This window comes from Acinetobacter sp. ANC5681 (genome assembly GCF_023488045.1).
In the GTDB taxonomy this organism is placed as follows: Bacteria; Pseudomonadota; Gammaproteobacteria; order Pseudomonadales; family Moraxellaceae; genus Acinetobacter.
The window spans coordinates 1-57,671 of the sequence record NZ_JAMFKZ010000013.1 but is presented as its reverse complement, the minus strand read 5'-3'; the positions used below and the strand labels follow the sequence as shown (position 1 = coordinate 57,671).

Sequence of the window (57,671 nt, the reverse complement as noted above, 5' to 3'; positions counted from 1 at the left end):
CTTGCTGAAGAAGCGTTAAAGCTGATCACTCAAGATATTATTGTGATTGATGTATTTGATCAGGAATACGAAGGTGAGCAAATTGCACTTGGGCAATATGAATATGAATCGTGGTTAGCTAAAGGTAATCCTGAATTTGAATGGCTACTTCCACAAGATGAATGGGATGCGATTAGTCTGAATTATACTTCAGGCACCACAGGCAATCCAAAAGGTGTGGTTTATCACCATCGTGGTGCTTATCTCAATGCGGCCAGTAATATTTTGGCATGTGGTATGAAACCTCGTGCGGTTTATCTATGGACACTACCACTATTTCACTGTAATGGTTGGTGTTTTGCATGGTCAATTGCTGCCAGTGGCGGTACCAATATTTGCTTACGTCGAGTTGATCCAGTTTTAATTTTTAAATATATCGCTGAACACAAAGTCGATTATTTCTGCGGTGCGCCAATTGTCTTATCCATGCTCATCAATACTCCAGCAGAACAAAAAACAGCTTTCAACCACCATGTTGAAGTCATGGTTGCTGGAGCTGCCCCGCCCGTTGCGATTATTGAAGGTATGCGCCATATTGGAATTAATGTTAATCATGTCTATGGTTTGACAGAAACCTATGGCCCATCGGCATTATGTGCTTCGCAAGCAGGATGGAGTGACTTATCTATTCAAGAACAGGCTCAACTTCATTCTCGTCAAGGTGTTCCTTATCCACTCCAAGACAGTATGCGAGTACTTGATCCTGAAACGATGCAACCCGTACCGAATGATGGGCAAACCATGGGAGAAATTATGTTCCGTGGTAATATCGTGATGAAAGGTTATCTCAAAAATCCACAAGCGACTGAAGAAGCTTTTAAAGGTGGTTGGTTTCATACAGGAGATCTAGCCGTTTGCCATCCTGATGGTTATGCCAAAATTACTGATCGCTCTAAAGATATTATCATTTCAGGTGGCGAAAATATTTCATCGCTCGAAGTCGAAGATGTACTTTACCGCCACCCTGCTGTACTCACCGCCGCAGTGGTCGCAAAACCTGATAAACGTTGGCAAGAAGTGCCTTGTGCATTTATTGAGTTGAAGCAAGGTGCATCTGCTTCCGTAGAAGAAATTATTGCACATTGCCAAAAAGAACTGGCTCGCTTTAAAGTTCCTAAAGATGTGGTGATTACTGAGATTCCGAAAACATCGACAGGCAAATTACAAAAATTTATTTTAAGAGAGTGGGCAAAAGAACGAGCTAGCGTTTCGTTTGAGAATTAATGCCTAAAAATAAAAAGAAGTTTCAACTGAAACTTCTTTTTGGCTTTAACCTTGATCAGATAACAAGGCGACTTGCTGTACATAGTTCACAAATTTGAGCTTGGATGCGGCAAGTTCTTCTTCACTCACCTGCTGTTTGATATCTCGATGAATGCGTAAAACATGCTGACGCAAAGTATGGCGTTCAGAAGCATTAAACACTTTACTAAACTCATTAATAATTGGATCACCTTGATCAATCATTCGATCGACCCAACGCATCAATTGCATTTGTTTTTTAGCACCTTGTTGCGGTGTCAAATAAGATAAAATCGTGGTTTCATTTTCATTACGCAATAACTTACCAACACGTTGAAACTGACGACGGCGTGCTTCAAATGAACTGATCTTCTGCACTTCAAGTAATGCATCAATCAAACGCTCATCGACAGGAAGCTTTTGAATTTGTTTTGGATTGAGTTGAGCCAATTGCTCACCTAAAGCAGCCATACGTTGCACAGCTTTTTTTTGCTCGGTTCTACTCGCACGTCCTTCTAATGACTCAAAATCTTCATCTGTATAACGTTGTTGGGTACCACGTGCCACGATTACTCTGCCTCATAAAATTTTGCTGCGAACAGCGTTTGAATTTCTTCCAGTGCTTTTTCTTCATCAGCACCATCAATCACCAATCTTAATGTTGTGCCTTTACCAGCACCCAACATCAACAATGACATAATATTTTTTGCATCAACCAATTTATCACCCTTGCCGATTTGTATCGAAGAGCTAAATTTGGTTGTGACTTCAATCAGTTTACCAGATGCACGCGCATGTAAGCCGAGTTTATTAATTACATCAATTGTTGTGTCTATCATGACCAGTGCTTCATTTCTCTATGTAAGATTTGGACAGTCCATTTTGCCTTAAGAGCCTGTTTGAGTCTATCCACGATATAAACTGAACGATGTTGCCCACCTGTACATCCCACTGAAATGGTCATGTAATGTCGATGCCCTTCCGCAAAAGCTGGCAACCATTTTTCCAAGAAGTTATAAATATCGGTAAACATTTCATTGGTTTGCTGATTGCTTTCTAAAAAACGGCAGACGGGATCATCCAACCCAGAAAGACGACGCAACTCTAAATCCCAATGCGGATTAGGTAAATGACGCACATCAAATACATAATCCGCATCAAGCGGAATGCCATGTTTATAGCCAAAGGATTGTAGAATCACAATCAACTTGTCTGACTGCCCCAGTTTGGTCAGCAGGATATGCTTTAAATCATGGACACTTTTATCTGTGGTATCAATATGCACGGTGGAACGAAACTGGATCGGTATCAGCAACTGTTTTTCCTCCTGTATGCACTGCAACAGGCTATTAAAACGATTTGCTAAAGGGTGCGGCCTGCGTGAGGCACTAAAACGGGAAACCAGATCCTGATCCTGAGTGGTCAGGTAAATGATATCCACGGTACCATGCTTTTTTAATTGCTCAAAAACATGGTCAAACTCCTGCATATCGGCACGGGTGCTACGGATATCAACGCCCAGCGCCAACTGCTCAAGATTATTCTCATGATCCAGTTTAGCTACAATTTCAGGCAATAATGCCAAAGGTAAATTATCTATACAATAATAGCCCAAATCTTCAAGCACCTGTAATGCAGATGATTTCCCTGAACCGGACTGTCCTGTAACGATAAGAATACGCTTCATCGCATATCGCCCTTTAATTTATTTTATGTTTTGAAATTAATGTGTAAATTATCAATCAAACGTGTTGAACCCAATTTAGCCGCAATAAATAAAACTAAATCACGATCAAACTCTTCAATTGGTTGCAAATTAGGTTGACGAGCCTCTACATAATCCACAACAAATCCAGCTTGTGTCAATTCCGTTGAGATATTTGCTAACACTTGCGAAAGTGATTGCCCCTCTCCCAATCCAACCTCAGCTTGTTTTAACAACTGATAAATTTTTGGCGCAATATTTCTTTGCTCTTCAGACAAATAACCATTGCGTGAACTTAAAGCCAAACCATCTGCTGCTCGTACAATTGGTACACCGATGACTTCTAATGGAATATTTAAATCCTGCACCAACTGACGAATTACAGCCAATTGTTGATAATCTTTTTCTCCAAAAAAAGCATAATCAGGTTGTACTATATTGAATAGTTTAGTGACAACAACCGCCACGCCATCAAAATGACCTGGACGCGATTGACCACATAAATCATTGGTAATTTGACTAACACTAATATTGGTTAAACGAGGCTGCTTGCCATACATTTGATCGACAGAAGGGGCAAAAATAATGTCACACCCTACATCTGCCAACAAACGACTATCTTGTTCTAAGGTACGTGGATAGCTATCAAAATCTTCACCCGCACCAAACTGGATTGGGTTAACAAAAATACTCACCACCACGACATCACAGATTTTTTTTGCAGCGCGCACCAAAGTCAAATGACCTTCATGCAAATTCCCCATAGTTGGCACAAAACCAATAAGTTTTTTTGCTGTTCTTGCTGGAGCTAACGATGCAGTTAAGCCTTGTATTGTTGTTTCTGTTTTCATGAGTTAGAGCTCAACTTGAAAAGTGTGTTCTTTCGCTGGAAATGACTGGTCCTGAACGGCGGCATGATAGGCCTTAAAGGCGTCCAGAATTGCGGTTTCGCCCGCTTGTTCTTTCATAAAATTACGCACAAAACGCGCAACGCGACCAAAAGTTAAACCAAGCATGTCTTGTACCACCAAGACTTGCCCATCAGTTTCATTGCCTGCACCAATACCAATCACTGGCGTATTAGGAAATAGTTCAGCAATTTCCTTGCCTAACTGAGCTGGAACACACTCTAATAATAATACCGCAGCACCTGCATCAACCACCGCTTGGCAATCCGAAATTAATTGATCTGCTGCTTCACGCGTTCGTGCTTGAAGTTTATAGCCGCCGAATACGTGTACTGATTGTGGCGTTAATCCCAAATGCACACAGACAGGAATACCATTACGTGTCAAAACTTGGACTAATTCACTTAACCAAGCACCGCCTTCAATCTTGACCATCTGCGCGCCGACTTGCATCACGGCTTTGGCATTTTTTAGACCATCTTCAAGTGTCGCATAACTCATAAATGGCAAATCAGTCATGATCAAAGCATGCGAATTACCGCGACGAACAGCAGCAGTATGGTAAGCCATATCTTCTACTGTTACAGGAAGTGTGGAATCTCTTCCTTGAATCGCCATTCCTAGAGAATCACCAATTAAAATTGTATCAATTTCAGCCAATTCCATCGCTTTAGCCATACTTGCATCGTAACAAGTAAGACATGAGAACTTACGTCCATCAGCTTTAAATTTTCTTAAGTCACTTAGACTAATCATGATGATATCCTCTGCAGGCATTTCCAGAACGAAACAATCTTACGCAGTTGCCCAAGATTGATCTGCGATTACAGTTAAGTTTGCTTGCTGCACTAGTTCTAAATCTTTTAATGAGTGCCCATTTAACTGTAAATGAGCATCTAAATCTAATAAGGGAAGGATCACAAAATCACGTTCTAAAATACCAATATGTGGTACGATCAAACGTTCATTTTGAATCTGCTCTTGACCATAAATCAATAGATCCAAATCAAGCGTGCGCTCTCCCCATCGCCTTAAACGAATACGACCTGCTTCTTGCTCAAATTGTTGTAATTGGTCTAATAAGGCAAGTGCTTCAAGTGTCGTGTCCAATTGAACAACGGCATTTAGATAATTTGGCTGGTCCTGAGGACCCATCGGCGGACTTTGATAAAGCCTTGAAACTTTTACCGAACCTAAACTAGCCAACTTCACAACAGCTTCGCTAAGAATCTGTTGTGAATCGCCTAAGTTACTGCCTAAACCGATATAGGTACGAATAGTCATTGCGTCGGTCCAAAAACCACTTGGCTGAGATCACGTTGTACACGCTTACGCTTAAGGATCGGATGATCTGCATTGATTTGTCCTGAAACGGCAGTCGCTTTTTCAATAAAACGGCTAGTTGATTCATTTGCTCTAACACGTTCTTTCTTGGCACGGCGGCTTCTAGGCTCAGGGACATTGACCAAAGGCTCAATCTCAGTGGTCTTTGGCTCATCAACTTCAACTGTCTTACGGCGTGTTTTACTACGTTGACGGTTGTATTGACGAATTGCGACTTCTTTCTGATCGATTGACATTTCTTGGTAAGCTTCCCACCAAATACCCATGCCTTCGGTGCTGCTATCACCTGATTTCTCACGTAACAACAAGAAGTCAAAGCCTGCACGAAAACGTGCATGTCCAGCTAAAGCTTCAATTTGCTGTGGTTTTGGATTGAGCAAACGGGTTTGCATTTCCCATACTTCACGAATAAAAGTTTCAGCAAAACGAGGAATAATGGTACGTGTGGCTTGACGTTTCAATACATCCAAACCAGCTTGGGCACGTGCTTCAGCAGGAACAACACCTTTATTTAAATAAAAATCACAACGCTCTAAGAAAGGCTTCCATAACAATACTGCATAAAAAAATGCGGGATTAATGGTCTTACCAATTTGAATTCGTTGATCAGTATTTTTAGCTGCACGTTCGATGAAAGCTGTTAGATTTGCAGGAATTTCAGCAAATAATTGCTTCCAAACACCAAACTCAATCAGCATCGGCAAAACGCGTGCAAGATGTCCCATCGTAAATAATTTTTGAGACTCATCGTATAATCGATGAGGTGAAACGTCACGCAACAGTTGCGTCATTTCAACATCAAAAACATCAATAATCGATTGATCAATTTGGAAGTTAAGTTTCGCAGCAAAACGTAAAGCACGTAACATCCGAACGGGATCTTCTTCAAATCGCTGGGCAGGCTCACCTAGAAAACGCAAAGTACGCGTTTTAATATCATCAACTGCATGACAAAAATCTAGCACGATCGCTTGGCGCGGTTGATAATACAAAGTATTAATTGAGAAATCTCGACGCGCAAAATCCTGCTCAATTGTTCCCCAATTATTATCTCGCAAGATCATACCAGAAGCACTGGTGACTGCTTTTTTGGGAGGAGCGCGGAAAGTTGCGACTTCAATCAGTTCGCGACCAGAATAAACATGTGCTAATTCGAAACGTCGACCAATAATTCGGCAACGTCGACCAAAAACTTCTTTCACTTGTGCTGGTGTTGCATTGGTGACAGCATCAAAATCCTTAGGATTAAGACCTAACATCATATCGCGAACACCGCCGCCCACAATATATGCCTCATAGCCCGCTTTCGTTAGGCTATCGATTACATCTAATATTGAAGAAGGGAGTTGGGCTGTGGACAAACCACATTTTGACGCACGCAAAGTTTGCAAAAGACACTGTCTCCTACGTCAGGACGTAAATAACAATTTGTCGCTAATCATAGCTCTAACACACTCAAAGGGCAATTTATTCTGTTGAAGTTTCAACAGATCAGTATGTTTTAATTGCAATATCATCTTTATTTTTATCCTATAATGCTAAACGTGCTTTATTTTTTTCAAGCAATTTTGGACCAATTCCTTTGACATTGACCAACTCATCTACCGTTTTAAAACCACCATTCTTTTGGCGATATTCCACAATAGCCTGTGCCTTTTTCTCACCAACGCCATTTAAAGTCTGTAACTGCTGTAAATTTGCTTGGTTCAAACTAATCTTATCGCCCTGAATATTGGTAGAGGATGAAACTTGCTGGTAGCTTTTCTGTTGCGTAGGTCTTGATAAATAATAATTATTGTTAGGCTGCTTCGCTAATTGCTGATCACGTGCTTGTTGTTGAGCTTTCCATTTTTCATAGGATTGATCAAATGGCTGCGCACTCACATAAACAAAGCAGCTTAAAAATATAAAAATAAATAGAACAAAGTTATGTTTGCTGCGTGGTTGCGGCAAATTCATTGGATTTCCCCTGAAGTTTTAAGTGTCGTTTTGCTTGCTCCCAGAGTTCATCCATTTCTGCCAAACTCATTTCTTGCAAGTCTTTATTTTGTCTTTGTGCTTGTTGTTCAATATATGCAAATCGGCTTCTAAATTTATGAATCGTTGCCAATAATGCAGTCTCACTCGACACGCCAAGTTTACGTCCTATGTTAATTAAAGAAAATAGGCAATCTCCAAATTCTTCTTGTATTTCATCAGTTTTTTGAGTTTTTATTGCCTGTTGTAATTCCTCTAATTCCTCATTTAACTTTCCATGAGCATCTTCAACTGTTTCAAAATCAAAACCTAGCTGCGCTGCTTTTTTTTGAATCTCATGTGCCTGTACCAATGCTGGCGCATGTTTCACTTCATCTAGTCGAGATTGAGCCTTACCTTGTTTTTCTTGCTGCTTAATTTGTTTCCATAGTTCACTGACTTGTTCTGGATCTAAATTTTGATATTTTTCAGCTTGAAATACATGTGGATGACGACGAATTAATTTTTCACTAATTGCATCTACCACATCATGAAAGTTAAATGCGCCTTGTTCACTATACATCTGAGATTGGAACACGACCTGCAATAACAAATCGCCTAACTCATTACGAATTTCATTTAGATCGCCCTCTCGAATCGCAGCTTCCACCTCATAAGCTTCTTCGATCGCATAACGCGTCAAACTATTTGGTGTTTGTTGTTGATCCCATGGACACTTTTGTCTTAATTCGTGCATGATTTCTAATAACTTTTCCATGAATTCCTCCAAATACACCAAATTGTTGCAGCTTGAACCTGCTTATGCGTAATATACGCCGATTAAAGAAATATGATAAAGCAAGGGAAAGCAATGCAACATAGCGTATTTATTAGCGGGGCAGCACAAGGAATTGGTGCTGAGATTGCACGCATCTTTCATCGTCATGGTTACAAAGTCGGTATTTATGATATTAATGATGAGCAAGCGCTTCGTTTAGCCAACGAACTTGGTGAAAATGCTAAAGCGGGTTATTTAGATGTCAGTAACTTTCGTCAGTGGAAAATAGCACTACAAGATTTTAAAAATTGGGCAGGCGAACTGAATATTTTAATTAACAACGCTGGAATCTTATACTCTGGCGCATTTGAGGAGACATCAATTCAATCCCATCATCGCACTGTGGATATCAATATCAAAGGCGTTCTGAATGGTTGCCATGCAGGGTTACCCCATCTAGAAAAAGCGAGTTTTGCACGTGTAATTAATCTTTCTTCAGCTTCAGCAATTTATGGACAAGCAGATTTAGCCTCATATTCAGCAAGTAAGTTTGCTGTTCGTGGTTTAACAGAAGCCTTAGATGTAGAGTGGCAAAAATATAATATTCGTGTACTCGATGTAATGCCTTTATTTGTACAAACCAATATGGTGAAGAATATGGATGCGGGTAGTATTCAAAATATTGGCGTTGATTTAACCCCCGCTGATGTAGCAAAACAAGTATTACATCTAGCACAACAAAAAGATCATGCCCTGATCCCGACCCATACTCCTGTAGGTATCAAAACTAAGCTGATGTATCAATTGTCGAGTATTAGCCCACAGTTTTTAAATCGGCTGACTAATATTTTTCTATCAAAAAGATAAATTAAAAGATTCATTCAAATAATATTTGAATGAATCAAAATAAATATTATGTTTCAAAAACTTATACTAATAAAAAAATCTTTTACTTTATAAAATAAAAATATTTATTAAATATCTCCTTAAATCCCTGTTAATTATTTATAACTTTTTGTATATTTGCATAATTTTTGATACATTTTGTATTTTTACAGGGGTTTATATGTCATCTTTATTATTAAAACCAAAGCTTTCACTCTTATTCATCAGTTGCATAAGTTTATCGATTTCTGGTTTAACAACTCAAGCACATGCTGGTTTATTTGATAACTATACGGATACGGCTCAGAATTTTCGTTCATCATTGACTCAACCGATATCGGCACCAACGCAAGAATTATTTGAAAAAAAAGCTAAAAGTAATGATGCAGCGTTGTATCTATTAGAAAAGGCGCGTTTAGAACAAGCAAACAAACAATATGAAGCCAGTAAGCAAACTTTTGAAAAAGCATTTGAACTATTAGATGCTCAAAATAATAAAGCAACAATTAGCGCCTCTAAATTAGGTTTTAAGGCACTTTCCCTCGTGAGTAATGATAGTGTAGCACCTTATAAGATTCCTGAATATGAACAGGTATTAGCACATGTTTACCAATCGATAAACTATCTAGCTTTAAATAATACTGAGGGCGCGGCTGTTGAAATGCGTGTAGCGCAACGTATTCAACGCGAAATTGAATTAGCTCATAGCAAAGAAGCAGAAAAAGCAGCAGCTAAAGGTCAAAATGTTAATTCTGCTCCAGCTGAATACGATGAAGCTTTAGCTGGACTAAATACAATTGCGGGTAAAGTAAAAAATACCTATCAAAATGCGTATGCATTTTATATGGCGGCAACATTATGGGAAGCCTTGGGTGAAAAAAATGATGCTTTAGTTGATTATAAAAAAGCATATGAACTACAGCCAAATGATTTTATTAAAAATGATGTAAAACGACTCGATAACGCCGCAAAGAAAGCAAATGGTCAATATCCAGTTGTTATTTTTCTGGAGCAAGGATTAGTTCCTCAAAAAATTTCTTCGACCTTAGCAATTCCAACACTAAATGGATTAGTGAATATCTCATTTGCAAGCTATGACCCTTCAACCTATGTTGCACCAAGTCAGGTTGATGTGGCTGTAAATGGGAAAACCGTTGCAAATACAGCATTACTTACTGATATTGGTGCGTTGGCTGTCAAAACACTAAAAGAAAAGATTGCCGCTAATCTCACAACTCAAATTGCACGTTCTACAGCGAAATACGCTGTACAAAAAGAACTGGGCAATCGTTTAGGCGTATTTGGACAACTTGCAGGCAATATCTATAACACTGCCACAGAAAAAGCAGATGTTCGTGCATGGAATACCCTCCCAAGCAATGCACAAGTCACTCGCCTTTTACTCCCTGTTGGTAGTCATACCATCCAACTTAAAAACAACTATGCAAATCAATCGATCAATATTGAAGTGAAAGCTAATCAGACGACCTTCATTCATGGTATCGAAACCAACCAACAAATTGTCGCTGATAGCTTCAGTATCGCTAAATAATAACTTGAGTAAAACATAATGAAACAACGCCTTTTACCCATAATTCTGTGTAGCTTTAGCCTTGGCTTAACTGCATGTACAGCACCAAATGCGATGCGTACACAAACAGACCCAAATACTGGTGCAAGCAATGTCAGAACCATGACAGGTAATCCTATTCTCGCAACCCGTATTGGTGTCAATCGAATCAATATGGTCAGTCTTGGAGATATTAAAAAAGCATCACTCGCCTTAAAAAATGGTTGGTTCTACGAACAATCTTTTGAATACAAAGTTGTTTGGTTTGATGCCAATGGAACAGAAATCAATCCAGAAGGTGCAACTTGGAAACCAATCACATTACAAGGGCGTGAAGTAAAAACCGTTCAGTCTGTCGCACCTAATCCAAGTGGTGTTGATGTACTTATTTACATGAAGAAAGACTAATCAACAGCTTATTTATAAGGGGTAAAACATGAAATTCCGTACTTTGGCTTTAGCAACCACAATTGGCAGCATGGCATTGTTCAGTGGCTGTGCCTCCCAGGCTGTATCTTATGGCGATGCACAGGCAACTGAAACCTTAACCAAAGATTTTGGTTCAACCGACCTTCAACAAATCGCAGCCAAGATGGTTGATGACATGCTGGCGTTTCCTCCGGTGATTGAAATGACTCAGGCTCGCCGTCCAGTACTGTTTGTTGACCGTATCAAAAACAAGACCCAAGAGCATATTGATACTGAATCCATCACTGACACCATCCAGAACAAACTGATTAATTCTGGAAAATTCCGTTTCGTTGACATGACTTCTGTGGGCGCAATGGCAGACCAGTTAGCTTATCAACAGCAAAGTGGCATGGTAGACAAACGTACAGCAGTGAAAACAGGCTCTCAAATTGCCGCTGAATACATGCTGAATGGTAACTTATCCAGCATCGTCAAAAATTCAGGCGGTAAGAGTGATGTGTACTACAAGTTCACTTTCAAATTACAAAACCTGAAAACAGGTATTGTTGAATGGACAGGCGAAAAAGAAATTCGTAAATCGGCTAAACGTGCTACTTTTGGTCTATAAACCATTCACAACAACAATAAACCCGATGCTCAGCACCTGCTGAACATCGGGTCATATAGAATGATAGAAAATGATGAAATCCTTACTTTGTGCAGCCCTGTTCTGCTTAACAACAATTCACTCAGCTAACGCCGCCCTACAAGAAGTCATGAAAGAAGCCACAGGTAGCGGCCCAACCCAACAACAGGCTATTGCAGAAGCCTTGCTGATTGCAGCCCAGTCTGTAAATGGCACCAGTGTCAGCTCACGCACTGACTTAGCGGAAGAAGTGAACATGGTGGTCAGCAACAACCATTGGAGCTACCAAGGAAAAACCTCGCCTGTGTTCAGTGTTGAAACACAGGGCACTAATGCGATTAATCGTTTTCAGGTGTTAAGCGTTTCGGGTTCGGGCAAGAACTACCGCGCCAAAGTGCGTGCTTATGTCAGCAAGTTTCAATCAAGTGTAGCGGATCAACACTTACGCCGTATTGCGGTTATGCCATTTCAATATAACTATTCAAAAACTCAACTCACAGATGGCAGTGATGCTGATGACTTTGTGACAGAAGTTGCTGATTTGGTCGGCACTCAACTGGCAAACTCACGTCAGTTAAGTTTGGTGAGTCGTGACTATATTGAGGAAATGGCAAGTGAAAATGCCTTTCTTCGTTGGGATGGTGCACCAGCAGAAATGGCAAGACTTGGGCAAAAAGTGGGTGCTGACTATATTTTAGTTGGACGTATCAATGAAGCAAAAACGACTCAAGGACGTTCATTTTATGGCGCTGTTCCAGCTGGGCAACAAGCAATCCGTCTAAATTGGCGAGTGATTGAGGTGAATACAGGAAAAGTTGCTGCTGCAGGAACTGTAAATCAACAGCAACGCCAATCTCTAGGAGAGCTTATTCATAATTCACAATCTACAACCTCATCAGACTTACTCGCACAACAAATAAGTAATGATGTCTTAAATGGCTTGTCTTTAATGCCGATCAGTTACTCTCGACAAAACTCGACACAAGTAGAGAGTTCAGAACCACTCTCGGATGCTGAACTCACACCAGGTTCGAGTGAAAAACCGATTCGTTGGTGATCGAATAATCTGTGTATATTCAATTTATGATTTTTTGTTGATGCAAAAAAAGAACACTTTAAATTCATTTAAAGTGTTCTTTTTTATAAATATAATGTCAATCAACCACCCTGAACCAAACGTCTTGCACTAATAATGCCTGGTTGTTGCTCTAAACGAGCTAAAAGACGAGACAGTTGTGCCAAACCTTTCACTTCAATCAGTAACTTCATATTGGCAATCCCATCTGCCTCAGAAATCGTATTGACCTGACGAATATTGATTTGGTCTGAGAAAATCACTTGCGTGAGGTCTTTAAGTAGACCACGGCGATCATAAGCCTCAACCACGATTTGCACACTCTGACCACGGGTCGGTTGCATTTCCCAATCCGCTTCAACAGCACGTTCAGGCTCTTGAGTCGTCATACGCAAATAATCTGGACAAGCAACCTTATGGATACTGACACCACGATTTAAAGTGATATAGCCCCCAATCGACTCACCATGTACAGGTTGACAACACTGTGCAATATGCAATTCCACATTATCCAAACCATCGATCAAAATCCCGTGTGCTGAGAGCGTATGGCTGGCACGTGGATTTAAGGCAGGTTTTAAAACCAGTTCAGGCTCATCTTGATCCAAGTGCATCTGACGATTCACTTGATTCATCAAAGCATGCAAACTGATATCGCCACTGACTAAAGCAACTAAAATGTCATCGCCTGATTTCAGATTAAAGTGAGATGAATAGTCTTTAAGATCGATACTTTTCGGGTGAATTGCTAAGCGTGCTAACTCTTTATTGAGTAACTCACGCCCCACCTCAACATTCTTACTCCGATCTTGCTGTCTAAACCAATGGCGCAACTTGTCACGCGCACGAGCAGTTTTGATATAACCTAAAGAGTTCACCAACCAATCACGGTTCGGTTCACGATCTTTTTTGGTTAAAATCTCAACCTGTTCACCCGTTTTCAGCGTATAAGTTAATGGTACATAACGTTGATTGACACGTGCTGCATAACACTTATTACCTACCTCAGTATGTACATGGTAAGCAAAATCTAAAACTGTCGAACCTCGAGGCAATTCTTTAATATCACCATCACGACTAAACACATAGATTTTTTCAAAATTTTCAAAATCTTGAATTTGATCTATACCATTTGACTCTTCATCCTCGCCATGGGGTGTGGTTTCGGTACGCTCTTGATAATGTTCCAATACCGCACGTAAAGAATGTAGACGATGATTAAATGAATGATCGGTATTTTTTGCACCTTCTTTATAATTAAAATGCGAACAAACGCCCAGTTCGGCTTCGTTGTGCATCTCGAAGGTACGAATTTGTACTTCTAAAGATTTATTTTCAGCAATCACTGCCGTGTGTAATGAGCGATAACCATTGGCTTTTGGATTGGTGACATAGTCATCAAATTGGTTCGGGATATGACGCCACAGCTGATGCACAATACCTAAAGCGTGATAACAGTCTGGTACACTTTTGACCAATACACGCACTGCACGAATATCATAAAGCTGATCAAAACTCAGATTTTTACTTTTCATTTTTCGATAAATCGAATAAATGTGCTTCACTCGTCCAGTGATTTCCGCCTGAATATGATGCATACCCAGTTCAGTCTTTAGCTTATCAATCACAAACTGAATATATTGCTCTCGCTCTAAACGTTTTTCATTCAGCAACGATGCAATTTCTTTATAACGCTCAGGCGCCAAATAACGGAAAGCGAGATCTTCTAATTCCCATTTTAGTTGTGCAATACCTAAGCGATGTGCAAGTGGTGAATAGATCGTTAAAATCTCACGTGCAACGCGTTCTTGGCGTTCTTTACTTGCAGTGGCTAATTCACGTAAAGCATAAGTACGTTCAGCCAATTTGATCAAAACAACGCGTACATCTTCTGTCACTGAAATGAGCATTTTATAAATGCCGTTTAAATGCTCACGCTGATTGTTATTAAAATGATCTTCTAAACGTTTATTTTTTTCAATCAATTCAGAGAGCTTACCCATCGCAAGCGTGCCTTGTACAAGACCAAGCACCTGTTCGCCGAATTGTTGTTGAATATCCTCTAAAGTAATTAAACCTTCGCGCACACTTCGATACAACACTGCCGCTGACAATGTGTCTTCATCAACATGTAAATGCGCCAAAATATCAGCCATGCCAATACCTGTACTAAAGGTATTGCTACGATGATGAACCGTGGTTTCTAATTCTTTTGCCAAGGTCAGCTCTGCAACTTTTTGAAGTTGCTTTAGCTCTGCCCCATCCAAAATATCACGCACTCGATCTAGCCAAGAGACCAGACCACTTTGCGCTTCAGCGGCATGTTCTACAGTCGTTTCCTCTGACAACTCATGGAGTCGTCCAGGTAACTGCTCACGTACTGTGACCATACCATTCTCCTCTGGATATGTAACTCATTCTCTAATCGTTTATCTCTTGGGTCTTTTCAAATTGCTCAATTTTTTCAAACAAGGCAATTGATTCAACATGCTCAGTATGGGTAAACATGTCCATGACTGCTGCTTTTTTAAGTTGATAACCATATTGTGCCAGTACACCCGCATCCCTTGCCAGTGTTGATGGATTACATGAAACATAAACGATTCTTTTTGCTCCAAAATTAGGTACATATTGCATAACTTCAAACGCACCTGATCGAGGAGGATCAATTAATAATGCATCAAATCCCTGTTTTGCCCAAGAATGATGCGAAAAGTCTTTTGTTAAATCTTGTGAAAAGAACAATGCCTGAGACAATTGATTTGCTTTCGCATTTTCAGTTGCCCGTTGTACCATCTCATCACTTGCTTCAACACCAATGACCTGACCTGTCTCACCAACACAACGTGCTAAAGGTAAGGAAAAATTACCTAGTCCACAAAATAGGTCGAGCACTCTCTCCCCTTTCTGTAAATCTAGCAATTCACATGCCAAGTGAATCATCTTTGCATTTACACCACTATTCACCTGAGTAAAGTCTAAAGGTGAAAATGCAAATTTAACCGCAAACTCATCCAGACTATAGTGCAAACGCATCGGTGCTTGAGCATCATCAACACGATGTAAACTATCTGCGCCTTTAGGTTGCAAATACAACTGCCAATCCTTTAGTAACGCAAATTGACGTAATTGGTTGACATCCGACACATTTAATTCATCCAAGTGGCGAATCAATAATGCTGTCTCGGTATCACCCATTGCTAATTCTATATGACCAATGTGGGCTTTGCCTGTTAGACTTTCGAGTAGTTTTCTCAACTCTACTAAACTTTCGGACAAATGCTGATCAAGAACATGACACTGCTGAATCGGTGTTAAATGATTACTGTGATGCTCACGAAAGCCCATCACCAAACGATTTTGTTTAGCAATATAGCGAACGCCGACTCGAGCACGACGACGATAATCTATTTTTTCAGAGCGGATTGGATCTAACCATTGCTCTGGTTGTAAACCAGCAAAATGTTGTAAATGTGACTTTAATACATTCTGTTTTAATAAAATCTGTTCATCTGGATGAATATGTTGCAAGCTACAGCCACCACACACCCCAAAATGCGGACAAATTGGATCGACTCGTCCCACAGCCGCATCACTTTCTAGCTTAACCATATCCGCTTCTTCTAAACGAGAAGTTTGATTGCTAATCTTGGCTTGTACTGTTTCACCCACGAGCGCATAACGAATAAAAACCTTCTTGCCATGCTTTTCTTTTGGATGATCAGGATGCGTTCCATAATGCGCAATCCCTCGCCCCTCATGAGAAAAAGCTTCGATTTGAAAGGTATATGTTGGATATTGAGCTGGGCGCTGTTTCGCTTTATGTTTCAAAAGATCAACCTAATTTTTTGGCGCAAACGTATTTGCGGTAAATACAGTATATTGCGATGTTTGTTGCCATACCTGTAAGAATTCTGTTTGTTGCGTTTGAGTTTGTAAATAATCGATCGTGGTTTGAAGCCAATGCTGATGATCATGTTGATTAAGCTGCCCTTTGAGCAACAACCAACGTAAATAGATCAACCATGTATTTAAAACATCACCTTCACAATAACTGGTCAGTTTTAACCATTGTTCAGTAGTCACATACTCTGGCACATGATAACCAGTCTCACCACGTTTCCCAGGGAATCCTAAAAGGCAAGCAACATCATCAAGTTTTTGAAAATTTCGACCATTAAACATTGCCATCACATCCATCAAATCGACATGACGATGGTGATAACGGTTTTGATAGTTATTGAAACGCTTTTGGTTATCAATTTCACCCTGATCAAATAAACTTGACGCAGACAAACCATGATACATGGCGCGGAATAAAATCACAGGCAGATCAAATTGCGAGCCATTCCAACTGATTAGTGTCGGTTGCTTCTTATCAAAAATAGATAAAAATTTAGTCAACATTTCAGCTTCTGTATTTTGCTCCTGACTAAATGAAAAAAGTCGAATCCCTTTTTCATCAATCCACAAACCAGAAATACACACAATTTCATGCAAAGGTAGGCGTTGAAAATCCATACCAGATTCTTGACGGCGAATCTTCGTTAATGCCTGTTCAACATCGGCTTCAGGTAAATCAAGATGATAAAGATGAGCACCCGCCTTTAAATCGGTGAGTGTCTCAATATCAAAAACTAAAATTGGAAAACGTAAATTCATCTTGAAATCTCTTCAAATCCCTCCCAACCCACCTTTTATAAAGGAAGGTGTTCTCCCTCTTTTTAACAGAGAGGGATTAGGGGGAGATTTTAATCTTGAACTGAAAACAGCCCTGTTGACAAATAACGATCACCTCGGTCACAGATAATGCAGACAATCACAGCATCTGGGTGTTCTTCAGCGATCTTAATCGATGCCCAAACTGCACCACCAGAAGAAGTACCTGCACTAATACCTTCAGTACGTGCTAACTTACGCATGGTTTTTTCTGCTTCAATCTGTGGAATATCAATAATTCGATCCACACGACGACGATCAAAAATAGTTGGAAGATATTCTTCCGGCCAACGACGAATCCCTGCAATGCTCGAACCATCAGAGGGTTGTAAGCCCACAATTTGAATATCAGGGTTCTGTTCTTTTAAATACTTAGAGACCCCCATAATGGTTCCTGTCGTCCCCATCGAACTCACAAAGTGAGTAATTTTTCCGCCTGTTTGCTTCCAGATCTCAGGTCCAGTTGTGAGGTAATGCGCCTCAACATTATCTGGGTTACCAAACTGGTTCAGCACAAACCCCTTGCCATCAGCCTGCATTTGTAAAGCTAAATCGCGTGCGCCTTCCATACCTTGCTGTTTAGTCACTTCGATTAACTCAGCACCATAAGCCAACATTGCATCTTTACGTTCTTGGCTCATGTTGTTTGGCATGATCAGCTTCATTTTATAGCCACGCATGGCGGCAACCATGGCTAAAGCAATGCCAGTGTTACCGCTAGTGGCTTCAATTAAAGTATCACCAGGTTGAATTTGTCCACGTTTCTCTGCTTGAACAATCATGTTATAAGCAGGGCGATCTTTGACTGAGCCAGCAGGATTATTACCTTCTAATTTCGCTAATACGGTAGCTTGAGTATGACTTGCTAAACGTTGCAAACGCACTAAAGGGCTTTTACCGACATAATAATCTAGTAAAAATTCATCTGCTAAAAAATCAGTTTGCGTATTCGTCATGATCGACACCGATATTAAGGTGGCGACTATTGTATGAAAAAATAAGAAATACTGCACCTTTTCACTATGCTTTTTATTGGCCAGCCCGTACCTCTGTTTGCCACAAAGCATGCTAAAATGTTGCACAGAATGATAAATCTGACCGCACTATGTCAAATTTCAATAAAATCCTGTCAAAACGCTTACGGCTCAATCATGCTTATGGACAATTGATTGCACTTATTTTAGTGCCGATCGCCGTACTGACAGGTGTTGGAATTTTATGGGTTTTATCTGAAACCACCAGTGCAGCCAAACAACAACAGCATTCCGATGCTTCAGCGATCTTAGCTCGTTATCATCAAACCGCAGAAAAATTACTGCAACTGGTACAACAACACCCCGATCAATATGATCGCGCTCAAAACATTATGCAAAAAATGTTTGATGAGAAAAACTTACAACGCGCTGTCATTATTGATAATCAAGGGCAAACCTATCTCAGTATTGGTTATCAAAATAATCGTTTTTGGCCAACTTTTCCAAATAACAGTAATTTTTTTGGTCCAATCGCACATAAACACAACAGCATCTATGGTGCAAAATTGGCTGGTGGTCATAACGAATCAATTTGGCTCATGATTGAATTAGACAATCAGCCACTTGAGTTAGCTCGTTATAAAATTCTATTAGCCTTGGTTGTGACTGGACTAATTACCCTATTACTTTTATTACTTTGCTTAAACGTATTTTCAAGACGTTGGTTAGCTCCACTGTATGAAATACGAATGCAAATGCAACGCTTAAATGCAGATACATTAGATCAACATATTGTAGTAAACAGTACTGGTGAGTTACGCCTGCTCCAGCGTGATATTGCCAATGTAGTCAAACGTTTACATTTTAGTTTCTTGGAGTTGAAAGAGCATACTGAACAAACCGAAGAGGATTTACGTCGTACCTTAGACACACTCGAAGTTCAGAACATTACCTATCGTCAAGCACGTGACCAAGCGATTTCATCGAATCAATCTAAATCAGTCTTTTTAGCCAATATCAGCCATGAGCTAAGAACACCTCTCAACAGTATTGATGGCTTTATTCATTTATTGCTTCGTCAGCAGAACCTTAGCAATGAACAAAACCTATACCTACAGACTATTCGTAAATCATCTGCTCACCTATTGGCACTGATTAATGATGTACTTGATTTCTCTAAAATTGACGCAGGTAAATTAGAACTCGAAACTGCACCATTTGATTTGGAAGAAGCTATTTTTGATGTGATGGATATGCTTTCTCCGCTTGCAGCGCAAAAACATATCAACATGGCATTTTACTACGCTGAGAATATTCCACAGCATGTGGTTGGCGATGCCTTACGCTTTAAACAAATTCTGACCAACCTCATTTCCAATGCCATTAAGTTCACTCCAGATGGTGAAATCATTGTTCGTGTACGTATGGAAGATGATGATATTGGACAATGCCTATTACATTTCAGCGTTCAAGATAGTGGTATTGGTCTCAGTGGTACCGACCGTAAAAAACTATTTGAATCATTTTCTCAAGGTGATGCTTCCGTTACTCGTCAATTTGGAGGTACAGGATTAGGCTTAGCGATTTCCAAACAACTTGTTCATTTGATGCATGGTCAAATTGGCTTTGAAGACAACCAAGAACGTGCACCGACAGAAAAAGGTTCAACTTTTTGGTTTACGGCTTCATTTAAAGTAGATGAACAAGATGAATTTGTTGAGCATCCACATTTCGATCATTTAAAAGTAGTCTCTTACCTTGCCCATCCTGCCACAGCGAGTGTGCTTCGTTCATATTTAGAAAACTACCGTGTCTCACATATCGAAACACAATCAATTTTGGATTTATTTAGTCGTCTGAATCATTTAAATCAGCAAGAAAATACATGGCTCATCGTTGACCATAGTGGTGATACAGAAGCACTACTCAAAGAAATTCGTCAGCGTTACCAAGGAAATTTAGCCGTTTACGGTTATCAAATGAGCCTTGAGCCAAACATGCTGAATGAATATCGTGCGCGGCCGCTCTACCAACCGTTGAGTCGTCGTGAACTAGTTCAGTTATTGGGAAATCAACCTATCTTTGAGCCAGAACCAGAAAACTTTAATGGTCAAGGATTACATATACTTGCTGTAGACGATCATTTACCTAACTTGATTGTATTGGAAGCATTACTTGGTGAATTGAACGTCACCACTACAAAAGCGCTCAGTGGGCAGAAAGCGATTGATATCATTCAAGCACGTATACAACAAAAATTACCGCCATTTGACTTAGTCTTTATGGACATCCAAATGCCAGTGATGTCTGGAATTGATACAACACGAGCAATTCGTTCCTTAGAGTCAACTTTAGATACAGACATGCAACTTCCGATTATTGCACTCACGGCACATGCTCTAGCAGACGAAAAGCAAAAATTACTCAAAGTGGGTATGAATGATTACGTAACCAAACCGATTCAAATGGAACAAATCATTCAAATCTTAACGCACTGGACGAAAAACAATTTCTCTTCCCAACCAGCAAATACGGAACAAAAACGTTCGATTGAAACGATTGATCCTCAAATTTTGAATTGGCAACAAAGTGTTCAATTAGCAGCGAACAAAGAAGATCTAGCACAAGATCTATTGAATATGTTGGTAGACAGTTTCGATACTGAACTTGCTGAAATGCAACAATTGATTGAAATGGAAGACTTCCCTCAACTGGAACATGTATTACACCGTTTATATGGTGCTACTCGATACGTAGGAACACCGAATTTACAACAGGTTTCTGGCGAGTTTGAACAATTCGTTTCAACCCTACGTAAAGAACGACGTAAAGCAGATGACGGCTTTATTCGGGAAACAAATTATCGCTTTAATGAATTAAATACAGCCATCGAACAGGTGCGACAAGCCGCAAATCTCATCTTACATGCCCATGACATTTAATGTGACTGCGGTGTCATGTTTCAGGTTAAAGACTCATGTTATGCTGCCCCAATCAAACACAATAAGAGTATGGTAAATGGCACTTTTACGCGTTGAAAAGAACAATGGGATTGCAACTGTTTCCTTAAATCGACCAGATAAACGCAATGCAATGAGTTTTGCATTATTAAAAGAATTGGTTGCAACAGCTAAAAAAATTGAGAAAGATCGTTCAATTCGTTGTGTCATCCTCACGGGTGAAGCACAGGTATTTAGTGCTGGTATCGACTTATCAGATCTAAATAATCCAAAAAATACAGCATTTGCAGCATGGGAACTAATTAAGCCAGGACAAAGCTTATTTCAAAAAGCTTTTTTAATTTGGCAAAATTTGCCTATTCCAGTTATTGCAGCGATCGAAGGTTTTTGCTTTGGTGCAGGAATGCAGCTTGCACTCGCAGCGGATATTCGTATTGCGACTCCCACTACTAAAATGTCGATTATGGAAAGCCGTTGGGGCCTAGTACCTGACATGGGTTTAACCCGCTCATTAAAAGGGCTGATCGGCGTTGATCTAGCCAAAGAACTAACGCTGACTGCGCGTATCTTTGACGCAGAATACGCTAAAGAAATTGGTCTAGTGACACATTTAGATCAAGATCCATTAGCCAAAGCAAACGTGATCGCTCAAGAAATCTTACAGCGCTCGCCAGATGCAATTATGGCAGCAAAACGAGTATTGGATGCAATGGAACATCAACCTGAAAAGGCTTTACGTTTAGAAAAACTGTGGCAGCTTAAATTACTTTTAGGTAAAAACAGTAGCCTTGCACGTAAAAAAGATAAGAATCCAGAAATTCAATTCTTGCCGCGCCAATATAAATAAGCACGAGGATAAATTCACATGCATGCGAATCAACAAACACCTATCGCGTTCTTAGGTATGGGTTTAATGGGTACACGTATGGCTTCTCGACTTCTTCAAGTTGGTTATACTGTAGCGGTATGGAATCGAAGCCAACATGCATGTGAAGCACTTATTCAACAAGGTGCAACTCAGTTAGAATTAAACAAGATTGCGGAATATCCTGTTATTTTAATATGTTTAGCGGATGATCAAGCTGTTCAAAGCATTTTCGATCAAATCCGACCCTATTTAAAAGCAGAGCAAGTGATTGTTGATTTTTCTAGCTTGTCGGTAACCGCGACACAACAATTGGCACAATCTGCCCAACAGCAACAAGTGACTTGGATTGACTCGCCTGTTTCAGGTGGGACTATCGGGGCAGAACAAGGTACATTGGTCATTTTTGCTGGTGGCGATGAACACACCATCCAAGCACTCGAGCCTATTTATACAGTCTTATCACAACGTGTCACCCGTATGGGTGAAACAGGGACTGGACAAGCCACCAAAATTTGTAATCAATTAATTGTTGCAGCAAATAGCACGTTGATCGCTGAAGCTGTTGCATTAGCGAGCCAAGCAGGCGTAGATACCAGCTTACTTGCCCCTGCTCTCGCGGGCGGTTTTGCAGATTCTAAACCATTTCAAATTTTAGCTCCTCGTATGGCAACCCATACTTTCGAGCCTGTGCAATGGAAAGTGCAGACCTTATCTAAAGACCTTAATAATGCATTAAAACTTGCACATAGTTTTAACCTAAATATACCTGTTGCACAAAAAGCTCTGCTACAGTTACAAGCCCACCAAGAAAACGGCTTTGCTGATAATGATTTAGCGACTATTATTCAATATATAGAGCAATAATAATTGATTGAAGGAGATTGAATATGAGCCATCTTGCAGTCAATTTATCGATGATTTTTACGGAAGTCCCTTTGATTGAGCGTTTTGCTTTAGCCCATGCACATGGCTTCCAACATATCGAAATTCAGTTCCCATATGAATTAGAAATTTTTGATATTCAAACTCAGCTTGAACAATACGATCTTTCCCTTTGCCTCATTAATGTGCCTGCTGGCGATTTAATGCAGGGCGGTAATGGCCTAGCAGGTATTCCTGGAAAAGAAATTGAATTTCATCATGCCCTTATGCTTGCAATTCGTTATGCAAAGGCTCTGAATGTTCCTCGAGTCAATATTTTAGCGGGTAAACAGCCTCAAGATGCTGACCTCTTACCTTGTTTAAATACCTTAGCAAGCAATTTGAAACTTGCTTGCCACATGCTCACTGAACAAAGTATTGAACCCGTTTTTGAAATGATTAATGGCACAGATATGCCACGCTTTCTAGTTCAGAATATCGCTCAAGCCCAAGAAATGCTGGAAGTCGTCAACCATCCTGCTTTAAAAATGCAATATGATTGTTACCATATGGCAATGATGGGTGAAGAGATTTTGGCTGGATTACAGGAAAATTTACATCAAATTGGACATATCCAATTTGCCGATTATCCAAATCGACATGAACCTGACACAGGAAATATTCCCTATAAGCAAATTTTTGACTGGTTACGTCAAAGTGACTATCAAGGTTATATTGGTGCAGAATACCGACCAAAAATTCAATCAGATCAATCTTTTGCATGGAAAGAAAAGTACTTTTCCAATGACGTGAATACATAAACTGTTACTGCTGAAATTTGAATTTTATAGAGAAAAACGGTATATTTGACGATGAGCAATTGTCAGGAAAATATACCCTCTATGAATTTAGAACCATCGCCCAGCGCTTCTAATTCTCACGACCTAAAAATCAAAACAGCAAACAAAGATGTACATGCTTGTTTAAAAGTTGTACATGAAGCCCTTACTGATGTAAAAGCCAAAGATATTCTAGAACTTGATGTAAGTTCTATTAGCAATGTTGCCGATGCGATTGTAATTGCAAGCGGAACATCTACTCGTCACGTCAAAGCACTTGCTGACAATGTTGCTGATGAAGCACGTAAAGCAGGTTTTCGCCCAATTGGTGTTGAGGGTGAACGAGACGCTGAATGGATCCTAATTGATCTAGGGTTCGTTGTTGTACACGTTATGCTACCTACCGCCCGTAAGTTCTATGACTTAGAAAGTTTGTGGCGTGCACCAGAATCAGTAGCGTAATGCTCAAAAAAGCGACCCAAATTGGTCGCTTTTTTTATATTCATAGTAACTGTTTTAAATCAATTTCAGGATATTGTTGCTTCACTGTATTCTTAATCTGCGCATAGAGCTGATCAGCTTTATTTGGTCCATAAAAATCACAATAAATGGCATAAAAAATTGTAATCAGTTCAGCATAGAGTGTTTGAGGTATTTGCTTAAGACAATTTTTTTCTGAACCATCAATAAATCGATAAGCAGCCAATAAGCGATGCTTTTTCATTTTTATCCCCAATTCATCTACGAACTCTAAATAATCATTCCGATGAACTGACTTTAAAATTGTGATTATAAAATCATAAAAAGCTTGAAATAGATCTACAGGCTGCTCTTCTTCCGCAATCACCACCTCTAGATCCTCTTTAACCTCAAGATGTTGCTGCTTTTCAACAATCGATATTTCATGCAAGACCTGACGCAACATGTCTTTGCGGAGCAACTGCAACTCATGTGTTGTACAAATTTCACTTAAAAAACGGTTTAATACAAAAGAAGGCTGATGACCATATTCACTTTCCCAATAGTGTAAAACACGTTGCAACACGGTATCTGGCAAAAATTGGGATAATCCTTTTGTGACTGCCTGCTTCTTTTGTTCAATTGTCAGTTCCACCATAGCAATCACCCCTTAATGCCGATGAGTGATGTTTTCAGTCTCAAAAGTCACATCTCTTTGAAACTCAGGATAAGATAACTCCGCATGTTCAGTGTAGTCCAAACCACGTTGTTCATGTTGTTGTGAAACTCGCAAACCACCCAAGAGCTTATCGAGTAATTTAAACATAATAAAAGATGCACCAAATCCCCAAATCAATGCAGCCCCCACACCTAAGGCCTGAACAAGAATAATACCTAAATTAAATAGTGCTTTTTCAAAGAAAATACCTGCGGCTAATGTCCCCCATGCACCACAAACACCATGAACAGTCACAGCATCCACCACATCATCTAACTGCATCTTTTCTATAAATTGTGGAACAAAGGTAATTAAAAATCCAGCGATTGCCCCTGTGATAATGGCAAACGGCGGTGACATTGTGGCACATCCTGCCGTAATTGCGACTAGGCCCGCTAATGAAGCATTAATCGTATGACGCATCAAGACTGCTTTTGATTGAAGCAGTGCAAGAATCATATAAGTTGAAGCTGCCGCACACGCAGCAAGATGTGTATTCAATGCAATACGCCCAATACTAACACTGGCTGCAACGGTTGAAGCGGCATTAAAACCAAACCAAGCAAACCACAAAATAAAGCCTCCTAATGCAACGAGAGGTAAGTTATGCCCTGCTAAAAAATGGCTTTGCCCTTTGCGACCAAATCGACCCAAACGTGGTCCTAACACGATAATGCCTGCCAGTGCCACCCAACCACCAATTGAATGCACGACTGTTGAACCTGCAAAATCAATGAAACCCAGAGCTTTTAACCAACCATCTCCACCAAACAACCCTCCCCAAGCCCAACTTCCAAATATCGGATAAATCACACCACTGACAAAGATAGCACTCACCACATAGGCCACAAAATGTATTCGCTCCGCCATCGCACCACTTGCAATGGTGGTTGCTGTTGCTGCAAACATCATTTGGAAAAATAATAAATTCCAATGCCAGTCATCTAGTTGGTCTGGCATGAAATGGCTGAGGCCAATCCATCCTGTCTGGTTTAAACCAAACATCAAACCAAAACCAAATAGCCAGAAAATGATGCCGCCTATACAGGTGTCCATATAATTTTTCATAAGAACATTAACGGTATTCTTACTACGAACAGATCCACTTTCAATTAAAGCAAATCCTGCTTGCATAAAGAAAACTAAAATTCCACCAACAACCACCCACACGCTATCCAAGGAAAGGCGAATTTCTTGAATATTAGGTGCAGTTTCGGCAAAAGTAGCGGAAGAGAGAAACAACAGAAATGGCAAAATCAATACGACATTTTTCATATAATTCCCCTAAAAAGAACAAGAAATTAAATGCAAAGAGAATGCCAAAACAAACTTCATTTATTCAAAAAATTTATTGGTTTATATTTATCTATCATAAAAAAGCGATTTAACATTCTTATCGATGATTAAAGTTTTTTACTCAAAGTACAAAGATGAGCTATTGGTAATTTTAAAAAATTGACATGACAAATTGTCAAATTTAACCCACTATAACACCACCTTAGAACTCGGTTAATAAAAAGTATCACAGGAGTAACACATGAAGGTCTTGATTACAGGTGCAAATACAGGGATTGGCTTTGCTACAGCGGAACAATTGGTCAAACAAGGACAACATGTCATTCTTGCCTGCCGCAATCCTCAAAAAGCACAAGCTGCACAAGAAAAATTACGTAAACTTGATCAAGCACAAGTAGACTTAGTTTCACTTGATTTAAATAGTCTTGAACAAACCCGAAAAGCGGCAGATCAAATCGCTAATCAATATGGCAATCTAGATGTTTTAATCAACAATGCTGGCCTTTTTGCCAAAACCAAGCAACTCACTGCTGATGGATTTGAACAACAATTTGGGGTGAATTATCTCGGTCACTTTCTTTTGACGCAAAAACTACTCCCAGTATTAGAAAAAGCACCTAAAGCCAGAATCGTACATCTTGCTTCGATTGCACATTGGGCAGGTTCAATCAAACCTAATAAGTTCCGTGCAGAAGGTTTTTACAATCCGCTGTTTTATTATGGGCAGTCTAAGTTAGCGAATCTTTTATTCAGCAATGCACTGGCTGAACAAATGGCAAACAGTACAATTACCAATAATGCTTTACATCCAGGCGGTGTTGCATCAGATATCTATAGAGAACTCCCTAAACCAGTATATGAAGTTATGAAAATCGGTTTAGTACCCACCTCGGTTCCTGCAAAGTTAATTACAGATATGGCTATTGCAGATCATTGGGCAAATCGTAATGGTGAATATGTCAGTGCACATATGCCAGATTGGAAATCACCACATGCTAAAAACCAACAGCTTGCGCGCGACCTTTATACTCAATCTATGGATCTTGTAAAAAAATATCTTTAATTAAATCGAAAATAAAAAAGCCACCCAAAGGTGGCTTTTACAATCCTGATTGAGGTCAGATTAGTGACCACCACCATTGATTGCTTTCGTCATATCTTCCACAACTTTCTTGGCATCACCGAAGATCATCATGGTCTTGTCGTTATAGAACAAGTCATTGTCTAAGCCAGCATAACCTGTTGCCATAGAACGCTTGATCACCATAATGGTACGTGCTTTATGCGCTTCAAGAATCGGCATACCATAGATTGGTGAGCTTGGATCATCTTTCGCTGCTGGGTTAACAACGTCATTCGCACCGATAACCAGTACCACGTCTGTTGCTGGGAAGTCAGAGTTGATCTCATCCATTTCCAGGATGTCTTCATACGGTACATCAGCTTCTGCAAGCAATACGTTCATGTGACCTGGCATACGACCTGCCACTGGGTGAATCGCAAAGCGAACTGTTACACCTTGCTCTTTCAACAAGTTTGCCAATTCTTTTACCGCATTCTGTGCACGACCTTGTGCCATACCATAACCAGGTACAATCACCACGCTGTCTGCATTTGACATCAAGAAGCCAGCATCATCAGCAGAACCAGAACGGTAGTTACGTTGCACTTGCGCACCCGCTGCTGCCGTTGGTGCAGCTACACCGCCCATCGCACCACCAAACAAGACGTTGATGATTGAACGGTTCATCGCCTTACACATGATGTAAGAAAGAATTGCACCAGAAGAACCTACAAGTGAACCCGCAACGATCAACATATTGTTTTCAAGTGTGAAACCAATACCTGCTGCAGCCCAACCAGAGAATGAGTTCAAAAGTGATACCACAACTGGCATATCACCACCACCGACTGGCGCAATCCACACCCAGCCAAATGCAAGTGCAAGTGCTGTCATTGCCCAGAATGCAGTCATGTTACCCGTAGTGAAAAAGTAGAAACCACATGCAAGCATCGCAATAAAAATGATTGCTTGAACTGGTTTAACCCATGCACCAGAAATTGTTTTTGCCCATTTTTTTGCAGCTAATTTACCGTAAGCAAATACAGACGCAGTAAATGTAATCGCACCAACGAAACAGCCAACAAACAATTCAAATAAATGAACTGGACTCATATGTGCGTGCTGAACACCAGCAGCAGTTAAAGCAGCTTCATTTTGTTCAAATAATACATTGAGTTGGTTGTTGTGTAGAATCGCAGCAATCGCAATTAATACTGCAGCCAAACCGACGAGAGAGTGCATCAATGCAACCGTCTCAGGCATTTGCGTCATTGGAACTGTTCTCGCACGCGCGATACCAACAACAGCACCAAGTACCATCGCACCAACGATCATCCAAACAACTGGATGTTCTGCAACAAAGAATGTTGTAACTACAGCAATCGCCATTGCGATCATACCGTAACGGTTACCTGCAATTGCAGTTTTAGGACCTGACAAACCACGCAAAGTTAAGATAAAAAGGACGGCACCAATCAGGTAGAACCAATCCGCATAGTCTCGAATAAATTCCATCTATTAGCCCTCTTTTTTCTTTTGCTTCGGCTTGAACATTTCAAGCATACGAGCAGTTACAGCGAAGCCACCAAAAATGTTGATACTTGCCAAGAACACAGCAATTGCACCCAAGATGCTCACAACGTTTACGCTTTGGAAAGCTACATTTGCTTCAACACCAATCACAGGCATACCCACGGTTTGGATCATTGCCCCAACGATAATGATTGAAGACAATGCGTTCGTTACCGCCATAAGTGGTGTATGTAACGCAGGTGTTACTCCCCAAACTACGTAGTAACCTACGAAGATGGCAAGGACGAAAATTGTAATCGTTTCAACCATGAGAACTCTCCTTAACCGCGCTTGAGCAGTACTTGACCGCCATGAGTCACGAGTAACGCTTTTTGGATTTCATCTTCTTGATTGATCGCAAAGTTTTTGTCTTTGTCGAATAATGTTTCAAGGAAGTTGAAAACGTTACGTGCATACAATGCAGATGCTTCTGTTGCAACTGTGCCTGGAATATTTGGGATACCCAAAATTTTCACGCCATTTTCAGTAACAACAGTTTCGCCTTCTTTAGAACCTTCAACGTTACCACCCGTTTCAACTGCCATATCTAAAATGACAGAACCCGGTTTCATCTTGGCAACAGTTTCAGCTTTGATCAGGCGCGGAGCATTACGACCCGGAATCAATGCTGTCGTGATTACGATGTCAGCATTTGATACAGCTTTATCTACAATCGCAGCTTGATCTTTGATGTATTGCTCACCCGGCTGCCAACCATAACCGCTTTTCGCAGCTTCAGCAGCACGTTGTTTTTCTTCGTCTGACATTGGTACGTCTAACCATTTACCACCTAAAGACTCAACTTGTTCTTTAGCCGTTGGACGTAAGTCAGTTGCTTCTACAACTGCACCTAAACGTTTTGCAGTCGCAATCGCTTGAAGACCAGCAACACCAACACCCATGATCACAACACGCGCAGGTTTTACGGTACCCGCAGCAGTCATTAACATTGGGAACATACGTTGATATTCAGCCGCAGCTAACAATACAGATTTATAACCCGCTAAGTTTGCTTGAGAAGAAAGTACGTCCATGTTTTGTGCGCGTGAAAGCGTACGAGGAAGTAACTCTAAAGCAAAAGCAGACACTTGCTGAGTAGCAAACTGGTCTAATTCTGGATTGCGGTAAGGGTCAAACATAGCTATTACAGTTGTATTTGCCGCAAGTTTTTGAATTTCGTCACCTTTAGGGGCACGTACCTTCAAAATAATTTGGCTGCCTGTATAAGCATCGTCCGTAATAGTTGCGCCAACTTGTTCATAAGCACTGTCAATATAGGCTGCTTTAACACCAGCACCACGTTGAATGACAATGCTATGACCTGCGTTAATCAACTTCTTAACTGTTTCTGGTGTTGCCGCTACACGACTTTCACCTGCAACAGTTTCGGTTGGGATTCCGATCTGCATGAGCGTTCCTCAAGCTAGTTTTTCTTAAGTAAACATCGCGAGTAGCAATGTTTCCCCCAGGAGTATTCTTTGTTGAATTTTGGATTCTAATGGAACTTTTTTAAAATTCCACCCAATATTTATTTAATAAATACCTATATTTTGAACTGATGATTCAGATTAATGCTTACAACTTATATAATCAGCATGTTTGCCTACTTATAAGTAAAAACACTTTATCTTTATATACTATATAGGTAAATCTGATTATTTAAACAAACTCACCAGCTCACTATCTTTTTCAGTCATCAACAACAGATAAAAAAGTAAGGTATAAATAATAAATCAGGGCTTTGTTGCATCAATGACTTATAATCAATACAAATTACTTATCTGGTTTAGATATTGAACGTATTGTGATTTATAAATCATCCGAATCTGCATCATAATCATGCAATTAATCGGTGGGATTGGCTTCTTAGAACATTTATAGCGTTTTTAGAGCGACTTCGATCAAATTTTTACAGATAAAATCATCGATTAGTAAAGACTAAGCAAATCATTCAAAATGATTCAAAGATGTGAATAGAGATCAATCAAGATAATTATCAAAAATAAATGTAAAAATTTTAAATGGCATTTTTTCAAGTGATATTTGTATGATTTTATCTAGTAAAACCTCAAAAAATGCACAAAATTAGTGCAATAAAATCATCTTTTAAAATTCTGACTCATTTTTTTGATTCATTAAAAATAAAATTTCTTGAAAATGTGCACCCATTGCCTCCTCTGCCAGACAATCTTCAGGATTTCGCAAAAGATATTGCTCCAAAGACAAACAACCACAACCGATACATTGATCCAATTGTTGGCCTAACTGCAACAACATCATGATTTGCTGATCCAATTGCCCTTGCCACTCTTGTGACATAATTTGCCAATCTTTTTCGTAGCCACTTGTTGCTTTGGTAAGATACTCAGCGTTTGTTTTATTTGTTTTAAACTGATCCCAACCTGTTGAGCTGCTTTTATAATTGCAATTCGCCTAAGCATCGCACGCTGATACCTACGCTGATCCCCCTCCGTTCTAGTACCCCAAATCAGATTTTTTTCTTCATAAAAACGAATCGTTGAAACACTTACGCCGCTACGTTTTGCAAGTTCTCCGATGCTAAGCCATGTTTCTGGGGAATATTGTTTCAAAATTTCCTTGATCTCTAGTTAACTTGAACTTTGATACTAGCAGATATCATATTTTATAAAGATGTACCGTAATGAATAAAATAAATACTCAAGCCTTTCAAATAATTAGTCCTGAAACGCTCTATCATCCTAAAAGCAATGGATATAGTCATATTGCTGTTGTGAAACCGAATATGCGAATTATTCATCTCGCGAGGCAAGGTGGAGAAAATAAAAATGATGAACTTTCACCTTTTTTTGACCAACAGGTACAACAAGTCTTTTATAATATTCAACAGGCTTTAGCCTCAATTCAAGCAACACTTTCAGATATTGCCGTGTTACGTGTTCTGATTGTTGATCATGACACTCAGAAACATCAGCTGGCGATTAAAACAATAGTGGATCTTTGGAAAACTTATGAATTCCCTGTTTGTACACTTATTCCAGTCACAGGCTTAGCATTACCAGAAATGCAAATTGAAATCGAAGCGACTGCGTATACTGCCTAAGAACCAGAGAGGAGAATATTATGTCAAACACCCAAAATATGAGTCAAAATAAAACCTTACTCTGGTTTATGGCAGCAGCATGTGGTTTATGCGCAGGTGCAAACTATTATAGCCAACCCTTAATTCACTCCATTCAGCAATTTTTTGCAGTGACAGAGGGGCAAGCTGCTCTGACTGTAACTTTTGCTCAAGTTTCTTATGCGCTCGGTTTGCTCTTTATTGTTCCAATGGGCGATGTCGTTAATAAGACCAAATTTATTCCGCTCTTAATGGCATTATGTGCGGTAGGCCTATTTATTTGTGCTTTCTCTGTGAATCTACCAATGCTTTGGATTGGTACAATTCTAGTTGGACTATTTTCTGTCGCTGCTCAAGTGTTAATTCCACTCGCAACCATGACTGTTGAACCAGAAAAAACAGGTGAAGTTGTTGGCTTTCTCATGAGTGGTTTATTGGTTGGTATTTTACTTTCCACAAGTCTTGCAGGGCTGTTTTCAAATTTGTTTCATTGGAAAGTCATTTATGTCGTGAGTGGTATTTTAATGTTGATTTTGGCTTATGCACTCAAAAGTCGACTTCCATATGTTATGCGAATCAAATTGGATTACAGACAAATTTTTGTCTCTATGGCTGAATTATTAAAACAAGAAAAACGTTTGCTATTACGTGCATTGACAGGTGCTTTTGCATTTGCGGCAGTCAGTATTTTGTACTCAACGATTGCTTTATTGCTCACAGCAGCACATCATCTTCCTGACCTTGTGATTGGAATGGTTAGCCTTGTCGGTATTTTCGGCGCATTATCAACTCAACATATAGGTCGTTACGCTGACCAAGGTTATACCAAACAATTAACTTGGATCGGTTGTGGCTTGTTCATCCTCAGTTGGATTTGTTTCTATTTTGGACAAACTTTTCTATTCAGCTACATTCTTGGATTTGCCGTTATCCAATTGGCTTTAGCACTTGTCCATACCAGTAATCAAAGTATTATTTTCCGTTTAAGACCTGATGCAAAATCTCGAATTAATGCCATATATATGACGGCGTATTTTACAGGCGGTGCTTGTGGCTCTGCACTTGGGATTTTTTCATGGAATCATGGTGGTTGGACAATGACGTGCATCGCTGGAATAAGTCTTGTTTTTGCCTGTATACTTTTTAGTTTATTGGATAATTACTTAATTTATAAAAATGAAAATACTGCAAATAATTGCTAGGCTTAAAACTAAAATCACTTATCAATCAGTGCATCCTAACAATATCTTTGAACATCAAAAATTCACCCCAAAACAATCAGCTTAATGCTCATTATTTTGGGGTTACCATTTTATTAGCCAATATCACAGCTAACTACTTTTGAGAATCAATGACTTTTAATGATTCATAATAAAAAAGTATTCACGGTAATATTTTAATTCAGCAATCGAATCACGAATATCGTCCATCGCCAAATGTGAGGCATTTTTCTTTAAACCACTCATAATTTCAGGTCTCCAACGTTTCGCTAACTCTTTCACAGAAGACACATCTAAATTACGGTAATGGAAAAATTGTTCCAACTCTGGCATTAAACGATGCAAGAAACGGCGATCTTGGCAAATCGAATTACCACACATCGGTGAAGATTTTGGATTGACCCATTTCTTTAAGAACTCAAGTGTTTGCTGCTCTACATCTTGTGCATTCAACTTGCTGCGACGTACGCGTTCGATCAAACCAGATTGACCATGTTGCTTGGTATTCCACTCATCCATTGCATTCAAAATGAGATCTGATTGATGGACAGCTAAAACAGGCCCTTCAGCTAAAATATTAAGGTTGTCATCTGTAATAATTGTTGCAATTTCAATAATCTTGTCGTTATCCGTATCAAGACCTGTCATTTCAAGGTCAATCCAAATTAATCGTGTATCTGGGGTGCTGCTCATAAATAGCGATTCTAAAGGGCTTAAAAACATCAATAGTAGCAAATTAATTACATCTTGGCTGTAATTCTATAGTGGCTTCATGCTATTTTTGCGGTCTTCAAAGTGTGGATTTTTTGGGACATGAATGGCTTTAATTCGTAAGCGTCGTTTAACTGAACAACAACAGCGTCGTATTGAGAAACAACACAAATCCCGTCAAGACGACATTGATACATCGCAAGATTTAGATGGACTGGTTGTTCAGCATTATGGTCGTCAACTCGAAGTGCAAGCCTTATCGGTTCCAGAACAACATCCTGAAAAACCACAAATTGCCGAAGGCGAACCAGAGCCATTCTGGAAACCAATCGAGTTAGATAGTATCTGGCGCTGTCATACTCGTACTAATCTAGAACTATTGGTTACAGGTGATCGAGTCAAGTGGCAAGCAGACCCAAATACGGGCTTGGGTATTATTACTGCGATTTATCCAAGACAATCATTGCTCACTCGACCAGATCGTTATCATAAAGTTAAACCGGTTGCGGCAAATATTAGTCTGATTGTGATTGTATTTGCGCCGTTACCAGAACCCGCTCCAACATTGATTGACCGTTATCTGGTGGCCTGTGCCGATGCCAACATTCCTGCGTTATTGGTACTCAACAAATCAGATTTACTGACTGACCATGATCCTATTCTCACGATGCTCAGTGAGTATGAAACTTTGGGTTATGAAACCCTTATTTGTCATTCTCGTGGTGATCTATCTGAGTTGTCTACACGTTTGGATAATGAGACGGTGGCTTTCGTTGGGCAGTCTGGTGTCGGTAAAAGCTCGCTCATCAATACCATCGTTCCAAATGCTGCACAGAAAACCAATGTGATTTCCGAAAATTCAGCACTTGGTCAGCACACTACGACCTCAACGCGTTTGATTAAATTTGGAACAAACGGTGCGTTAATTGATTCTCCTGGAATTCGCGAATTTGGGCTATGGCATCTCAGTTTAGAAAAGGTGCGTACAGGTTTTCCCGACATCGAAGCCCATTTAGGGCTGTGTCAGTTCCGTAACTGCACCCATACACATGAGAAAAATTGTGCCCTAAAACAAGCGGTTGACGCAGGTGAAATTTTACCGCGTCGTTTAGACAGTTACCTACGCCTCATTGATGAGATTCAAGAAGCGCAGCAAAAAAGTTAGTTTTCTTCAAGTTTTGCCCTTGAACTAACATTTTTGATCACCATACAGATAAGTTATACTCAGGGTCAATTTTGATTTTAACTTTAGGTGACTTGTGGAACGCTGGTTAGAGTTTATGGGGAATCACCCCTTCTTGTTTGGTGCGCTCGGCGTGTTAATTGTGTTGTTCTTTATTTTAGAAGGACAACGCAATGGCCGTAAAATTTCACCACAATCACTCGGTATTTTGGTCAAGGCAAAAAATGCCATGTTGATCGACTTACGTGATGCGAAAGATTTCCGTGATGGTCACATCAGCGGTAGCCGTAACATTCCATATAGCCAAATCACAAGTCATGTAGATGAATTAAAAGCAAGTGATCGTCCATTGGTATTTATCTGTAACTTAGGTCAAGTTGCGGGTGCAGCATTGCAAAAAGTTGCGCATGCAGATAGCTATCGTCTAGATGGTGGTATCAGCAACTGGAAAGCTCAAGGCTTACCCTTAGTTAAAAGTAAAACCAAAGCTTAAGGAGCAATAAGATGACAACTCCAAACGTCACAATTTATTCAACGCTGTCTTGCCCATACTGTGTACGTGCAAAACAATTACTTGAGCGTAAAGGCGTTGCTTATAAAGAAATTAATCTTTCCAACGAAGCCCCTGAAGTTCGTATTGAGTTAATGCAACGTACCAATCATCGTACTGTGCCTCAAATTTTTATTAAAGATCAATTTATCGGTGGTTTTGATCAACTTTATGCTTTAGAGCGTGAAGGTAAACTCGACCAATTATTAGCTTAACAACACTCCAAGATTTAAGGAAAAACAATGAGCGAAGAACAAGTTCAACCACAACTCGCGTTAGAACGTATTTATACAAAAGACATTTCTTTTGAGGTTCCTGGTGCGCAAGTATTTACTAAACAATGGCAGCCAGAACTCAATATCAATTTATCTTCTTCAGCAGAAAAAATTGATCCAACACACTATGAAGTGTCTTTAAAAGTTGTGGTTCAAGCCACCAATGAAGGTGAGACCGCATTCATTGTTGATGTAACTCAATCAGGTATTTTCCTTATTGATGGTGTAGAAGAAGATCGCCTTCCTTACATCTTAGGTGCATATTGCCCAAATATTCTATTCCCATTCTTACGTGAGTCTGTAAATGACTTAGTCACTAAGGGTAGCTTCCCACAATTGTTACTTACACCAATTAACTTTGATGCTGAGTTCGAAGCAAACATGCAACGTTTACAAGCGGATGCTGATGCACAAGGTCAAGCATAATTACGCTGATCATAGTATTAAAAAAGGACTGATTTTCAGTCCTTTTTTATTGTCAAATAATCAATCAACAATTGTTCTAAAGGTCAAATTAACTCTAGGTGTGGTCACTTTCTTGGTGGGTGGTAAACGATGTAGCCAGTAGCTTTGTGTTGTATCTTTCATGACCAACAAACTGCCATGCTCTAAGTACAACTCGATTTTTTCCTTACTATGTTTATGTTTAAATGCAAATCTTCTTTCTGCCCCAAAACTGAGTGAAGCGATTGCACCATCTCTCTTAAGATCTGTTTCATCATCACTATGCCAAGCCATGCCTTCTTCACCTGTGTGATAAAGATTGAGCAGGCATGAGTTAAATAATTCACCTGTTAAGCTTTCAACAAATACCTTTAATTCGAGTAATTCTTTTGTCCAAGGCAATGCGTATTTATGGATATTTGAATAAGTATATTCAAATGCCTGATCACCATACCAAGCCACTTTTCTTTTGGTAATGATTTTTCGCCCAAAAATGATTGCTTGATCATTTTCCCATGCAATGTTTTGCAGCAATTTATCAAGATAATCATCGGCAGACAAATGGGGAACGACTTTACCGTAGTACTGTACCGTACCATCATAAGGCAGCCAGTTATGTTCTGAGTCAGCTTCAATATCAAATAGTTGCATGACTATGAATACCCTCCCAAGCAATCATTGCCGTTTTCCTCACTTGCCCCCATTCATATCCGCCGAATGCACCTGTCGATTGAATCACACGATGGCATGGAATCAGAAAAGCTATCGGATTACTACCAATTGCGGTACCCACTGCACGTGCGGCTTTAGGATGATCAATCGATTTTGCAAGCTCTCCATAAGTCGTGAGTTGACCCATTGGAATTTTGAGTAAAGATTGCCAAACCTTCAACTGAAACGCGGTCCCTTTTAAATGTAATTTAATCTTGGCCAATTGACCGTGATCTGTCTGAAACAGGGCTAAAGCACTTTGTTGAAGTGAATCTGATTGAGCAATAAACATTGCTTTAGGAAATTGTGCTTTTAAATGCTGTAAAGCCTCTGTTGGGTTTTTTACAAATGTTAAAGCACAAATCCCCTTAGATGTTGAAGCAACTAAAACCTCACCGAATAATGTTTCTGCAAATTGATAAGAAATTGTTAAAGCTTCACCACCATTTTTATATTCAACAGGCGTCATTCCTTCAATCTGAAGGAAAAGATCATGTAATCGACTGGTACTCGATAAACCTGTGGCAAAAGTCGCATCAAAGATACTGCCCTGTTGCTGCTTCAGAATCTGTTTTGCATATTCAATGCTGGTATATTGTAAAAATTTCTTAGGGCTCGTCCCCACCCATTCCGTAAATAGACGCTGAAAATGTGCTGGGCTCAAATGAATATGAGCTGCCACCTCTTCAAGTTGTGGCTGCTGCTGAAAATTTTGTTGAATATAAGCAATTGCTTGAGCAACTTTTTGATAATGTTGTTGTGAGGACATAGACCACCTCTCATCATTCACATTTTCACTGTATCAATGTTAAAATGCAGTGAAAATCTGAATCATGCTAAGTTTAAGTTTTTGTTTATCCTTCTCTCTGTACAAATAAAAAACTGCGCTCATTCAAGCACAGCTTTTAAAAGATAGAACATAAAATACTTTAGCTGATTACAAGGGATGACTCACCAATCATCTCGATGAGATTAGTGTGTATAGTATTTATGTCCCTGATCACGTAACTCGGCAATTTTTTTGCCCTGTTTTTTTGCTTCATCTAATTTACCTGCTTGAACAAGTACTTTAGCCTTATCAATCTCAACAATAATTTGATCAAATAAAGCTGTTGAGGTCGGTACTTTGTCCGTTGTATTTACCGCTAATTTATATTGTTTTGAATGCGTTGCTGCATTACGCATATTATTTAAAGCAGTTGTCGCTGCTTGTGGATTTTTAGCTTGGTTAAACGCCTTATAGTTTTTACCTAAAGCTTCCATATCATCATGTAAACCCGCAGCCATAACGGTGCTGCTAAGGGCAAGAGAAGAAAACATAATCACGGTGGCTAAAGTTTTTTTAATCATCAAGATATCCTATCGAAAACTGTGGCTGTAGATGGCTGATCAGAAGCAAAACTTATTGAACTCTGATTTGGCCGCATATATTGCGGCGCTGTTTTAGCATACATAAAAAATGCAACGATTTCGTTGCATTTTAATAAAAGTAAAACTGTTTTATTTACGACTTCTGTAGTAAAGCATCATGTATTGCTTCTACCAACTGTTGCGAAATCTCTTGCTTTGACGCTTTCTCTAACTCACGCTTTTCCATATGGTATGACTGAGCAAAAAATACTGTCATTGCATTTTCATCAGAAGCGAAACCAATATCAGGTCGAGATACATCATTACATGCGATCATGTCTAGTTTTTTAGCAACCAATTTACCTGCAGCATATTCTTCAACATTTTGGGTCTCAGCAGCAAAGCCCACCATAAATGGACGCTGTTGTTGCTGTGCAATGGTCGCTACGATATCTGGATTCTTAACCAATGAAACTGCAAGTTCATCTCCAGACTTTTTAATTTTATGTTCCGCAACTTCAGCAACTCGATAATCAGCAACAGCGGCAGTTGCAATAAAAATATCACAACCTTCTTTGAGCTGATTCATACTAACATCAAGCATTTGCATAGCAGATTTCACATTAATTCTATCAACACCATTTGGTGTATCTAAACTGACAGGACCTGCAACTAAAGTGACTTTTGCACCAGCCGCATAACATGCTGCTGCCAAAGAAAAACCCATTTTTCCTGTACTGTGATTAGAAATATAACGCACAGGATCAATTGCTTCGCGCGTTGGTCCAGCTGTAATCGTGACACGCTTGCCAGCGAGTAAACCAAATTTCTCAGCAATTGCACGCTGCGCTTTATGAAAATAAGCGGCTACTTGTTTGGCTAAATCTTCAGGTTCAGGCATACGACCTAGACCAACATCCCCACAAGCTTGTTCACCAGCATCAGGCATAATGACATGCACACCATCTTCAACCAAAGTTTGTAGATTGCGTTGCGTTGCTTTTGCTGCCCACATTTGCTGGTTCATAGCAGGTGCAACCCAAACAGGTGCTTTCGTCGCTAAATATAATGTACTGAGCAGATCATCTGCCAAACCATTGGCAAATTTCGCAATCGTGTCACAACTTGCTGGAGCGACTAACACTAAATCAGCCCATCGCGCCAACTCGATGTGTCCCATACCTGCTTCTGCTTCAGGGTTGAGTAGCTCAGTATGTACAGGATTCCCTGACAAGGCTTGAAATGTTAAAGGTGTGATAAATGCTTGTGCGCCATGTGTCATGACCACGCGGACATCGAAACCAAAATCTTTTAAACGGCGTACTAAAATGGCACTTTTATAGGCAGCAATACCACCCGTAACCGCTAATATAATGTTTTTATGTGGAATTACACTTAGATCGAAGCTCACAAACAGTGTACCTTTCTGTTGCAGTGGCGCTCACAATATCATTAAATATCGCCATACCCAAGTGATGCACTTGGAAAAATTATCATCATAAAAAAATTATGTGAATAAAAATGAATCAATCTATAAAACAATCCATTAAAGCATGGCCAGAACAAGAACGACCAAGAGAACGTTTACTCTCGCAAGGACCTCAAAGTTTATCGGATGCGGAACTACTAGCGATTTTTCTCCGCTCTGGCTCTAAACAACACTCAGCTGTTGAACTTTCTCGTATCCTGATTCAGCATTTTGGAGGATTGAACCCAATTTTTGATGCTTCGTTAGAAGACTTGTCCCAATTTAATGGCATCGCGTCAACCAAATATGCGCAACTCATGGCAGTCAAAGAATTAGGACGACGTTATTTGAATAACTATTTTCATCAACAACGACTATGTTTAGATACATCAACACTGGTATTGGATTATTTGCGCTACGAACTGCAAGGTGAAAAGCAGGAAGTTTTTGCTGTACTTTGTTTAGATGCTGAACTCAGAAAGCTCCATTTCAAAAAACTATTCTATGGTTCACATCATTCATGTAGCGTTTCGCTGAATCAAACCTTACGTTATGCCTTACAACAACAGGCTTGCCAAATCGTGGTTGCACATAATCATCCTTATGGTATTGCTCAACCTTCACCAGAAGATATTTATCTGACTCAGCAACTCAAACAAGCTTGTAAACTATTGGAAATTAATCTGATTGATCATTTTATTATTTCAGCAGAAGATCATTTTTCATTTTCTGAACAACAACTCCTCAACCCCACTAAAATCAAGTAATCTCATCTTGACAAAGCCCAAATCTAACCCGAACATCAACACATAAAATTAATGATTCAAATAACATGATTGTCCGTGATCAACCGAGTATTTTTAAAGTTTTATTCTCATGGCGCGGGACGATTTTGCCTAAAATTTTACCCTCGCTAGGATTTGTCATGCTTATCTCTGCCATTATTGGTGGTGTTGAGTATGTAGATCTGTATCGATTTCCAGAAATTCCTTTGGTAGGTTTTACACTGATTGGGGTTGTCCTTTCGATTTTTTTGGGTTTTAAGAATACAGCTTGTTATGATCGCTGGTGGGAAGCACGTAAGCTTTGGGGTGTTTTAATTGCAACTTCTCGTCATTTTGACCGTGACTGTCGTGTATTAACTCAGGCTCGCCGCGAACGTATTATTCAAAATGTAATTGTATTTGCGAATGTGTTACGCGACCGCTTACGTCACCAAACAGCAAATCCCACTGAACTTACAGAAACCAGTGGTCTAAGCCAGCAAGCACTCACTCAACTCTATCAACAACATAATGCACCACAATACACACTTAGCCTGATTCAATGGGAACTATTACAAGCCATGAAAGAAGGTGAAATATCAGATATTATTTATACTCAAATGAACCGCCATGTCGCGGCTTTAAGTGAAATGCAAACGGGCTGTGATCGTATTGCGAATACCCCGATTCCATTTGCCTACTCTGTTTTACTGAATCGCACCGTATATTTTTTCTGTTTTATGCTGCCGTTTAGTTTGGGATCTTTATTAGGTCTAGTGACCCCACTTTTAGTCGGAATTTTGGCTTATACATTTTTGGGGTTAGATGCTTTAAGTACAGAAATTGAAGAGCCATTTGGAACACAAAGCAATGACTTGCCTTTAGATGCGATGGTACGCTCAATTGAAATTGAGTTACTGGGAACATTAGGTCGCCCAACCCCTCCACCGATTCAAGCGCATGATCATAATTTATTGTAAATTATAAAGAGGAAACATTTATCGAGTAAAAGATTATTTCTTAAGTGTTATAATCAGACCATCTAAAATAGATAAAGTCATTCTTAAAATATTTCTCGATTAAAATGTTTTCCCATTCTTTAATATCTATACATGAACTATCAATATGAATATCGACATACGCTTTTTGAGCTTGAAGATGCTTCATAAAAACTACAGGAAAGTTTTCTTTTTCATATATATGAGTTGCTATTGTTCTCCCTAAGCCATCATCATCAAACTCATGCAATGACAGCTTATTTACCTCAGCAAAATCAATCAAATTAAAGTCTACACTTAAGATGACTTTGTCATCTCCACTCGGCCAAATACATGCCATACCAACCTCTATCTTGAAATAACTTCAAATATTTTTGAAATTTTACCTAAAGTTTTCCCAAACACCTTTTTGTCCTTCTTTAACTCTAGGTGTATTCCCCAGTTTAACCCACGGCATATTGTCGCCATGAAAATCACTGCCGATCGAAACAGCCAAATCAAACTGCTGAATCATTCGATCCACCATTTGACGTGTTGATGCCGGTTCTACACTCGGAGGAAGTTCAACAGCATCTCCACCCGATTCAGCAAATAATTCAATTAAATAACGAATATTGGTCGCTGATAAATCATATCGGGTTGGATGCGCTAAAACTGCGAAGCCTTGGCTGGCATGGATCACGTCAATCGTTTCTTTAAGCCCTAAACCTTCAAATTTCACAAATGCCTTTTTTCCTTCTTTAAGAAAACGGTCAAATGCTTGTTGTGGGCGACTGACAATATTTTTCTCTACCAATGTTTTGGCAATATGGGTACGGGTCACTCGGTCTGGATGTCCATCAACTTTGGCAATCACATCTGGGTAAATATCAAAATCAATACATTTCTCTAATAAGCTACAAATCACTTTCGCACGTTCAGCACGGACTTTTTTCTGATTTTCAAGCATTGCTTTTATAGGCGTCTCATCTTGCATATTCAAAGCAACAATATGAACACCATAACTCTTTTTAATATTTGGTCTTGACCATTGGCTTGATATCTCCACACCAGAAATGATTTTAATATCATATTCTTTAGCATGTTTCTTGGCACGACTTAAAGCATCCATCGTGTCATGATCTGTCACGGCAAGCATCTTTATTTTTAAGTCAACAGCCGCCTCTACCAGTTGTTCTGGAGAGTACGTACCATCTGAAATGTGGGTATGTGTATGTAAATCGACACCGAACATGGTTTGTATTATGCTATCTGACCTATTTCATCATCGTACTGTAACATGAAAGCGTTGCTCGACTATCTGCCGATTATTATCTTCTTTTATTTTTATAAAACCACTGATCCCAAAGATAGTCATCACCCTTTATTACAGTTGGTTGGTAGCGCAGGAAATACCGATCAAAATCATATTCTTGTGGCAACCTGTGCGCTTTTAATTTCAACGCTTGTTGTTTACGGTTGTTTGTTCTTTTTCCAGAAATTTAAACTGGAAAAAATGCAATGGTTTATTGTTGTCATGTCGGTGATTTTTGGTGGAATCACACTCGTATTCAGTGATGTGACCTACATTAAAATGAAAGCAATCATCATCAATATCGGTATTGGAATAGGTTTTTTAGTTACCCCATTATTCAATAAAGAACGTACCCCGATTATTAAAAAACTTCTCGGTTCATTACTCGAGTTAAGTCATCAAGGCTGGATGAGATTGAACTTAGCGTGGTGTGGACAATTCTTTTTGCTTGCCGCTTTACATTTTTTCTTTGGATTCGTCTATATGCAAGGCAAATATTGGGGCGAATTCACGGCTTTCGGCGATATTATCGTTTCTATCAGTTACCTTGCTGCTATACTATTTTTCTTAAGAAAGCATTTTAAAACCACCGACTGAATTTTGAATCATTGAGCGACTGCCATGCCTTATTTTGTCCTAACCTGCACTGATCATGAAGGTACCTTAGAAAAACGTTTAGCAACTCGTCCACAACATATTGAACGATTGCAAAAGCTAGATGATGAAGGACGTTTAATTGCTGCTGGCGCTCATCCTAAAGATCCAAATAATCCACAAGCAGGTTTTTTAGGCAGTACGATTATTGTTGAATTTGACACGCGTGAAGCGCTAGATAGCTGGATTCAGGAAGAGCCTTTTTTAAAAGAAGGAATTTACTCAAATATTGAGGTAAAGCCTTTCAACAAAGCTTTTCCAAAAGGGTAAATCATGCACTTTGCAGCCAAAAGCTTTTTCGCCTTATGCTTAATGAGTTCATCAGTCTGGGCTGTTGAACCAACACCAGCTATTGCACCGACAACAACTGTTCAAGCTAAACCAAACTCAACAACAGCTTCCACCCCTGTTACTACGGCAACTGCTAAGCCCTTAACTGCTGAACAAATTGCAAAGGCTAAACAGCAACAAGAAGCAAAAGTCAAAACATTGGTTCAAGATCAAGCCAATCGCTTAAAACAACTTGAAAATGCCAATCTTGAAGCGCTCTCGCAAAATCAAGAATTACAACTCAAAAATGACAATCTTACTGTTCAGATTCAAGTTTTACAAAGTGAGCGCAGTGCTCAAATGTTCTTGTATGGTGCTATGACCATTGCAGTTGGTGTCATTCTAGGTTTCTTTATTGCGAGCTATGTCTACACCAAACGTCGTCGCCAGTGGTAACAATATAATTTTTATTTATGTCTCATTCATCAAAATTACAAACTGCTGAATTAGATTGGGAAATAGTCGATGGCATCGAAATTCCTATTTCTAAACAATTCGGTGATGTCTACTTTTCTAAAGACAATGGTTTGCTTGAAACCCGACATGTATTTTTAAATGGCAATGATTTAACCGAACGCCTCTCTCAACTACACGATTATCAATATTTCTGTGTAGGTGAAACTGGTTTTGGTACAGGACTCAATATTTTGACCCTGTGGCAACTCTGGCAACAAGTTCGCTTAGATAATCACAGCCATTTACATGTTGTCAGCGTTGAAAAATTTCCATTAAATAAAGCCGATTTAATCCGTGCACTCAATGTTTGGACAGAGCTCAAACCTTTAGCAGAAAAATTGATTCAGCAATATCCCTTGCCAATCGCAGGTTGTCATCGCTTAAGTTTTCCTGAAGAACGTTTTAGTATTGATTTATGGCTAGGGGATGCTCAGGATATTTTTCCAACGATCCCTAAAATCCAAGCAGTGAATGCATGGTTTTTGGACGGTTTTGCTCCATCTTGTAACCCAGATATGTGGCAAGCAAATGTCTTAGATCATATGGTGCGTTTATCTGATTTTGGAACAACTTTCGCATCCTTTAGTGTCGCAGGCATATTAAAACGTGGGCTTAAACAACACGGTATTCAAATCAGCCGTCCACGAGGTTTTGGCCATAAACGAGAAATGCTCAAAGCGATTTGGCTAAATGCTTCACAAGAAGAAAAAGACACCGCCGATTCGAAGCAAGACATAACGATTCAAAATGAATCTGAAATAACAAGCTCAGCATCTGTACAGCGACATATTGCGATTATTGGCGCAGGAATCGCAGGTTTAAGCTCAGCATGGGCATTTGCTCAACGAGGACATCAAGTTACGATCTACGAGCAAAATGAGCCGCTTTCAGGAGCATCTGGCAATCCCTTGGCATTGCTCAATCCAAAACTATGCCCAATTGAACAGGCGCATGAACACTTAATGACCTTGAGTTGGCAACATGCGTTGAATTTTTATCCTCGTTTTAAGGCATTTAGACCGATTCAAGTAGAGCAAATTGCATTAAAAAATGCAGATGAACTGCTAGGACTGGTTGAGCAATATCCTGAAAACGTTTTAACTACAAATACAACACTTGAATGCCTTTCTGAAACAGAGCTTCCAAGTCTGACCTTACATCAAGCTGGCGCAGTTTCACCACATCAATTACGTGATGAGATTTTACAACATGCTAATATTCGCATAGAAAAAGCAAAAATTTCTCGATTAGAGTCGACTGATAGCCAAGTTACACTCTGGCAAGACCAACAAAAAATTGCCATAACGGATCATGCGATTGTCTGTTGTGCTAAACAAAGTGCTGAACTCATCGAAAACTATCCAGTCTTAAAGCCAATTCGAGGACAAGTCAGCTGGGTTGAGAATAGCCAGCGGCCTTTAGCACTGGATCAAGCTTATAGTTATGGTGGCTATTGCATGCAACTGGATGCTTCACAGTTAATTCTGGGTGCATCTTTTTATCCCAATCGGGATGATGCAGAAGTGCTAACTGAAGATCATGTGCATAACTACGAACTTATCCACAGTGTCTTCCCTCAATATGCAGAACAACTTCCAAAGCTGGAGACTTGGCAAGGAAGAGCATCCGTCCGCGCACAAAGTTTAGATTATTTCCCCTTAGTTGGGAAAATACAAAATCTTGATCAAATCTATACTTTTGCTGGTTTAGGATCAAAAGGTTTCTTATTTGCGCCATTATGTAGTGAAATCTTAGCAGCATTAATTTTAGGTGAACTTTGCCCAGTTCCTCAAAGTTTATTGGATAAATTAAATCCACAAAGATTTCAAAAGAAATTAAAAGCTAAAAAACCTTATTATTCTGGGTAAATTATTATTTTAGTTGTTCATTCTTTAAATTTGCCAAAATACCTAAGTATTTTGGCAAATTTAACTGATCTATGCGCCTTGTTCTAAAGCTAAGCCAGCATCACGTGCTGCACGTGTACCGCCCATCAATACAACATATTCACGAGAATCATCTAAACCTTCTAAAAGCTCTGCTGCGCGTGGTGCTTTACTACCACCACCACATAAAATATAAATCGGCTGATCCGCTGCAACCTGAGTCAAACTATCCGCATTAATTTCAGCAATTGGACGATTCAACGCCCCTTTGACGTGTGCCTCTGCATAAGCTTTAGCATCTCGGACATCCCAAATGACTGCGCCTTCTGGGAACTCAAATGTTGTAATTTCTTGTTTACGGATCATTGTGCACTCCTTTGATGTAAACAACACTTGGCAAATGAAGAAAACACCCTTAGCATCTCAAATATTCTTTCCCTTTGTAAAGGTCTAACCATGCCTTCTTTTGATATTGTTTCTGAATTAGAGTTATTTGAAGTCAATCATGCTGTACAAAATACAGAAAAAGAGATTGCAACACGTTTTGACTTCCGCGGACAAGACGTTTCAATTGAGTTAAATGAAAAAAATAAAGAAATCAAAATCTCAACTGAAAGTGACTTCCAATGTGAACAAGTCTATACCATGCTTGAAAATCACTTCTATAAACGTAAGATTGATATACAAGCTTTAGATCCACAAAAAGCCACTGCTTCTGGTAAAAATGTAGTCCAAGTGATCAAGCTGAAAGATGGACTTGACTCAGATACCGCAAAAAAAATTAATAAAGCCATTAAAGAAAGTGGTATCAAAGCGCAATCTTCTATCCAAGGAGACAAAATCCGTGTCACAGATAAAAAGCGCGATACATTGCAACAGGTCATGAACTTTTTACGTGAACAACAATTTGGTCTACCACTTCAATTTAATAATTTCAAAGACTAAGCATTAGGTTCATTATGGCAAAAGATAACCGTCTTTATACGCTGGTTAAAACCACTTCTAAATTTCCAAAAAGTATCCGTAGTACGCTATGGAGTAAAGCTTTTGGTCGTGTTGTTCCTATGGTTGGAACAGCAAATATTCGTTATTTAGAAGTTGATAAAAACCATGTCACTGTGCGTATTGAAAACCAACGTAATATGCAAAATCATATTAAAGGGGTTCACGCAGCAGCAATGGCGTTATTAGCAGAAACTGCAACGGGCTTTTTAACGGGCTTACATATCCCAGATGATCGTATCTTGTTAATTAAATCATTGCATGTTGACTATTTAAAAGTTGCTCAAGGCGGTTTAACAGCAACTGCAACATTATCAGCAGAGCAACAAAAGTTTATTGCGGATAATGATAAAGGCGAGTTATTAATTCCTGTGACCGTCATTGACGATTCAGGTAACGAACCAATTCAATGTCAGATGCTTTGGGCTTGGCTACCAAAACGTAAAAAATAGTCTTAGATTGAAGATAAAGCCCAATTAAATTTGGGCTTTATTGTTTTATCAGCTTGCTAAAAAATCTTGCTTAATTTGTTCTGAGATTTGTCGTTTATTACCATTCACGTCAACAGCAACAAATGTAAAAACACCTTGAGTAACTCGAATCGGATCACGCGAATTGTCGTGATTATTCCATACCTCGATTTGCACCTGTACGGAAGTATTTCCGACTTTCAAAATTTTAGTATAGCAACTAATCACATTTCCAACCTTAACAGGTACAAGGAAGGTCATTTCATTAATTGCAATTGTTGCACATCGTCCCTTGCTCAAACGCTCAACATGAATCGCTCCTGCGAGATCCATCTGAGATACAATCCATCCTCCAAATACATCACCACTCCAGTTTGTATCTGCTGGCATAGCAATATTCTGTAAGGATAAAACCCCTTCTGGATGATTTGAACGTTCAGTCATGTTAATGTCCTTGATGTTGCTGTAATTGCTGATTTAACCATTGCTGTAGCTCTGGTGTACGTAATGCACCACTTATTCTGGCCAATTCAGTCGTCTTATTCATTAAGACCAAAGTCGGAATACTGCGGACATTAAATGCAGCACTTAAACGTGGGTTTGCTTCAGTATCAATTTTAGCAAACACGACGTGAGGATTATGTTTGGCAACCTCAGCAAAATGAGGTGCCATCATTTTACAAGGATTACACCATTCTGCCCAAAGATCGATGAGTACAGGTAAATCTGAATGACTAATGAAATGGCTAAAATTTTGCTCATTTAATTCAATTGGCGCTAACCTTAATAATGGTTGATGGCATTGCCCACAGTTTGGATGAACTGCTAATTTTTCTTCAGGTACACGATTTTTTGCACCACAGGATGCACAGACAATGATCATTTACATCACTCCGATATGTTGATGTAAAAATTCTAATTGGGTTGTGACTGCTTTTTCAAACCAAGAACCGTGATAAATATCGAAATGTTTCATTTCCCACTCATGATAGCTTACAAATGGTGCAATATTTGTAGCAGCTTCACGACTAGATTCAATTGGAATCAAAGAATCATGTTTCGCAGCAATAAACAAAACAGGGATATTAATTTTGCGTACAAATTGAATCGGACGATAGCGCATTAAATTAAAAAATACACGTGCAGGAACTTCACCACTCCAATAATAGTCAGGATTTACAATCGAATGATAACCATAATAACTATCAGAGGTCGGTAAAAAGCATAGTTTATGCTGACCTACAACTGGCAAAGTTTTAGGTACTAAGCCCATCTTAGACCCCATGTAATCTTGGCTAGAACGCTTTAAAGCCTCTGGATAACGTTGCAATGGGTATAATTTTGCTGTTTCCGCACCATCAACATAAGGCACCTGCACCATTACGGCCTGAATATTTTTAAGATCAGTGGCTAAACTAAGCGCATATCCGCCGCTTAGTGAGGTTCCCCATAAAATAATACGTCGACTATCGATTAATTTACAATTCGAAGCATATTGAACAATGGTTTTCCAATCGTCTAGTTGAGCACCGAGTGAAACCAATTCACGCGGTTTTCCTGTGCTGCCCCCCCAATAGCGATAATCAAATAAAATGACAGCATAGCCAGCTTTAGCAAAACGTTGTGCATACTGAACTAATTTAAATTGGCGTAATCCAGCAAATCCATGTGCCATAAGAATTACAGCAGGTTTAATATTGGTCTTTGGGAGGTAGAAATCTGCTGCTATGGTTTCTTCGCCACTAGGAACATACAACGGCTCAACTGTATAGGTGTGCATGCGCGCTCCAATGCTTTATCTTATTACTTATCATCATTTATTTGCTACAGACATTTAAACTCAAGATCAAGCTTAATGCTATGATAGAGCATAAAATGTTTTGTTTATTTTTGGAGTGACAAGATGTCAGAAAATGTTGGTTTTGCAGGTCAAATCGGCCCTGAGCATGTAGATCAAGTTGTCGAAAAAGGCTTCAAATCGATTATTAATAATCGTCCAGACATGGAAGGTGGTTCTGAACAACCTACAAGCGCACAGATTGAAGAATCAGCTCGTAATGCTGGCCTAGATTATGTTTACCAACCAGTGGTTGCAGGTCAGATCACAGAGTTAGATGTTCGCACATTTGCTAATCACTATAACGAATTGCCAAAACCTATTTTAATGTTTTGTCGTACAGGTAATCGCTCTAATAACCTATATCAATTAGCGAAGCAGATGGATTTATTGGATGATTGAAGTGATTAGCTAATTCAAATGATTAAACTTCTTTTTAAATGAAATTAATGAATTTATATTTCTTTCAAATCTATATACTGGTTTAATTTTGATAATAAGATAAAAAACAGCACTGAAGTGCTGTTTTTTTATGATTAAAAATTTCGTAATCCAATTTTAAATCTCTCAGATATATCAATTGAATAAAAATGAAAGCTCTAAAGCTTCCATTTTTATTCATTACAAATTATGGGCAAGTGAATGATGTTCCGTAAGGGCTAACCTGATTCGGAGAATATGTACCATCAGTTGAATAATCACTTGCTAGTGAAGCTAGACCTAAACTATAAGTCGTACGATTTGGTAATGATGCAACAGTTGCTGATGCTCCTACCTGCACTGTTAACCACTGTGCATAGATTTTTGGATAACGCATGGCAAAGTCAAACTTACCATTGGCATCAGTGGTAAATGTATTTTGCTCGGCACCAGACTGGCTCACAAACGTCACCACTTTCACAGGCGTATTATTCGCTCCCACAGCCGTACCTGCTGGGCTTGCCACACAAGCATGTACACTGTTGGTTGTAGTACTTGCCATATAATCATCCGTTAAATCACTTGGTGTACCATTGTTATTCATTGGTTTACCATTAGAATCCAGATAAATATTAGGAGCTGACAAATTATAATACTCTTGATTACCAAACACCCATTTTTCTGCTGGATCAGACCCTGCTTTCGGAGCCAATGCCCATAAGTTCCGTCCTTTGATATACGTCAGTGGTGTAGAATCTAAAGTGACGACTTGATTAGCTAATGGCTTACCATCAAAATCAACCACACTCACAGACATATTCTTGGTGTAATAAACTCCATCACTTGAAGATGCGACTTCTGTTGGATTGACACCAATTACAATTGAAGCAACAGGTGCTTGTACTGCAGCCTGTACGATATCAATCATTGAGATTTGTGTGGCATCGGCATAGCCTGTTTCACTAAAGCGTGCTGTCAAACGCAAATCATCATTAACGAATTCGGTAGCTGTATAATTTCGGCGTGCATTTTCATCTACCTTGATTTTAAACACAGCCTGACCATTCGCATCAGTGGTTAAACCTGAAGCACCAACAATAACAGCACCATTGCGAGCAAAATCAGTAAGACCTAGCGTAATATATTTTCCAGAAACACCAGCACCATTCGTATCAAGTAAAGTCACAGTAACATCTGCTGTGTCATCACGTACATTCATGGTTGGTTTTGCTGCAATACGTAAAGAATATCGAGTAGATGGTGTACCTAAATTATCAACTGTTGCAATACGATAAATCTGAGTGGCTTTTCCACCAATTTCATCCGTATTCGTTGCTGTTAACTCAATACCACTTGCCAATAATAACTGCTTATCAACCGTTGCACCATCAATAGCAACAGAGAAAAATGCATTACCATTTGAATCCGTTTTGACTGTTACTGGCCCACCACTTGTATTGACTGAACCACTAGAACCAGAATTACCAATAGTTAATCCACCTGAATTATTTGCGGCAAGTATGACTTCCTGATTGCGTACAGGTTGATTAGCTCGATCCAACAACGTCACCGTCACAATTGAACGATCACCATTCACATCCATGGCTGACTTACTGACACTACTAAATACAAGATGGTAATTACTGCTGGCTTCATTCACATTAAAATGAACTGTTTGGGTACGTACAACCCCATTTGGTAAAGTAATTGAAGCACGAACAGTGACACCATTTGCCAATAAGTCCGTATATTGTTTACCTGTAACTTTAGTGAGTTTCAAACTCACTTTTGCATTACCACTTGTGTCAGTTGTAATAACAGCCGTTTCTTGCCCATTGATCGTCACACCATTTAATGCAGAATCAATCACAGTAAATGTTACAGGATAACTCTTAATTCCTGTTGCAGTATTATCAATCAATTTGGCAAATACTTCAGAAGTATCGCCACTTGCCAATAAATCAGCTTTGGTTTTATCCATTGTTAAATTCATTGCTTCTGTTGGCACAGAAACATTCACTCTACCAACTTGAGTAACAACTGGCTGCGTCGTACTGTTATTGTTATAGGTTGAAACAGCATAAGTAATACCTTTTTCAACCAACAGTTGATCAATGCTATCACCATTCTCTACCGTCACAGTAAAATAAGCGATACCATTTGCATTGGTTGTCGCACTGGTCTTATCCACTTTGACTCGTGAACTTAAGCCTGATGCTAAGCCAAAATTAATTTCTTTATTTGCTAAAACACCGCCATTCGCATCAGTCGCTTTAACTGCCACAACTGTTGTACCGCCTAATACGGAAATAGATGGCTGAGAAAGTGATGTTGTTAATGCCGCAACATCTTTCGCTGCTGGTGTTTTTACCATCACTTGCGTTGTTTGACTGAGTTTAGAACCATCAGCTTGCACAACAGATGCTGCAAGTGTGATCCCATTAGCAACTAAATTCTCAATCATCTGATCATTGGCTGCTTTTACATTAACTGTAAAAGTAACCTCACCATTGGTGTCAGTCTTTTTACTTGCAGCGCCAACAAAAGTAACTCCATTTGCTACAGCTGCTGCATTCAAACCAAAGCCGACTAATTTATCCTTGAGTGGGTTACCATCTTTATCAAACACTTTCGTGGTAAAGGTGAAAGTATCATTATCCGCAAAAACAACCCCTTTTGATGTGAGTAAGTCAATACGTTGTGCATCTTTCGCAATCTCAGCATCATCTGCCACAAATTGTAATACAGTGCTTTGCGTGATATTTGTACCCGCTTCAGACGTATAAATCGCAGTAGCTTGAATACCAGCTAACAAACCTTTGATTTGTTCAGCCGTTAAATTGGCTGGAGCTATATAACTAATCGCAAAGTTTATTGAACCATCGGCTTCCGTCAGTTGGCTTGATGGCGTTACTTTAATGGTTAAACCCGCAGGCACATTACTTAAAGCCAGTTTAATCGGCTTCCCAGCAATGGCTTTCCCCTTATTATTAAAGGCTTTGACAATAATATTAGTTGAGGAACTACCTGTTGTTGTTAAAGCACCTTGCGTATTTTCCGCTGTTAAATAACTAATCTCATTTAAAGTTGCAGCTGAACTGACTGTAATCTGGGTTTTCTGAGAAATAGCCCCTGTTCCATCACCTTGTACTGCTGTAGCACTCAGACCAATTCCAGAGGCGACCAAAGCATCAACAGCTTCTTTTGTCGTAGTTTTAACTTCTAAGACAACAACAGCCTGACCATTTGCATCTGTTTCAACAACCGTTGAACCACCTGTCACACCTTGGAAATTCACAGCATTTTTAAGGATATTATTATCAACCTGCCAATTATCAATCGCTAAAGTTACTTGGCGACCTTTAATCAAATTACCATCTTTATCTTTTAAGGTAACAGTAGTTTTTACTGTTTGAGCAGTACTGGTATCCATTACCAAGCTCGGTTTTTCAACCACCAAGTCCATACGCTGAATATTGACTTGATCAATCGCAAATTGTTGCGTCAGGTTTTGTGTAGTATCTAATCCTGCACTATTGGTATAAGTTGCAACAACTTGGATACCCGCTAACAGTCCTTTAATCTGTTCAGGAGTTAAAACTTTAGGCGCTTTATAAGTTATAACAAAATTTGCAGTTCCGTTGGCATTTGTCGTATTCGTTGCTGCATCAAGCTGAATATCTAGGCCTGTTGGAACATTTTTTAATGCCAATTTAACAACTTTACCGCTTAAAGCCATTCCATTACTATTAAATGCACTGACTGTAATCGTTGAGAAACCACCCGTTGTTTTAATATCATCTGAGTTTTTTACAGTTAGATAACCAACTTCATTTACTACAGCTTGAGATAAGATATTAACCTTAGTACTTTGAGTCTTATTTGTACCATCTGCTTGTACTGCAGAAGCCGTAATATTGATCCCAGAACTAACTAATGCAGAGACAGCAGAAGCATCTTTAGGATTGACCAATAGAGTAAACTCATATTGGCCATTTACATCGGTAGATACCGTAAAAGTTCCTGATCCAGATAGTGCACCATCAATAGCAACACCATTTTGCAACTCTTCTTGATTAATCGCTAAAGTGACTTGACGCCCAATAATTGGTTTGCCAGCATCATCTTTTAATGTAACTTTTGCTTTAACCTTCTGTAATACGTTTGGGACTACTACAAGTACAGGCTCATCAACGATTAAATCTATACGTTGAATATTTTTAGCTGCCTCAAAATAAGACAACTTGATAGTTTGTACAATATTGCCATAACTCGCATTAAGACCTAAACCATCATTTAATAGCTTGTTCTTGTCTGCGACTGTTGTAGTTACAGCATCATAGACTATTGTAAACTTCGCCTCACCAGCACTATTGGTAGTCAGAACTGAACCTTCTTTAATACGAATACCTGAATAAGATTGAGCAAAGTTTAATGCAATATCTTTATTCGGAATAACACTACCACTACTGTTATATGCTCTTACGGTTACGGTTCTTTCTGAATTATTAGCAACATTAATTGCATCAAGTTGATCAATGGCTAGATAAGCAACATCAACTGTGCCCTGAGCTGAAGCAGCAACCATAACTTTTGCTGTTTGAGAAATACTTGCCCCACTATTTTGCTGAGCTGTTGCCGTGATCAATAATCCAGCATCAACTAATGCATTGACTGCATCCGTATTAGGGGCTTTTAGTTGGATAGTAAATTTCGCCTCACCATTCTCTGTGACTTTTGCTGGTGCAGTGACAATTTGTACTCCATTGTCTTTAGCAATATCTGATAAGGCGAGATTAATTTTACGACCATTAATTGGCTGACCATTTTCATCTACAGCCTTAACAGCAACTTCAAAAGAATCATTTGAAGCAATAGCAACACCTTTGCCTAAAGATATCGCAAGCTGTTTAACATCGACATCACTGGTTTGATCGTAATAACGAATATATGAGGTTTGAGTAATCGCTGCACCAGTAGTCGGTTGATATGTCGCCGTTAATAATACACCTTGAGTTTTTAATAAGGTCAAAATGGTTGCATTTGTTACTCGACCATCATATTGAATTACGAAAGTCGCTTCACCTTGAGCATTTGTTTTAGCTTTTGAACCTGTAGTAATCGTTAAACCATATTCTTTGGCTTTATCAATATTTAAGGTAATATCTTGATTCGCTAACACCCCACCATTCCGATCAACAGCACGAACAGTGACAGTGGTTTGCCCCTTATTGGTATTAATCATTGAGTCTGGAGTAATACTTAAGTAGCTCACATCAACTGCTTGTAATGGAGCAGCCTCAACCATAATTTGCATATTCTGTTTAACAGAAGAACCATCTGCTAATGTTGTACCAACAGCAATAGTGATTCCTGATTTCACAAGATTATCAATTGATTGCTGATTATAAGCATCCACATTTAGCGTAAATGTTGCATAACCACTGTCATTAGTTTTTTGACTAATGGCTTTATCACCACCAATCGTTACTCCATTTTCAGTTACCGTAGAAGCAAGACCAAGTGTCACCATCTTATTGGCAACAAAATTACCATCTGCACTAATTGCACGAACTTTAATTTGCACCGTATCATTTTTTGCAGAAACAACACCTTTACTTGCTGTTAATTCTAAACGCTGTACATCTTTTTCTAAAGTTGCATTTTTATTAGTGAAATTGATTCTTGTTGTTTGAGTTAAGACATTATTATTGATCGTAGTATAACTAGCGGCAACAGTAACACCATTTGAAAGTAAATTATTGATTTCATTTATTGAAACGGTATTTTTATCAAATTTGACCGTAAAGCTTGCCTGACCATTATTATCAGTATTTAGCTTAGAACCCTCAAGAATAGTTAAACCATTATTTTGGCTATTTGGTATAGTTAAATTAATCTGCTTGTTTGCTACTGCACCACCCTTGGCATCTTTAGCAGTTATAGTAATTTTTGCTTGACCACCACTAACATCTATAGCATCAGGGCTAGTAGCAGTTAAATAAGATACACTTTCTGTCGCTACAGATACAACTGTAATCGTACTTGTTTGTGTACTAACAGAACCATCAGTTGATGTTGCTGAAACCTTTATCCCATTATTAACTAATAACTGACCAGTCGGATTTAAACTATTAGCTTCCGTCTTAATTGTAAACTTAGCCTTACCATTTTCATCAGTTTTTGCTGTTGAATTAATTAACTTAGCACCATAATCAAGCGACAAATCATCTAATTTTAAACTAATTTCTTTATTAGCAACTGCAAGTCCTTCAGGATTTTTAGCAATAGCTTCAACTTCAATCGTTCCACCAATCGCATCTACTTTATTATTCGAAGATGTTGATAATGAGAGACTGCTCATTATATTTTTAACGGACACAACTTGGGCTGTAGAAACCTGAGTTTTTACAGCACCAGATTGTTCTGTTAATGTCGCTTCAAGTGCAACACCAGAAGCAATTAGCGCTAAACGATCCGCTTCTTTACCATTTGGTAGTTGTAAAGTAAAGGTAACATAACCTTCATCATTAGTTACAGCACTCGAACTACCCTTAATCGTTACTCCGTTTAGTTGGAAATCTTTAACCTTCAGAGTAACTTTCTCATTTGGAACACCTCCACCATTTGTATCTATTGCCCGAATACGAACAGCGGTTTCACCCCCCGATACCTGTAAAGGTGTAACATTATCAAATTTCAATTCATATTGACTTTGTACAACAGTCCCAGCGCCTGTAACTATTGCCTTAGCCTGATTTTGAATCGTAGTATCAACTACAGTAGTCGTAAATAATAATTCTGTTAAATTTTGATTAGTGCCATTTAATTTTACAGTAAAGGTTACTGTTCCATCATTACCTGTCGTTTTTGTAGAAGCATCACTCGTAGCTCCATTTTTTTCGCCATCTTTAATATTGAGATTAATTTTAGCTCCAGCAACTCCGCCACTATCTTTATCTAATGCTTTTGCAGTAACGATTAGTTCATCGCCTTGGACTTTTAGAGTGCCCTTACTTAGCTGAATGCTAACACCAGCGACTTCCTTTGTAGTACTAGGAGTACTTGGATTACTCGTGTCTGTATTAGAATTTGTATTGCCATAGTAACCACCACCACCACCACATGCGACTAATGCAACAGACGTTGCTAATACTGTCGTATTTACCCCAATTTTTTTTAAACCTTTGAAATATGTCATATCTATAATATCCATCTTCTTTAATATTTAGCCTTAGAATGTTCTTAAGACTTTTGTACAAAAATTTACTCGAAATAATATATTTTATCAATTCGTAATACCACCTTTATCAGTCAAGAAAGTGAACTATTAGACAAAAAATATATTTAATTTTCATACTATATAATTAAAGTATTTTTGAAATTATTTTAAATTATTACGTTTTACTCATCATGATCATTATTCTTTCGCTTACGAGTCAAATTTATATAACTCTAAACAACGAATTTCTATAACAATTAATAAAAAATGATATTAAATTTTCCATTTTAAAATTGAGGCTAGATTGTGTTTTAGCTTATTTCTCTTTTCTCCAAATAAAAAACACCCCTAACCGTTAGGTTAGGGGTGTTTAGATTTAAAAGCTGGCGATGACTTACTCTCACATGGCAAATGCCACACTACCATCAGCGCTAAGAG

At 39.1% G+C, this 57,671-nt stretch carries 57 protein-coding genes and 1 pseudogene (1 of these 58 running past the window's edge); 27 read left to right on the top strand and 31 right to left on the bottom strand.

Annotation, left to right across the window (positions count from 1 at the left end; all coding sequences use genetic code 11):
* On the top strand, window positions 1–1,263 hold the 3' portion of the coding sequence (locus tag M5121_RS09320) for an acyl-CoA synthetase (protein WP_249571016.1). Its footprint begins 381 nt before the window's first position; 1,263 of the gene's 1,644 nt are visible here — the last part of the coding sequence; the start codon falls outside the window, past its left edge; it ends in the stop codon at window positions 1,261–1,263.
* A 45-nt stretch (window positions 1,264–1,308) separates the two neighbouring features.
* On the opposite strand, the gene yjgA is transcribed toward M5121_RS09320, so the two are convergent.
* From yjgA to mazG, 9 genes are all read right to left on the bottom strand, one after another.
* On the bottom strand, window positions 1,309–1,848 hold the full coding sequence (yjgA, locus tag M5121_RS09315) for a ribosome biogenesis factor YjgA (RefSeq protein WP_005164369.1): 540 nt from the start codon (window positions 1,846–1,848) through the stop codon (window positions 1,309–1,311).
* 2 nt (window positions 1,849–1,850) lie between these two features.
* On the bottom strand, window positions 1,851–2,120 hold the full coding sequence (locus M5121_RS09310; RefSeq protein ID WP_087545614.1) for an HPr family phosphocarrier protein: 270 nt from the start codon (window positions 2,118–2,120) through the stop codon (window positions 1,851–1,853).
* On the bottom strand, window positions 2,117–2,968 hold the full coding sequence (gene rapZ / locus M5121_RS09305) for an RNase adapter RapZ (RefSeq protein WP_249571015.1): 852 nt from the start codon (window positions 2,966–2,968) through the stop codon (window positions 2,117–2,119). Before rapZ ends, M5121_RS09310 begins: the two co-directional genes overlap by 4 nt.
* 23 nt (window positions 2,969–2,991) lie before the next feature.
* Window positions 2,992–3,837, bottom strand: a complete 846-nt coding sequence (panC, locus tag M5121_RS09300; protein ID WP_249571014.1) for a pantoate--beta-alanine ligase — start codon at window positions 3,835–3,837, stop codon at window positions 2,992–2,994.
* A 3-nt stretch (window positions 3,838–3,840) separates the two neighbouring features.
* Window positions 3,841–4,650 carry a 3-methyl-2-oxobutanoate hydroxymethyltransferase gene (gene panB / locus M5121_RS09295; RefSeq protein WP_249571013.1) on the bottom strand — a complete coding sequence of 270 codons (810 nt, stop codon included), beginning with the start codon at window positions 4,648–4,650 and terminating at the stop codon, window positions 3,841–3,843.
* Between the two features lie 39 nt (window positions 4,651–4,689).
* Window positions 4,690–5,178, bottom strand: coding sequence for a 2-amino-4-hydroxy-6-hydroxymethyldihydropteridine diphosphokinase (folK, locus tag M5121_RS09290; protein ID WP_249571012.1), 489 nt, complete (start codon window positions 5,176–5,178; stop codon window positions 4,690–4,692).
* Complete coding sequence (pcnB, locus tag M5121_RS09285) at window positions 5,175–6,629, bottom strand: polynucleotide adenylyltransferase PcnB (protein ID WP_249571011.1); 1,455 nt, start codon at window positions 6,627–6,629, stop codon at window positions 5,175–5,177. The genes folK and pcnB overlap by 4 nt, the downstream gene beginning before the upstream one ends.
* A gap of 139 nt (window positions 6,630–6,768) precedes the next feature.
* The gene (locus M5121_RS09280; protein WP_249571010.1) at window positions 6,769–7,197 is read right to left on the bottom strand and encodes a ComEA family DNA-binding protein; all 429 of its coding nucleotides are present in this window, start codon (window positions 7,195–7,197) and stop codon (window positions 6,769–6,771) included.
* Window positions 7,166–7,972 carry a nucleoside triphosphate pyrophosphohydrolase gene (mazG, locus tag M5121_RS09275; RefSeq protein WP_249571009.1) on the bottom strand — a complete coding sequence of 269 codons (807 nt, stop codon included), beginning with the start codon at window positions 7,970–7,972 and terminating at the stop codon, window positions 7,166–7,168. The genes M5121_RS09280 and mazG overlap by 32 nt, the downstream gene beginning before the upstream one ends.
* A 93-nt stretch (window positions 7,973–8,065) precedes the next feature.
* Between mazG and M5121_RS09270 the strand changes: the two genes are divergently transcribed.
* The 5 genes from M5121_RS09270 (at window position 8,066) to M5121_RS09250 (ending at window position 12,541) form a co-directional block, all read left to right on the top strand.
* Window positions 8,066–8,839 (top strand): SDR family oxidoreductase, encoded by a 774-nt coding sequence (locus M5121_RS09270; RefSeq protein ID WP_005164341.1) that lies wholly within the window; start codon window positions 8,066–8,068, stop codon window positions 8,837–8,839.
* Between the two features lie 199 nt (window positions 8,840–9,038).
* Entirely contained in the window at window positions 9,039–10,409 is a 1,371-nt protein-coding gene (locus M5121_RS09265; RefSeq protein ID WP_018677545.1) for a COG3014 family protein, read from the top strand.
* Window positions 10,410–10,427: 18 nt separating this feature from the next.
* Entirely contained in the window at window positions 10,428–10,835 is a 408-nt protein-coding gene (locus M5121_RS09260) for a DUF1425 domain-containing protein (protein ID WP_005164336.1), read from the top strand.
* A gap of 28 nt (window positions 10,836–10,863) precedes the next feature.
* Window positions 10,864–11,466, top strand: a complete 603-nt coding sequence (gene lpoB / locus M5121_RS09255; RefSeq protein WP_005164332.1) for a penicillin-binding protein activator LpoB — start codon at window positions 10,864–10,866, stop codon at window positions 11,464–11,466.
* Window positions 11,467–11,539: 73 nt separating this feature from the next.
* Entirely contained in the window at window positions 11,540–12,541 is a 1,002-nt protein-coding gene (locus tag M5121_RS09250; protein WP_026315733.1) for a CsgG/HfaB family protein, read from the top strand.
* A gap of 101 nt (window positions 12,542–12,642) precedes the next feature.
* Here the strand turns inward: M5121_RS09250 and M5121_RS09245 are convergent, their stop codons facing one another.
* The 4 genes from M5121_RS09245 to cysM all read right to left on the bottom strand — a co-directional run bounded on the left by M5121_RS09245 (window position 12,643) and on the right by cysM (window position 18,234).
* Window positions 12,643–14,949, bottom strand: a complete 2,307-nt coding sequence (locus M5121_RS09245) for a RelA/SpoT family protein (RefSeq protein ID WP_249571008.1) — start codon at window positions 14,947–14,949, stop codon at window positions 12,643–12,645.
* A 31-nt stretch (window positions 14,950–14,980) separates the two neighbouring features.
* Window positions 14,981–16,390, bottom strand: a complete 1,410-nt coding sequence (gene rlmD / locus M5121_RS09240; protein ID WP_249571007.1) for a 23S rRNA (uracil(1939)-C(5))-methyltransferase RlmD — start codon at window positions 16,388–16,390, stop codon at window positions 14,981–14,983.
* A 9-nt stretch (window positions 16,391–16,399) separates the two neighbouring features.
* A complete protein-coding gene (locus tag M5121_RS09235) occupies window positions 16,400–17,221 on the bottom strand; it encodes a 3'-5' exonuclease (protein WP_249571006.1) in 822 nt (273 codons plus the stop codon).
* 89 nt (window positions 17,222–17,310) lie between these two features.
* Complete coding sequence (gene cysM / locus M5121_RS09230) at window positions 17,311–18,234, bottom strand: cysteine synthase CysM (RefSeq protein WP_087536591.1); 924 nt, start codon at window positions 18,232–18,234, stop codon at window positions 17,311–17,313.
* A gap of 149 nt (window positions 18,235–18,383) precedes the next feature.
* On the opposite strand from cysM, the gene M5121_RS09225 reads away from it, so the two are divergent.
* From M5121_RS09225 to rsfS, 5 genes are all read left to right on the top strand, one after another.
* On the top strand, window positions 18,384–21,194 hold the full coding sequence (locus M5121_RS09225) for a GacS-like sensor histidine kinase (protein WP_249571005.1): 2,811 nt from the start codon (window positions 18,384–18,386) through the stop codon (window positions 21,192–21,194).
* Window positions 21,195–21,270: 76 nt separating this feature from the next.
* Complete coding sequence (locus tag M5121_RS09220; protein WP_005164310.1) at window positions 21,271–22,059, top strand: crotonase/enoyl-CoA hydratase family protein; 789 nt, start codon at window positions 21,271–21,273, stop codon at window positions 22,057–22,059.
* A gap of 18 nt (window positions 22,060–22,077) precedes the next feature.
* On the top strand, window positions 22,078–22,944 hold the full coding sequence (locus M5121_RS09215) for an NAD(P)-dependent oxidoreductase (protein ID WP_249571004.1): 867 nt from the start codon (window positions 22,078–22,080) through the stop codon (window positions 22,942–22,944).
* A 23-nt stretch (window positions 22,945–22,967) separates the two neighbouring features.
* Window positions 22,968–23,762: a hydroxypyruvate isomerase family protein gene (locus tag M5121_RS09210; RefSeq protein ID WP_249571003.1), complete on the top strand. Its 795-nt coding sequence runs from the start codon at window positions 22,968–22,970 to the stop codon at window positions 23,760–23,762.
* Between the two features lie 81 nt (window positions 23,763–23,843).
* Window positions 23,844–24,242, top strand: coding sequence for a ribosome silencing factor (gene rsfS, locus M5121_RS09205; protein WP_004664160.1), 399 nt, complete (start codon window positions 23,844–23,846; stop codon window positions 24,240–24,242).
* Window positions 24,243–24,282: 40 nt separating this feature from the next.
* Here rsfS and M5121_RS09200 read toward each other — a convergent pair whose 3' ends face one another.
* On the bottom strand, window positions 24,283–24,897 hold the full coding sequence (locus tag M5121_RS09200) for a hypothetical protein (RefSeq protein ID WP_249571002.1): 615 nt from the start codon (window positions 24,895–24,897) through the stop codon (window positions 24,283–24,285).
* Window positions 24,898–24,909: 12 nt separating this feature from the next.
* On the bottom strand, window positions 24,910–26,232 hold the full coding sequence (locus tag M5121_RS09195) for an ammonium transporter (RefSeq protein ID WP_249571001.1): 1,323 nt from the start codon (window positions 26,230–26,232) through the stop codon (window positions 24,910–24,912).
* A gap of 262 nt (window positions 26,233–26,494) precedes the next feature.
* Here M5121_RS09195 and M5121_RS09190 point away from each other — a divergent pair, with 262 nt between their 5' ends.
* Entirely contained in the window at window positions 26,495–27,316 is an 822-nt protein-coding gene (locus tag M5121_RS09190; protein WP_249571000.1) for an SDR family NAD(P)-dependent oxidoreductase, read from the top strand.
* Between the two features lie 60 nt (window positions 27,317–27,376).
* Here M5121_RS09190 and M5121_RS09185 read toward each other — a convergent pair whose 3' ends face one another.
* The 4 genes and pseudogenes from M5121_RS09185 to soxR form a co-directional block, all read right to left on the bottom strand.
* Window positions 27,377–28,831, bottom strand: coding sequence for an NAD(P)(+) transhydrogenase (Re/Si-specific) subunit beta (locus M5121_RS09185; RefSeq protein ID WP_249570999.1), 1,455 nt, complete (start codon window positions 28,829–28,831; stop codon window positions 27,377–27,379).
* Between the two features lie 3 nt (window positions 28,832–28,834).
* Complete coding sequence (locus tag M5121_RS09180; protein WP_004681730.1) at window positions 28,835–29,158, bottom strand: proton-translocating transhydrogenase family protein; 324 nt, start codon at window positions 29,156–29,158, stop codon at window positions 28,835–28,837.
* Window positions 29,159–29,169: 11 nt separating this feature from the next.
* On the bottom strand, window positions 29,170–30,297 hold the full coding sequence (locus M5121_RS09175; RefSeq protein ID WP_087536582.1) for a Re/Si-specific NAD(P)(+) transhydrogenase subunit alpha: 1,128 nt from the start codon (window positions 30,295–30,297) through the stop codon (window positions 29,170–29,172).
* 697 nt (window positions 30,298–30,994) lie between these two features.
* Window positions 30,995–31,479, bottom strand: a pseudogene (soxR, locus tag M5121_RS09170) (redox-sensitive transcriptional activator SoxR).
* Between the two features lie 71 nt (window positions 31,480–31,550).
* On the opposite strand from soxR, the gene M5121_RS09165 reads away from it, so the two are divergent.
* The gene (locus tag M5121_RS09165) at window positions 31,551–31,970 is read left to right on the top strand and encodes a RidA family protein (RefSeq protein WP_249570998.1); all 420 of its coding nucleotides are present in this window, start codon (window positions 31,551–31,553) and stop codon (window positions 31,968–31,970) included.
* Window positions 31,971–31,990: 20 nt separating this feature from the next.
* Complete coding sequence (locus M5121_RS09160; protein ID WP_249570997.1) at window positions 31,991–33,190, top strand: MFS transporter; 1,200 nt, start codon at window positions 31,991–31,993, stop codon at window positions 33,188–33,190.
* 156 nt (window positions 33,191–33,346) lie between these two features.
* On the opposite strand, the gene orn is transcribed toward M5121_RS09160, so the two are convergent.
* On the bottom strand, window positions 33,347–33,901 hold the full coding sequence (gene orn / locus M5121_RS09155; protein ID WP_034601948.1) for an oligoribonuclease: 555 nt from the start codon (window positions 33,899–33,901) through the stop codon (window positions 33,347–33,349).
* Window positions 33,902–34,025: 124 nt separating this feature from the next.
* On the opposite strand from orn, the gene rsgA reads away from it, so the two are divergent.
* The 4 genes from rsgA (at window position 34,026) to secB (ending at window position 36,353) form a co-directional block, all read left to right on the top strand.
* Window positions 34,026–35,084, top strand: coding sequence for a ribosome small subunit-dependent GTPase A (gene rsgA / locus M5121_RS09150; protein WP_249570996.1), 1,059 nt, complete (start codon window positions 34,026–34,028; stop codon window positions 35,082–35,084).
* Between the two features lie 94 nt (window positions 35,085–35,178).
* Window positions 35,179–35,595 carry a rhodanese-like domain-containing protein gene (locus tag M5121_RS09145; protein WP_005164290.1) on the top strand — a complete coding sequence of 139 codons (417 nt, stop codon included), beginning with the start codon at window positions 35,179–35,181 and terminating at the stop codon, window positions 35,593–35,595.
* A gap of 11 nt (window positions 35,596–35,606) precedes the next feature.
* Complete coding sequence (grxC, locus tag M5121_RS09140; RefSeq protein WP_087545584.1) at window positions 35,607–35,867, top strand: glutaredoxin 3; 261 nt, start codon at window positions 35,607–35,609, stop codon at window positions 35,865–35,867.
* A gap of 27 nt (window positions 35,868–35,894) precedes the next feature.
* Window positions 35,895–36,353 (top strand): protein-export chaperone SecB, encoded by a 459-nt coding sequence (gene secB / locus M5121_RS09135; protein ID WP_005164288.1) that lies wholly within the window; start codon window positions 35,895–35,897, stop codon window positions 36,351–36,353.
* 60 nt (window positions 36,354–36,413) lie between these two features.
* Here secB and M5121_RS09130 read toward each other — a convergent pair whose 3' ends face one another.
* From M5121_RS09130 to coaBC, 4 genes are all read right to left on the bottom strand, one after another.
* Complete coding sequence (locus M5121_RS09130) at window positions 36,414–37,022, bottom strand: alpha-ketoglutarate-dependent dioxygenase AlkB family protein (RefSeq protein ID WP_249570995.1); 609 nt, start codon at window positions 37,020–37,022, stop codon at window positions 36,414–36,416.
* Window positions 37,009–37,851 carry a bifunctional transcriptional activator/DNA repair enzyme AdaA gene (locus M5121_RS09125; RefSeq protein WP_249570994.1) on the bottom strand — a complete coding sequence of 281 codons (843 nt, stop codon included), beginning with the start codon at window positions 37,849–37,851 and terminating at the stop codon, window positions 37,009–37,011. The genes M5121_RS09130 and M5121_RS09125 overlap by 14 nt, the downstream gene beginning before the upstream one ends.
* A 203-nt stretch (window positions 37,852–38,054) precedes the next feature.
* Window positions 38,055–38,432 carry a cytochrome b562 gene (locus M5121_RS09120; RefSeq protein WP_087545579.1) on the bottom strand — a complete coding sequence of 126 codons (378 nt, stop codon included), beginning with the start codon at window positions 38,430–38,432 and terminating at the stop codon, window positions 38,055–38,057.
* Between the two features lie 154 nt (window positions 38,433–38,586).
* On the bottom strand, window positions 38,587–39,843 hold the full coding sequence (gene coaBC / locus M5121_RS09115; RefSeq protein WP_004906522.1) for a bifunctional phosphopantothenoylcysteine decarboxylase/phosphopantothenate--cysteine ligase CoaBC: 1,257 nt from the start codon (window positions 39,841–39,843) through the stop codon (window positions 38,587–38,589).
* 110 nt (window positions 39,844–39,953) lie between these two features.
* Here coaBC and radC point away from each other — a divergent pair, with 110 nt between their 5' ends.
* Entirely contained in the window at window positions 39,954–40,667 is a 714-nt protein-coding gene (gene radC / locus M5121_RS09110; protein ID WP_249570993.1) for a RadC family protein, read from the top strand.
* 65 nt (window positions 40,668–40,732) lie between these two features.
* Window positions 40,733–41,644 (top strand): bestrophin family protein, encoded by a 912-nt coding sequence (locus M5121_RS09105; protein ID WP_004664130.1) that lies wholly within the window; start codon window positions 40,733–40,735, stop codon window positions 41,642–41,644.
* Window positions 41,645–41,684: 40 nt separating this feature from the next.
* Here M5121_RS09105 and M5121_RS09100 read toward each other — a convergent pair whose 3' ends face one another.
* A complete protein-coding gene (locus M5121_RS09100) occupies window positions 41,685–42,002 on the bottom strand; it encodes a hypothetical protein (RefSeq protein ID WP_005164271.1) in 318 nt (105 codons plus the stop codon).
* 42 nt (window positions 42,003–42,044) lie between these two features.
* Entirely contained in the window at window positions 42,045–42,896 is an 852-nt protein-coding gene (locus M5121_RS09095; RefSeq protein ID WP_249570992.1) for a PHP domain-containing protein, read from the bottom strand.
* Between the two features lie 45 nt (window positions 42,897–42,941).
* Between M5121_RS09095 and M5121_RS09090 the strand changes: the two genes are divergently transcribed.
* The 4 genes from M5121_RS09090 to mnmC are packed head-to-tail and all read left to right on the top strand — an operon-like array spanning window position 42,942 to window position 46,264.
* Window positions 42,942–43,553, top strand: a complete 612-nt coding sequence (locus M5121_RS09090) for a septation protein IspZ (RefSeq protein ID WP_004664925.1) — start codon at window positions 42,942–42,944, stop codon at window positions 43,551–43,553.
* A gap of 24 nt (window positions 43,554–43,577) precedes the next feature.
* A complete protein-coding gene (locus M5121_RS09085) occupies window positions 43,578–43,880 on the top strand; it encodes a YciI family protein (protein ID WP_005164260.1) in 303 nt (100 codons plus the stop codon).
* Window positions 43,881–43,883: 3 nt separating this feature from the next.
* Window positions 43,884–44,336 carry an SH3 domain-containing protein gene (locus tag M5121_RS09080; RefSeq protein WP_249570991.1) on the top strand — a complete coding sequence of 151 codons (453 nt, stop codon included), beginning with the start codon at window positions 43,884–43,886 and terminating at the stop codon, window positions 44,334–44,336.
* 17 nt (window positions 44,337–44,353) lie between these two features.
* Window positions 44,354–46,264: a bifunctional tRNA (5-methylaminomethyl-2-thiouridine)(34)-methyltransferase MnmC2/FAD-dependent 5-carboxymethylaminomethyl-2-thiouridine(34) oxidoreductase MnmC1 gene (gene mnmC, locus M5121_RS09075; RefSeq protein ID WP_249570990.1), complete on the top strand. Its 1,911-nt coding sequence runs from the start codon at window positions 44,354–44,356 to the stop codon at window positions 46,262–46,264.
* Between the two features lie 69 nt (window positions 46,265–46,333).
* Here mnmC and M5121_RS09070 read toward each other — a convergent pair whose 3' ends face one another.
* Window positions 46,334–46,648, bottom strand: a complete 315-nt coding sequence (locus tag M5121_RS09070) for a rhodanese-like domain-containing protein (RefSeq protein WP_087545569.1) — start codon at window positions 46,646–46,648, stop codon at window positions 46,334–46,336.
* Between the two features lie 90 nt (window positions 46,649–46,738).
* Between M5121_RS09070 and M5121_RS09065 the strand changes: the two genes are divergently transcribed.
* Window positions 46,739–47,227 carry a YajQ family cyclic di-GMP-binding protein gene (locus M5121_RS09065; RefSeq protein WP_249570989.1) on the top strand — a complete coding sequence of 163 codons (489 nt, stop codon included), beginning with the start codon at window positions 46,739–46,741 and terminating at the stop codon, window positions 47,225–47,227.
* A gap of 14 nt (window positions 47,228–47,241) precedes the next feature.
* Window positions 47,242–47,736 carry a DUF4442 domain-containing protein gene (locus tag M5121_RS09060; protein WP_249570988.1) on the top strand — a complete coding sequence of 165 codons (495 nt, stop codon included), beginning with the start codon at window positions 47,242–47,244 and terminating at the stop codon, window positions 47,734–47,736.
* Window positions 47,737–47,784: 48 nt separating this feature from the next.
* Here the strand turns inward: M5121_RS09060 and M5121_RS09055 are convergent, their stop codons facing one another.
* Genes M5121_RS09055 through M5121_RS09045 form a run of 3 tightly spaced genes read right to left on the bottom strand, consistent with a single transcriptional unit; the run spans window position 47,785 to window position 49,534 of the window.
* Window positions 47,785–48,198, bottom strand: a complete 414-nt coding sequence (locus M5121_RS09055; protein ID WP_249570987.1) for an acyl-CoA thioesterase — start codon at window positions 48,196–48,198, stop codon at window positions 47,785–47,787.
* Between the two features lies 1 nt (window position 48,199).
* Window positions 48,200–48,637 carry a thioredoxin TrxC gene (trxC, locus tag M5121_RS09050; RefSeq protein ID WP_087545564.1) on the bottom strand — a complete coding sequence of 146 codons (438 nt, stop codon included), beginning with the start codon at window positions 48,635–48,637 and terminating at the stop codon, window positions 48,200–48,202.
* Complete coding sequence (locus M5121_RS09045; RefSeq protein WP_249570986.1) at window positions 48,638–49,534, bottom strand: alpha/beta hydrolase; 897 nt, start codon at window positions 49,532–49,534, stop codon at window positions 48,638–48,640.
* A 123-nt stretch (window positions 49,535–49,657) separates the two neighbouring features.
* On the opposite strand from M5121_RS09045, the gene M5121_RS09040 reads away from it, so the two are divergent.
* Entirely contained in the window at window positions 49,658–49,993 is a 336-nt protein-coding gene (locus tag M5121_RS09040; RefSeq protein ID WP_004664941.1) for a protein tyrosine phosphatase family protein, read from the top strand.
* Window positions 49,994–50,219: 226 nt separating this feature from the next.
* On the opposite strand, the gene M5121_RS09035 is transcribed toward M5121_RS09040, so the two are convergent.
* Window positions 50,220–57,212 carry a beta strand repeat-containing protein gene (locus M5121_RS09035; protein WP_249570985.1) on the bottom strand — a complete coding sequence of 2,331 codons (6,993 nt, stop codon included), beginning with the start codon at window positions 57,210–57,212 and terminating at the stop codon, window positions 50,220–50,222.
* Between the last annotated feature and the right edge of the window lie 459 nt (window positions 57,213–57,671).

Bases quoted from the DNA above. Each gene is read 5' to 3' on its own strand.
- M5121_RS09310 (WP_087545614.1), bottom strand. From the start codon at position 2,120: ATGATAGACACAACAATTGATGTAATTAATAAACTCGGCTTACATGCG.
- rapZ (WP_249571015.1), bottom strand. From the start codon at position 2,968: ATGAAGCGTATTCTTATCGTTACAGGACAGTCCGGTTCAGGGAAATCA.
- panC (WP_249571014.1), bottom strand. From the start codon at position 3,837: ATGAAAACAGAAACAACAATACAAGGCTTAACTGCATCGTTAGCTCCA.
- panB (WP_249571013.1), bottom strand. From the start codon at position 4,650: ATGATTAGTCTAAGTGACTTAAGAAAATTTAAAGCTGATGGACGTAAG.
- folK (WP_249571012.1), bottom strand. From the start codon at position 5,178: ATGACTATTCGTACCTATATCGGTTTAGGCAGTAACTTAGGCGATTCA.
- M5121_RS09280 (WP_249571010.1), bottom strand. From the start codon at position 7,197: ATGAATTTGCCGCAACCACGCAGCAAACATAACTTTGTTCTATTTATT.
- mazG (WP_249571009.1), bottom strand. From the start codon at position 7,972: ATGGAAAAGTTATTAGAAATCATGCACGAATTAAGACAAAAGTGTCCA.
- M5121_RS09270 (WP_005164341.1), top strand. From the start codon at position 8,066: ATGCAACATAGCGTATTTATTAGCGGGGCAGCACAAGGAATTGGTGCT.
- M5121_RS09265 (WP_018677545.1), top strand. From the start codon at position 9,039: ATGTCATCTTTATTATTAAAACCAAAGCTTTCACTCTTATTCATCAGT.
- M5121_RS09260 (WP_005164336.1), top strand. From the start codon at position 10,428: ATGAAACAACGCCTTTTACCCATAATTCTGTGTAGCTTTAGCCTTGGC.
- lpoB (WP_005164332.1), top strand. From the start codon at position 10,864: ATGAAATTCCGTACTTTGGCTTTAGCAACCACAATTGGCAGCATGGCA.
- M5121_RS09250 (WP_026315733.1), top strand. From the start codon at position 11,540: ATGAAATCCTTACTTTGTGCAGCCCTGTTCTGCTTAACAACAATTCAC.
- M5121_RS09245 (WP_249571008.1), bottom strand. From the start codon at position 14,949: ATGGTCACAGTACGTGAGCAGTTACCTGGACGACTCCATGAGTTGTCA.
- M5121_RS09235 (WP_249571006.1), bottom strand. From the start codon at position 17,221: ATGAATTTACGTTTTCCAATTTTAGTTTTTGATATTGAGACACTCACC.
- cysM (WP_087536591.1), bottom strand. From the start codon at position 18,234: ATGACGAATACGCAAACTGATTTTTTAGCAGATGAATTTTTACTAGAT.
- M5121_RS09225 (WP_249571005.1), top strand. From the start codon at position 18,384: ATGTCAAATTTCAATAAAATCCTGTCAAAACGCTTACGGCTCAATCAT.
- M5121_RS09220 (WP_005164310.1), top strand. From the start codon at position 21,271: ATGGCACTTTTACGCGTTGAAAAGAACAATGGGATTGCAACTGTTTCC.
- M5121_RS09215 (WP_249571004.1), top strand. From the start codon at position 22,078: ATGCATGCGAATCAACAAACACCTATCGCGTTCTTAGGTATGGGTTTA.
- M5121_RS09210 (WP_249571003.1), top strand. From the start codon at position 22,968: ATGAGCCATCTTGCAGTCAATTTATCGATGATTTTTACGGAAGTCCCT.
- rsfS (WP_004664160.1), top strand. From the start codon at position 23,844: ATGAATTTAGAACCATCGCCCAGCGCTTCTAATTCTCACGACCTAAAA.
- M5121_RS09200 (WP_249571002.1), bottom strand. From the start codon at position 24,897: ATGGTGGAACTGACAATTGAACAAAAGAAGCAGGCAGTCACAAAAGGA.
- M5121_RS09195 (WP_249571001.1), bottom strand. From the start codon at position 26,232: ATGAAAAATGTCGTATTGATTTTGCCATTTCTGTTGTTTCTCTCTTCC.
- M5121_RS09190 (WP_249571000.1), top strand. From the start codon at position 26,495: ATGAAGGTCTTGATTACAGGTGCAAATACAGGGATTGGCTTTGCTACA.
- M5121_RS09185 (WP_249570999.1), bottom strand. From the start codon at position 28,831: ATGGAATTTATTCGAGACTATGCGGATTGGTTCTACCTGATTGGTGCC.
- M5121_RS09180 (WP_004681730.1), bottom strand. From the start codon at position 29,158: ATGGTTGAAACGATTACAATTTTCGTCCTTGCCATCTTCGTAGGTTAC.
- M5121_RS09175 (WP_087536582.1), bottom strand. From the start codon at position 30,297: ATGCAGATCGGAATCCCAACCGAAACTGTTGCAGGTGAAAGTCGTGTA.
- M5121_RS09165 (WP_249570998.1), top strand. From the start codon at position 31,551: ATGAATAAAATAAATACTCAAGCCTTTCAAATAATTAGTCCTGAAACG.
- M5121_RS09160 (WP_249570997.1), top strand. From the start codon at position 31,991: ATGTCAAACACCCAAAATATGAGTCAAAATAAAACCTTACTCTGGTTT.
- orn (WP_034601948.1), bottom strand. From the start codon at position 33,901: ATGAGCAGCACCCCAGATACACGATTAATTTGGATTGACCTTGAAATG.
- rsgA (WP_249570996.1), top strand. From the start codon at position 34,026: ATGGCTTTAATTCGTAAGCGTCGTTTAACTGAACAACAACAGCGTCGT.
- grxC (WP_087545584.1), top strand. From the start codon at position 35,607: ATGACAACTCCAAACGTCACAATTTATTCAACGCTGTCTTGCCCATAC.
- secB (WP_005164288.1), top strand. From the start codon at position 35,895: ATGAGCGAAGAACAAGTTCAACCACAACTCGCGTTAGAACGTATTTAT.
- M5121_RS09130 (WP_249570995.1), bottom strand. From the start codon at position 37,022: ATGCAACTATTTGATATTGAAGCTGACTCAGAACATAACTGGCTGCCT.
- M5121_RS09125 (WP_249570994.1), bottom strand. From the start codon at position 37,851: ATGTCCTCACAACAACATTATCAAAAAGTTGCTCAAGCAATTGCTTAT.
- M5121_RS09120 (WP_087545579.1), bottom strand. From the start codon at position 38,432: ATGATTAAAAAAACTTTAGCCACCGTGATTATGTTTTCTTCTCTTGCC.
- radC (WP_249570993.1), top strand. From the start codon at position 39,954: ATGAATCAATCTATAAAACAATCCATTAAAGCATGGCCAGAACAAGAA.
- M5121_RS09105 (WP_004664130.1), top strand. From the start codon at position 40,733: ATGATTGTCCGTGATCAACCGAGTATTTTTAAAGTTTTATTCTCATGG.
- M5121_RS09100 (WP_005164271.1), bottom strand. From the start codon at position 42,002: ATGGCATGTATTTGGCCGAGTGGAGATGACAAAGTCATCTTAAGTGTA.
- M5121_RS09095 (WP_249570992.1), bottom strand. From the start codon at position 42,896: ATGTTCGGTGTCGATTTACATACACATACCCACATTTCAGATGGTACG.
- M5121_RS09090 (WP_004664925.1), top strand. From the start codon at position 42,942: ATGAAAGCGTTGCTCGACTATCTGCCGATTATTATCTTCTTTTATTTT.
- M5121_RS09085 (WP_005164260.1), top strand. From the start codon at position 43,578: ATGCCTTATTTTGTCCTAACCTGCACTGATCATGAAGGTACCTTAGAA.
- M5121_RS09080 (WP_249570991.1), top strand. From the start codon at position 43,884: ATGCACTTTGCAGCCAAAAGCTTTTTCGCCTTATGCTTAATGAGTTCA.
- mnmC (WP_249570990.1), top strand. From the start codon at position 44,354: ATGTCTCATTCATCAAAATTACAAACTGCTGAATTAGATTGGGAAATA.
- M5121_RS09070 (WP_087545569.1), bottom strand. From the start codon at position 46,648: ATGATCCGTAAACAAGAAATTACAACATTTGAGTTCCCAGAAGGCGCA.
- M5121_RS09065 (WP_249570989.1), top strand. From the start codon at position 46,739: ATGCCTTCTTTTGATATTGTTTCTGAATTAGAGTTATTTGAAGTCAAT.
- M5121_RS09060 (WP_249570988.1), top strand. From the start codon at position 47,242: ATGGCAAAAGATAACCGTCTTTATACGCTGGTTAAAACCACTTCTAAA.
- M5121_RS09055 (WP_249570987.1), bottom strand. From the start codon at position 48,198: ATGACTGAACGTTCAAATCATCCAGAAGGGGTTTTATCCTTACAGAAT.
- trxC (WP_087545564.1), bottom strand. From the start codon at position 48,637: ATGATCATTGTCTGTGCATCCTGTGGTGCAAAAAATCGTGTACCTGAA.
- M5121_RS09045 (WP_249570986.1), bottom strand. From the start codon at position 49,534: ATGCACACCTATACAGTTGAGCCGTTGTATGTTCCTAGTGGCGAAGAA.
- M5121_RS09040 (WP_004664941.1), top strand. From the start codon at position 49,658: ATGTCAGAAAATGTTGGTTTTGCAGGTCAAATCGGCCCTGAGCATGTA.
- M5121_RS09035 (WP_249570985.1), bottom strand. From the start codon at position 57,212: ATGACATATTTCAAAGGTTTAAAAAAAATTGGGGTAAATACGACAGTA.